Raw genomic sequence first — 57,671 nt, 5'->3', positions numbered from 1 at the left:
ATCTTACCTTTAAATTTGTTATGCTTTTATACATAAAAAATCACTTCCTTTCACATATTAAGTATAAATTTATTAATATGATTATCTCATAAAAAGTATTTTCCCTTAAAATTGACAACTATATTTTGAAGCAAATCAATAATAAACGTACTACTTATTGTATAACAGAAATTTATTTACAGCTTATTGTGATTTAATCATTAATATAAATTTATATATATATTAAATCAGTATAATTTAATTGTCAATTATACTAATTTAATTAGCTGATTATAAAAAATACTATATTAAAAAATTTTTATAAAATGTATTGAAATTTTATCCGTCATGTATTAATATATAATTGAAAGAAATAATTCAAATATTATTTTTTAATGCAACAAAAATTTTAATATATAATATAATATATTATATATTATATCATGGGGGTGCTTATAAAATGTTTGGTTTAACTTACGAATACTTGAAAACTTATGAATTAAATGAAAACGAATTATCCCAAGGAAATGAATTTTACAAAAATGAAAGAAACTATAATAAACTTGCTGGAAGCTCCCGAGATACTATACGTGATATTTTATTAAATCTTCCATTCTTTAGATTAATGTAATATATACTTTTTAAATTGTAGTTTCAAAATACATTATATATAGCTATATTAAACAGATATAAATAAAAAAGTAAGTTCCATGAACTTATTCATGGAACTTATTTTTTTATAAAATTAATTAAAATCTAATTTTCATAATACTTTTTATAATACTTTTAACAAAAATATCAAATAATATAATGTTATTATATTGCTTTAGTCGCCTGCTTTAAATATTCAAGTTCTTCAGTTTCAAGATATGGAGATAACTTTTCAAAAACCATATTGTGATAATTATTAAGCCATATTCTTTCTTCGTCATTTAATAAATCTAAAACTATAGCATCAGTATCTATTGGGCATAAAGTTAAAGTTTCAAATTTCATAAATTGACCACCATAATAGGTTTTTTCATCTTCCTGAACAACAACTAAATTTTCTATTCTTATTCCATGTTTATTTTCTTTATAAACTCCAGGCTCATTAGAAACAATCATTCCTTTTTCTAATTTTATAGCACTAGGTGCCATAGATATTCTATGCGGACCTTCATGTACATTTAAGAAAAATCCTATACCATGACCTGTTCCATGCTTAAAATCCATTCCTGCATTCCATAGAGGGATTCTAGCTACTATATCTAAATTGGATCCTGTAGCTCCATATAAGAATCTCTGCTTAGATAAATCAATCATTCCTTTTAATACAAGAGTGTAATCTATTTTTTCTTCTTCTGTAAGTTCTCCTACAACTATAGTTCTTGTTATATCCGTTGTCCCATCTAAATATTGGGCCCCTGAATCTACTAAATAAAATCCTTCAGGTTTTATTAAAGATTGATTTTCTTTTGTTGCATGATAATGAGGCATTGAAGCATTTGCTTTATAGGCTGATATAGTTTCAAAACTTAAATCATAAAAATTATCTCCTTGTTTTCGTATTTCTTCTAATTTATCTGCAGCATCTATCTCTGTAATTTTGCCTGAAGATACATTCTTTTTTAACCAATTTAAAAATTTAACCATAGCAACGCCATCTCTTATCATAGCTTTTCGTAGATTTTCAATTTCTATATCATTTTTTACAGCCTTAAGCATTGTAGTTATATCAGTTTTTTCTATTATTTTAAGTTTAATAGAACTATAAATTAAAGTATTAACCTTAGATGGATCTAATAAAATTGTACCTTCATCAAGATTTTCTAAAAAATTTACTATACTTTCATAAGGCTTTATAAAAACTTTTGCTCTTTCAAGTTCTTCTCTAACTTTAGAATTAATTTTACATTCATCTATGAATAAATAGCATTTTTTTTCTGAAATAAATGCATAAGATATAGTAAGAGGATTACATTTTATATCTCTTCCTCTAATATTTAAAAGCCAAGCTATATCATCTAATGATGATATAATATAATAATCAGCTCCCAAATCTTTCATTTTTTTTACTACTTCAGATATTTTTTCTTCTCTTGATTTTCCTGCATATTTTATATCATGTAAAATTACTTCTGTTTGAGGTTTTTTAGGTCTTTTATCCCAAATTTTATCAATTAAATCTTCATCAATTTGATAAGAAAAATTTTTTTCTTTTAATAAATTTTTTATATTTCTAAAATATTTTTCAGAAATTACTTGACCATCAAATCCTATTTTGGCACCATTAGGTAAATTTTCTCTCAAAAATTCTTCAATAGTCTTAACTCCATTTTCTCCCATTTTAAATAAAGTTATACCTGTACCTTTAAGCTCGTTTTCAGCTTGTATAAAATATCTTCCGTCAGTCCATAATCCAGCTTTATCTAATGTTATAACTGCTGTCCCTGCAGAACCAGTAAACCCTGTTATAAAAGCTCTTGCAGCATAATGTTCAGCTACATACTCACTTTGATGAGGGTCTGAACTTGGTACTATATAAGCATATATATCTCTTTCTTTCATAAGATTTCTTAATTTTTCAATTCTTTCTTTTATTTCTATGATAATCACCCCGTTTGTTATGTATTTTATTTTTCATAATTTATTATAACATAATATTTTTTAATATTTTAAAACTGTAAAATGTTTCTTCCATAAAAAACAAAGACGACAACTATAAAATTCGTCATCGTCTTTAAAATTTATTTTTATTCAATAGAATTAAATACTCTTTGCATTGGTTTTAATAAATATATAGTTGCTATAAAAGTTACTACTGCATTCCCTAAAGATACTTGAAACCCCATTAATAGTCTTATAATAAAAGCTTTATAACTTAATTTTGCACTTATCATAAATGGTAAATCAATAAGTGTACCACATAAAAATGCTAATATAAAGCCTACAGATGCTAATATATATTGATTTTTAGTTTTATTTTTTACTAAAGAATATATAAGTGCATATTGAGGAAATACAACTAAATACATTATACTCCAAGGTGCTACACCGCGTGTAAGCATTACAATAAGACAAAATACTACAGTTGAAAGCCATGCCTCTTTTCTTTTAAGATAAACACCATAAGTAAGTATTGTAAAATTAACAAGCTCAAAATAAAGTACAAATGAGCCTAAAAATTGTATTATATAAAGGAAGGATGCAAGTAAACTTATTTTAGTAATTTCCCTGGCACTCATATTCATTTTACATACCTGTGTTCTTTGTAAATACTAACTCTATTTCATCTTTATCATGCAAACCAAGCTGTTCTGCTCCTGGTGCTTCTCCAATTTTCATTTTAACGTTTTGGCTTGGAGAATTATATGAATACATCCACCATGGTCCCTTATTCATATCTGTAGTTTTTAATCCTTTTAATCCAACTATGAAACGTCCATATTGAGAATTTTGCATTTCTACTTGAAATTCATCTTTATATTGATCCAAAAATTGTGCTAAATTTTCTGCATCTGTTTTATACTTTTTCTTATCAACTAAAACTTTATTTGATGTATCATCTTTAATTGTTATAACTATTGTCTTGTTTCCACTTTGACCACTTAATACATTTTTAATTCCAAAGTATCCAAGGAAAAGAACTAAAACTGCTAATACTGTAACTCCCACTTTTATTAAATTTGATTTTTTCATATTTTATCATCTCCTGTTTTTTAATTAATATGACTTTGATTGAAATGAAATTTCCTCAATGTTATTTAATCTGTTTATTTCTAAAGAAAATACAAATAATATATTTGCCGTTAAATTAGCAAAATCAATACAAATTTCAGGTACATTTATACCTTGTTGTTTTAATAAATATAAATTTCTTGAAATAATTTTTGCTTCACATCTTGCTTTATGATATTCACAAGCTATTGTATGGCCTGTTGGATATATAAACCCATTTACTCTATGTTTATTTTTCTCTTTAAAAGAATTATAAATAGCTAGTCCTTCTTTTAGATCTTCTTCTGTAATTGCAAGCTTACCTCTTATTGATCCATTAAGATGCAAAATTTTATCCATAAGCCACCAAGTTTCCTCTTTTAAAGGAGTATCAAGAGATAATATATATCCTAATGTTGCAGAAAGTTTATCTGTCAAAATCTCATGATTTACTAAAGAAGATTTTTCACTTAAAAAAGGATAAGCTATTAAATCAAAATTCTTTATATTCATTTTATTCACCTCAATTCAATAAAAAAAAACTCCTCATTGCGGGGAGTTAAGGTATAAAAGCATGATGCAAAGCTTAAAAGCTGCTATCAAACGTTCCTCCTTTCCCTCCGAAAGTTGAATACTTTAACTTTTAGGTAGGTCTCCTGGCTTATGGCTCATAGCTTGGTACACCTTCCCATAGTTTCCTACAGTGGCAAACGACCAAGCAGCACCACATACAGTAGCGGGGGCTGCAGCGTTTCACGCATTTCCCTGTTATGTTTTTTCAAACACCTAAAAGCTTTATTAAGTTTTCATCATTAAATTATATACTATACTTTATTAAAATTCAATGTAAATAATATTATAATCAATATAATATAAGCTTACACATACATTATTTCTTCTTTTAATATACCATTATCCATAGATACAATTCTGTCAGCTACCATCTTAGCAAAAATCATATCATGAGTTATAATTAAAACTGTCATAGATTTTTCATCTCTTACTTTTTTTATAAGGTTAGCAACTTCTTCTGTCATACCTGGATCTAAAGCAGAAGTAGGTTCATCAAAACATATAAGTTTTGGTTCCATAGCAAGAGCTCTTCCTATAGCTACTCTTTGTTTTTGTCCTCCTGAAAGCTCAAATGGATAATTTAATTTTTTATCTTCAAGCCCTAAAAATTTTAAAATTTCTAAAGCTTTTTCTTCAGCTTTAAAAGCTTCCATATTAAGTACAACTTTAGGTGCCTCAGTAATATTTTGTAAAACATTCATATGAGGAAATAAATTAAAATTTTGAAATACAAGCCCTATATCTTTTCTTATTTCAATCTCTTCTTTTTTTTCTGCCATTACTCCATTTTTATATAAGTATCTTCCATTTATCAATATAGATCCATAATCAGGCTTTGTAAGGCCATTTATACATCTTAATAATGTTGTTTTTCCTCCACCTGAAGGCCCAACTATAACAGCAATCTCTCCCTCTTTAAGTTCAAGATTTACTCCTTTTAGTACTTTATTTTTACCAAAACTTTTTTCTAATCCCTCAATTTTAAGCATAGTTTAATCACATCCCTATTGATAATAGCTGTATCTTTTTTCTACTTTTTTAAAAATTCTTGTAAATATTGCAATTAACAGCAAATATATAATTCCTACTACAACTAAAGGTATTAATGAAGCTTCTCTATTAGCAGCCATCTTTCCAACCTTTAAAAGCTCATCCAAACCAACTACATATACAAGAGCAGTATCTTTCACAAGAGTAATAATCTCATTAGCTGCTGCTGGCAATATTACTTTTACAGCTTGTGGAAGTATTATTTTAAAAAATGTATATTTTGAAGAAAAACCAAGAACTTTAGCACCTTCATACTGTCCTTCATCTATAGATGCTATACCCGCTCTAAATATTTCTGCAAAATATGCTGCATAATTAAGTACAAAAGCTAATATAGCTGCAGGAAATCTATCAAAAGTTATTCCAACTATAGGTAATCCAAAGAATATAAATACTATTTGAAGTAAAAGCGGAGTTCCTCTCATGATTAAAACATAAAAGCCTGTTATCTTATTTAATATAGGATTTTTAGATAATCTTCCTAGGGCTACTATTATTCCAAGTGGTATAGAAAAAATCAATGTAAGTATAAAAACTTCTAAAGTTACTATAAGACCTTCACCTATTTGAGGCATCAGGCTGATTATATTATTCATGAAAATCCTCCTATAATTTTATTTAAATAAATTTTCTCCAAACCATTTTTCAGATATAGCTTTTGCAGTACCATCATTTTTCATATCTTCAAATGCTTTATTTATTTTTTCTAAAAGTTCTTTATCATCTTTTCTTAAACCAACACCATAAGTTTCGCTTCCAAAATTGTCATTTAATATTTTATATTTTTCTGCACCTTTTTTATTTATATAATACCTTACTAAAATTTCATCTGCAACTACTGCATCTATTCTCTTTGCTTCTAAATCCATTAAAGCATCATTATTAGTTTCAAAAGTATAAACTTTCCCTCCATCAAAGCTTTTTAAAAGCTCTGGCTCTTTATTTATTGCATCAACTGCACTTGACTCATTTTGTGCACCTACTTTTTTTCCTTTTAAATCAGCTTTACTATTAATATTTGAATCTTTTAAAGTTATTATAACTTGTCTATTATCCAAATATGGATTTGTAAAACTTACTTTTTCCTTTCTTTCATCAGTTATAGTATATCCATTCCATATTAAATCTATTTTTCCTGAATTAAGTTCTGATTCTTTCATAGACCAATCTATAGGCTGAAAAGTTATTTCTTTACCAATTCTTTTAGATACTTCTTTTGCTAAATCTATATCAAAACCTACTATTTCCCCTTTTTCATCTTTAAATCCCATAGGAACAAATGTATCATCAAAGCCAAGTACAAGACTTTCTTTTGCCATTGTATCTTTTGATTTATTGCTGCATCCAGCTGCACCTAATACTACTACTCCAATTATTCCAACCGCTAAAATTTTCTTTACTATTTTATTCATAGTCAGCACTCCTTATCTATTTATCAATTTACGATATTACTTTATCATGATAAAGTAATAAAGTCAATACTTTTTTTATATATTATAAAAAATAATAAAAACCTTTCATAAAAAAGTTAAATGCCCCTTTTATGTAAGCAGTTTTATTTTTTAACTGTCTACTATAAAAGAGGCCTATAAAAAAGTTTCTCTTAATTTATGATGTATTTTTAATTTATACAATCATTTTTACATTTTATTAGAAATTAACTATAAAATAGAATACAAAAACTATAATAATAAAACTTAAATACTTGTCTATAATTTTAGAATATACCTGCAATTCCTGCAATAATTACTATAACTGCAAATATCATTCTATAAATAGCAAAATTTTTCATTGGTTTTTTCTGAAGGTAAGAAATAAATTTTTTAATTACAATAAGTGCAACTATAAAAGAAACTACAAAACCTACAATAAGAGAATTTAATTCTTGAGAAGTAAGAATTGAAAGTCCTCCAAGTTTTAAAATTTTTAAAAAACTCATTCCAACCATAACTGGTATTGCCAAAAAGAAAGAAAACTCTGCAGCAGCAACAGTTGTTAAGCCTGCTACCCATCCTCCAATTATAGTTGATGCGGAACGAGACATTCCTGGAATTATAGCCAAACATTGAAATAAACCAATTATAACAGCCTGTCCTGGAGTTACATTTAAATCATCTTCATTGTAGTTATTATTTCTAAATACTTTTTCAGCATATATCATCCAAATAGCACCTAAAAATAATGTTATGGCTACTGGCACCGGTGCTAATAAATATTTATCTGCTAAATCATCAAAAAGTATACCAAAAATACCACCGGGTATACATGCTATAAATATCATAAACCAAAATTTAAATCCAGATCTTTCATATCCAACTTTCTTTGGAGAAAAATTTATTAAAGTGTCTTTTATCTTCTTCCAATAAAGAATAATAACAGCAAGTATAGCTCCAAGCTGTATAACATAAGTATACATTTCAATATAATTTTCAGTAATTCCTTTAAAATTCATTAAATTTTGAAATATAATTAAATGGCCAGTAGAAGATATAGGTAAAAATTCTGTTACTCCTTCTACAATTCCCAAAATCATAGATTTTATTAAAAAAAGTATATTATCCATAAAAAACATCCTCTCTTAAAATAATACCTAATTTAACATAACATAAATTTCACAAAAATGGTAGTATATTATTATACTAATAACAATATTTTTTATTGAAATTTATGTTAACAAAAAATATTTAAGGAAGGAAGATTTTTATATATTTAAAAATCTTCCTTCCTTTTTATGATTAATTTACAATTAACCTCTTGATTTCTTTTTTGAAATTACATCAAAAGCTACAGCCATTAAAAGTACAAAACCCTTAATTGTCATCTGCATATCGCTTCCTACTCCAAGTATAGACATACCATTATTAAGAACTCCCATTACAAGAGCACCTATAATAGCTCCAACTACTGTTCCAACTCCACCATAGGCAGAAGCTCCTCCTATAAAGCAAGCAGCTATTGCATCCAGCTCAAAATTTGTTCCTGTTTGTGGTGACGCTGCATTAATACGAGAACTAAAAGCAATACCTGATACAGCAGCTAAAACTGCCATATTAACATATGATAAGAAAAGTACTTTATTTGTATTTATACCTGAAAGTACAGCAGCTTTTTCGTTTCCTCCCATTGCATAAATATAACGTCCAGATATAGTTTTAGTTGTAAAGAAAGAATAACCTCCTATAAGAATTCCTATAAGTACTAAAATTATAGGAATACCTTTATATGATGCTAACCAATATGAAAAAAGATTTATTACAAATAATGTTAATATTATCTGAGCTGCAAAAATTCCAAAAGGTGTATCATTAAAATTATATTTCTGTCTTTCATTTCTTCTTTTTAATTGTAAGTATACATAAATAATAGAAATTATAAGTCCTATTAAAATTGTTGTAATATTTAAATTTGTTCCAAGTCCCTTAAATATATCTGGTATAAAACCCGCACTTACAAACTGATATTTTTCTGGGAATGGAGAAAGAGTTAACCCTTTAAGCATTGTTATGGTAAGTCCTCTAAACATAAGCATACCTGCTAAAGTTACTATAAAAGCTGGTATTCTTACATAAGCAATCCAAAATCCCTGCCACATTCCTATAACAAGTCCTATTAATAAACAAATTACTACTGTAAGTGCTATATTCATTTTCATATTTATCATAAGTATACCTGCTATTGCTCCGATAAATGCACATACAGAACCAACAGAAAGATCTATATTACCCCCTGTTAATATGCAAAGAGTCATACCAATTGCTAAAATAATTACATAACTATTTTGAAGTATTAAGTTTGTAACATTCATGGGAACTAAAAGTATACCGTCAGTTAGTATTTGAAATAATATTATTATTGCTACAAGCGCAATAAGCATTGCATATTGCCTTATATTACTTTTAAAAGTGCTTTTTATTGTTTCCATAATTTTTGATGATGATTTATTTTCAGAAATTTTCTTAACAGGTTCCATTATACTACCTCCTTATTGCTCTGCATTATACACTTCATTATGCTTTCTTGTGATGCATCTTTATTATCAAGCTCTCCAACTATTCTTCCTTCATTCATTACATAAATTCTATCGCACATTCCAAGTATTTCCGGAAGTTCAGAGGATATAATTATAATAGATTTTCCTTCCTCTGCAAGCTTATTTATAATTGTATAAATTTCATACTTTGCTCCAACATCAATTCCACGAGTTGGTTCATCCAATATTAAAACATCAGGATCTGTAAATATCCATTTACTTAACACAACCTTTTGTTGATTTCCACCTGATAAATTGCCAGTTTTTTGTAAAATGCTTGGTGATTTTATATTAAATTTTCGTCTATATTCCTCTGCAACCTCAATTTCTTTATTTTCATCTATAATTTGATTTTTGCTTATTTTTTTAAGCTTAGCCAATGTTATATTTTGTTTTATGCTTTGTATAAGAATAAGTCCTGCATTTTTTCTATCTTCTGTAACATAAGCCAGTCCATTTTCTATTGCCTGTCTAACATTTTTTAATACAATTTCTTTACCATCTTTTATTATTTTTCCTGTTATACGTTTTCCGTAAACTCTTCCAAAAATGCTCATAGCAAGTTCTGTTCTTCCTGAACCCATAAGACCTGATATTCCAACAACTTCACCTTTATGAACTTTTAAGTTTACATCCTTAATAATCTTTCTCCCTTCAATGATAGGATCATATACATTCCAATTTTGTACTTCAAAATATACATCGCCAATTTTAGATCTTCTCTTTGGAAATCTATTAACTAAATCTCGACCTACCATTCCTTTAATTATTCTATCTTCATTTACATTTTCATCATTTTTAAAAGTTTCAATTACAGTACCATCACGAATTACAGTTATAGAATCAGCCACTTTTAATATTTCATTAAGCTTATGAGAAATAAGAATTGAAGTAATACCTTCTTTTTTTAATTCTAATATTAAATTAAGAAGATTTTCTGAGTCCTCTTCATTTAAAGCTGCTGTAGGTTCATCTAGTATAAGAAGTTTTACATTTTTAGCAAGTGCTTTTGCAATTTCAACAAGCTGCTGTTTCCCAACTCCTATATCTTTTATAAGAGTTTGTGAATTTTCTTTTAATTTTACTCTGTTTAAAAATTTTGTAGCCTCTATATGAGTTTTATCCCAATCTATAATTCCATTTTTAGCTCTTTCATTGCCTAAAAATATATTTTCTCCTATAGAAAGATATGGTGTAAGTGCTAATTCTTGATGTATTATAACTATACCCATTTTTTCACTATCTTTTATATCCTTAAAAATACATTCTTTACCTTGAAAAATTATCTCACCACTATAAGTACCATGAGGGTATATTCCACTAAGTACACTCATAAGTGTAGACTTTCCTGCCCCGTTTTCTCCTATCAAAGCATGAATTTCTCCATCTTTTACTTTAAGATTTACATTATCAAGTGCCTTAACCCCTGGAAAAGTCTTTGTAATATTTCTCATCTCAAGTATATACTCAGACATTACTCCACCTCCTAATAATTTTATCTTGTAATCTTAGAGTTGTTTCAAAATATAAAACTTATATTTTGAAACAACTCTTTAAATACTATTTCAAATCTGATTCTTTATAATATCCACTATCTATAAGAATTTTCTTATAATTATCCTTGTCTGCATATACAGGTTCACAAAGGAAAGATGGAACAACTTTAGCACCATTACTATAAGTTTTTGTATCGTTTACTGGAGCTTCTTTCCCTTGAATAATAGCATCAACCATTTCAACAACCTTTGTTGCTAGAGTTCTTGTATCTTTAAAAATTGACATTGATTGCTGTCCATTAATCATTGCTATTACATTTGGTTTATCACAATCTTGTCCTGTTATAATTGGATATGGTTTATTAGCTGTACCATAACCAGCATTTTTAAGTGATGCTATAATACCTATTGCTAAACTATCATTAGGAGAAAGTATTGCATCAAGTTTCTTACCATTTGCATAATTAGCCGTTATAAGATTATCCATTCTAGCTTGTGCCTTAGCAGATTCCCATCCTTGAATAGCAATTTTAGTAAAATCAGTTTGTCCACTTGGAACAACAAGTTTTCCACTTTCTATATAAGGTTTCAAAACACTCATAGCACCATTATAGAAAAAATTTGCATTATTATCGTCTGGTGAACCTCCAAATAATTCTATATTGAAAGGACCTTTTCCCTCCTTAAGTCCTAATTTTTCTTCAATATATTTACCTTGAGTTTCACCAACCTTAAAGTTATCAAAAGTTGCATAGTAATCAACATTTGGAGATTGCATTATTAATCTATCATAAGCTATAACCTTTACTTTATTGTCTGCTGCTTTTTTTAATACATCTGTAAGAGCTGAGCCATCAATAGAAGCTATTACAAGAACTTTAGAACCCTTTGTAATCATATTTTCAATTTGTTGTATTTGTGTATTAACATCGTTGTTAGCATATTGAAGATCTACTTTATAGCCTTTTTTCTCAAGTTGAGCCTTCATGTTTTCACCATCTTGATTCCAACGCTGAAGTGATTGAGTTGGCATTGCTACTCCTATTAAGTTACTATTTGATCCTCCTGTGCCATTTGTTTTTGATGCACCGCAGCCAGTTAAACCAAATATTAACAATCCTGATAATAATGAAGCAATGACTTTTTTCATTTTAAATTCCCCCTTCTTCCCTTTTTAAGCACACAATAATAAATTTGTGCACTATGTATAAAATATTTTTATTACACTCATATAATATTACTTGTAATCGTTTATATCAATGTAATAACTTGTCTACATTTAATAAAATACTGCTTTATTTTAATGCAATATTTTACTATAAAAAGCACAAAAAAATACTATAGCTGCAAAAATCTTTTACAATTTCTGCAGCTTTTATGCTAATTAGTTTCTTTTAATTTAAATTCTTTAGGACTTATACCCTCGTATTTTTTAAAAACTTTACTAAAATAATTTGGATCATTATAACCAACTTTATATCCTACTTCTTTAATACTCATATTATCATTTTTAAGAAGCTCTTTTGCTTTTTTTATTCTTTCCATATTTATATAATCAGAAAAATTAATGCCTATGACTTCCTTAAAACTTCTGCTAAAATAATAAGAACTTAAATTAAATTTTGCAGCAGTTTTTTCAAGATCAAGTTCCTCTTTTAAGTTATCTTTAATATATTGCTCTACATTTTTAAAAAGAACAAATTTTTCCTTATCTATATATTGTGCTTTTTCTCCATAAAGTCCTTTTTCTATACTATTTTTTATATCCTCATAATGAACTATATTTATATCTCCTTTTATATAATCTAAACAATTACATGCTTCTTCATAAGATTTATGAATTAATTTTACTCCTTCATAACATCTTCCAATTCCTATCTTAATTGAAAAATTAAACATTCTTTTTACTTCTTTTCTTATCTCTGCTGCAATATTAACTGTATTAAATCTTGCTTCATATTCATCCATTTCATTTTTTATCTGAATAAAATAAATTAAATTATTTGTAAATCTATAACTTCCTATAGCTTTATACCTTCTATTAATATATTCTTTAATAAATTCTCCAATTGAAACTTTAGTTTGCTCACAAGATACATCTTCTTTAAATTTTACGACCATAGAACAAGCTTTTTTTAAATCTATATTTAAATATCTTAAATAAGTTTCATAATCAATAGTATCTAAAGAATTATTAATAATAGAATAACTCAATTCATTTTCCAAAACAGGCATGAGATTATATAGTTTTTCCTGATTTTCAATTTCATTTTTTCGTTTTTCTCTTTCTAATTTTACAAAATCAACAGCATATTTTATTTTTTCTATAATTTCTTCCTTACTAAAGGGTTTCAAAATATATTCTTTAACATTATTTTTAACAGCTTCTACTGCAAAATCAAAATAATCATAAGCAGTTAATATTATTATATAAGTATTAGGAATAAATTTTCTAATCTCTTGAATAGCTTTAATACCATTAATTCCTGGCATTTTTATATCCATTATTATTATATCTGGTCTAACTTTTTCTGAAATTTCTATAGCTTCCCTTCCATTTTTTGCTTCACTAATCTCTAATTGATTTTTAAATTCTGTATTTAATATATTTATTATAGCCTCTCTATCATATTTTTCATCATCAGCTATAAGTATTTTTAACATATGTTTTTCAGCTCCTTTATTGGAATTTTTAAATAAATCTTAGTTCCAATGCCCTTTTTACTTTCTATGTTGAATATATTTTTATCATCATACATAAGTTCGAGCCTTTCTACAACGCTCTTTATTCCCATACCAGTTGTATGACCTATATGTTCCTTTCTTTTTTCTTTTGAAATTATTTTTTTTAAAGTTTCTTCATCAATGCCGCAGCCGGTATCTTCTATTGTAATAATACATAAATTATCTTTATTTTTTATATCTATACTAATAATTCCTCCTTCTTCCTTAGGTTCTATGCCATGTATAAAAGCATTTTCTACAAAAGGCTGAAGTGTCATACCTGGAACTTTTATATTTGTTAAATCAGCATCAATATTTAATATAAATTTAACCCTGTCTTCATATCTAGATTCTTGAATAAACATATACTGCTTAACTATATTAATTTCTTCTTCTAAAGTTGCATTTCTATTCATCATACTTAAACTATATCTAAGTATTCCTGAAACACATCTTATAAGATTTTCAGTTTTTAAAGCTCCTTCTTTTACTGCAGTCTGAATTATACAGTTTAATGTATTAAAAAGGAAATGCGGATTTATCTGCGACTGTAAAACCTTTAGCTGAGACATCTTTAGTGCGTTTTCATATTTTAAAAGTTTCATTTCATCATCTCTTATTTTCTTTTCAAGTTCTGCAGTTTCTTTTAAAGAATTTATATGACTTTTTATACTTTTTATCATAGTACTAAAAGCTTCTGAAAGTATATCAAGCTCATATATAAAAGTCTTTTTACCTTCATAATATGTAAAATCACCTTTGGATACTTTTTCTGAAGCATCAACTAGTTCTTTAAGTTTATTTAAAATATTCTTTAAAAAGATGACAGTATATATTAAGCTTATTAACAGTGAAGTAATTATATAAGCTGCTAGTATTTTATATATAAATTTTTCTTTTTCTTTAAGCTTTATATAAATTCCATTATTATATTTTAAATAGCTGTCACTTAATTTCCCTATAAAAATATTACAATATGATGAAATTTCTTTTGTTGTCATAAAATCAGTGTAATAAGCATCAATAGCACTTTGCCTGTTATATATTTTAATAGTATTATCTGCAGAAGTTTTATAACTTTGAAGTGAGTTTTCTAGGTCTCTTAAAATGTAACTGCTCTCTAAATCTGAGTTTTCCTTTAAATAATTTAAAGTTTCTATAGCCTTTTGAAAACTCTTTTCATATATATTTCTGCTTTCAACTTTGTTTGTTTGTATATATTTATTGAAATTATTAAAAGAATCATTAAGATAATTTTTTATTTGACTTGTCGCACTCATTTTATTAAGCATAGAATTATAATTATTATTTATCTTTCTGCTTATAATCAATGATATAATACTACTAGTTGCTATAGGTGTAATTATAATAATTACAAAAATAATAAATTTGCTTTTTAAACTATTGGACTTCACTAATATGCTCTCCTTGTTCTTTTTTATATTGATTAACATTATCTTTTCCTATTACAAAAACATCAGTAAAAAATATACCCTTAGTTTCTTTACCTTCAATAATATCCATTATTATATTAACAGCCTTATAACCCATAAGTTCAGGTTTTTGAACAATAGTAGAGGTTATTACTCCCTTTTTTATGTATTCTAATGTTTCTTGCAAATCATCAAAACATATTATTTTAACTTTTCCTTTCATATTAAGTTTCTCTATTGCTTTAGCTGCACCTACTCCATCTAAAGCTGAAGTGCAAAATATAGCTTTAACATCACTATTATTTATTAGTATTTTTTTTGCAGCTAGTTCTGCCTCTAAAAGATAAGAATCAGAAGATTCTATAGTTTCTATAGTAAGCTTTGAATTTTTATTTATATAATCTTTAAAACCATTTACCCTTTCTATTTGATTTTTGGCATTTTTCCCGCCCATAATAATAGCTATTCTTCCTTCTTTACCTACTTGTTTAATAAGTTCTTTAGCTCCAGCCATACCTGATGCAACATTATCCGTTCCAACATAAGCTAATCGTTTACTATTTTCTGCATCTGAATCAATTGTAATTAATGGAATATTACCCTCCACAACCTTATTTATAACCGGAGTATACCTTTTTTCATCTTGTGCATAAACAATTATTCCGCTTACTTTTGCAGCATAAGCCATATTTATAAGTTTTATACCTTCATCAATACTTGCACTATCAGGTCCTTGAAATTCAACAATAGCATTTCTCTCCTTAGCTGCCCTTTCAGCCCCTTCTTTTACATATTGCCAGTATGGATTTGAGTATACATGAGATATAAGAACTATTTTAGGTTTCATCTTTACTTTAACAGGTTTATCTTCTCTTAAACTATTTATAATTATAAAATTAAAAATTAAAAAAATTATAATAACAGTAATGTAGCTTAAATATCGTAAATTTTTTTTCACAGTTACCTCCTAGTATTTAAGACATTTTATAAAACTTAAATTATATACTTACATTATAAGTTAATTTATAATTATTAATCAATATGAATAATTTAAACTTATTTATCATTTATTGATATTATATTTTTGTAAATGATATAATTAAAATGTATAAAAAAGAGAAAATAAAAATGTACAAAATTGGGCATAATTGCTATTCTTCTATTAGGAGGGATAGCAATTTAGATGCTTCAAATCTATTCTTCCAGCTGATAGCTAAGAGATATAAAAAGCACTGTACAATAATCACTACAAACTCTAATTTTTCAAAGTGGCCAGATATATTTGTATCTCCTACTATTGCTAATGCCATTTTAGATATACTTCTTCATCATAGCCATATTATATCTATAAAAGGTCCATCTTACAGGATTCAATCTAAAATACAGTATTTAGATAATAATTCTATGAAGGATTCTGAAGTCTCTTAGGATATTTTTTTGTACATAATTATTTTCCACTTTTCGTATATTCTTATCTTGACATTTACATATTTTACTAATTAGCATCGATAAAAAATATTTTGTTCTAGTAATCTAATAGTAATATTTTTATTAGTATTTATATTAACAAAATTTTTTAAGAAACGAAATTTTTTATATATTTATTTAATAAAACTCAATAAAAAACACTATTTCTTATTAAAAATGTTTTTAAATAATATCAGTCATTTTTTAAGAAATAGTGCTTTAAATTTATTTTGTTATTTTATTAATCTAATATTAAAATCATAAATTATCATTTGTATAAACTATTTATTGGAATATTTTGTATAAATTTCTATTGCTCTATAAAACTTATTCAACATCTTGCAATGCTTCATATCCTTCTTCACCTGTACGTACCTTAATTACATTTTCAACATTATATATAAATATTTTACCATCACCAATATTACCTGTGTATAAAACTTTTTTAGCTACATCTATAACTTTTTTTACTGGAACTTTAGTAACTACAACTTCTACTTTAATTTTTGGCAAAAGATGAGTATCAACTTCGACACCACGGTAATATTCCGTTCTTCCTCCTTGTATACCATAACCAAGTACATTAGTTACGGTCATACCTGTTATTCCTATTTTATCCATAGCACTTTTTAATTCTTCAAATTTGCTTTGTTTTGTTATTATTTCAATTTTAGTGAATTTTACATCAGAAATTGTATTATTATTTGATGTCATAACTTGAATAGGTAAAGCTTTATCGATAGAAACAACCTCTTTTTTATAATCTTCTTTATCCTGAATATCAGTTAAATAATTGTTTATATTACTATAATCAGAGCTTATAAAATCTGCATAAGCACTTTCCAATCCATGTTCTGAAATATCTAATCCATTAATTTCATCTTCATTAGAAGCACGTAAGCCAACAGTTTTATTTATTAAAAAGAAAATAATTATCATAGTAACAGAAACCCAAATAATAACTGATACAACTCCTAATAATTGAATTCCCAAAAGCTTAAATCCTCCACCATAAAGCAATCCTTTAGGCATTGTTCCTCCAGCATATGAATATTCGTTAGCTGAAAATAAACCAACCATAAGTGTACCAAAAGCACCGCAAAGTCCATGAACACCAATTGCTCCAACCGGATCATCAATTTTTAAAACTCTATCAATAAATTCAATACCATATACAACTAAAAAACCAGCCATTATTCCAATAAAAAAAGCACCAACAGGAGTTACTAAATCAGTACCTGCAGTTATAGCAACTAAACCAGCTAATGAACCATTCAATGTCATTGAAACGTCCGGTTTTTTATAACGAATCCAAGTTATTATCATTGCTGTTATAGTTGATACAGCTGCTGATAAATTAGTAGTAAAGAAAATATTCCCCATAGAAGATAATACATTATCTCCTTCTGCAGAAACAGTAGAGCCACCGTTAAATCCAAACCAGCAAAACCATAAAATAAATACACCTAATGCAGTAAGCGTTAAATTGTGTCCAAGAATAGCTTTAGGATTACCATTTTTATCATATTTTCCTATACGTGGACCAATAGTTTTAGCCCCAATTAGTGCTGCAATTCCTCCAACCATATGAACAGCAGTAGAACCTGCAAAATCATGAAATCCTAATTGTGAAAGCCATCCACCTCCCCAGATCCAGTGACCTGAAATAGGATATACAATTGCACTAATTAATGCACTATAAATACAATATGAAATAAATTTAGTTCTTTCTGCCATAGCACCAGATACAATAGTAGCAGAAGTAGCACAAAATACTGTTTGAAAAATAAAAAAAGCATACTTAGGAACACCTTCTGGAAGTATATTACTGTATGCCCCTCTACTTAAAAAATCAATACCTCCAATAAATGCACTATTTCCAGCAAACATAATTCCAAACCCAAAAAGCCAATAAATTAAAGTTCCAATTGCAAAGTCCAGCAAATTTTTCATAATAATGTTCCCTGCATTTTTGGCTCTTGTAAGTCCACTTTCTACCATTGCAAAACCTGCTTGCATAAAAAATACAAGAGCTGTTGCTAATAATACCCATATAGTATTTAGAGATGAATACATAAAAATCCCCCTTTGAATAAAAAATTATTTAAATTTCAAAAAAGAAAAGGTGCTGTGGATTTACAAATCCACAGCACCTTTGCTGATCTTGTTTAAATTATATATCTTGTAACTATATTTTGTCAATATAATTTTTTATTTTTTGCAAGTTTGTTTTATAAATATTTCACGAAACAAATATTGTATAATTTTCTATTTATGGTAAGGCTGATTATTTAAAATACGATATGCACGATAGAGCTGCTCAAAAATTACAGTTGTTATAAGGCCTAAATCCATTTCCATAGAGCTTATAGAAATAGCCTCATCATATGTGATTTTTGCAGCACCAATAATTAATGCAATATCTGAATTTCCAGATATACAAAAGGTGTTAATCTTATCTGCAAGTTCTTCTGATGATATATTTTGTCCAGTAACTCCTATAGATATTTTATAGTACTTATCAGAAATTTTCTTTAAAATCTGTTCTTCATTTTTAACTTGAATTAATTCAATTTTGCAGTAACGAGATAATCGTTTTTTATATTCTTTTATTGCTTCAATATAAAATTTGTCTATCTTATTTGATACAGTATATATTTTAAAATTCATATAAATACTCCCAATTTCTTTTAAACTATGATTTTGATAATTATTATAAATGCTCAATAATTATATATAAATACTCAATAGAAAAATAAATATAATTTAGTAAAAATTTAATTCAAGAAATAGCTAATTTTTATTCCTTGTAAAATGCTGATAAAGAACAAATTTGTTCTAAAAGTATAACTCTCATAAGCTGATGTGGAAAAGTCATTCTAGAAAAAGATAATTTATAATTAGATCTATTTAGTACTTTTTCAGAAAGGCCCAAAGATCCACCAATTATAAATGCAATATTATTTTTCCCTGTAAGTTTTAATTTTTTTATAAAATTTCTAAAATCTGGTGAAGAAAGCATATTCCCATCTATAGCAAGTGCTATAACATACATATCATCTTTTATATGTTTTAAAATTAAATCTCCTTCTTTTTGTTTTATCTGAATTTCTTCTTTTACTGAGGCATTATCTGGAATTTTTTCATCTGGTACTTCTATTATTTCAAATTCGCAGAATTTTGAAATTCGTTTTAAATATTCTTCTACTGCATCTTTTAAATATTTTTCTTTTAATTTACCTACAGTTATTAATTTTATATTCATTTATTTCTCCTTATATTTTTATATAGTTAGAAATTATTTCTTAGGAAATAATTGTTTATTTTCTGCAATAAGCAAGTCTACCATTCTTCCATAACTTTGTACTCCATCCTTTTGTCCATTAGATTTTAAGTATGTATTATTTATATTATTAGAAATTTTTTGTGCTTTCCCTTCATATTTTTCCCAAAACTTTTTATCATAAATAAGATCTTTTTTTACTAAATCTGAATATTTGACTTTAAGTACATTAAAACCTTCAATATCGTTTTTATATAATTCATTCATAGAATATACAAGTGCAAGCATTATACCTGAATATTGAAAATCTTTATCTGGATGCATAGTACAAGTTAAATAAGCAATATAATTTGCTTCATCTTCTCTTGCAAAGCCTCTCTGATGCGCCATTTCGTGAGCAACAGTAGAAGGAATAGTAAATTCTGTTATATTTACATTTACATTAGCTTCACAAGTATAAGGAATATAAATACCAGTTATTCCTGTATATGACATTAATTTTGAAAATAATATTTTTTTAGGGATACCATATTTATAAGAAAGTTCCGGATATATTTCCCCTGCTTTTTCATATCCCTTTTGTGCTCTTATAAATGCATCTTTATAGTTTATGTTTACTATGCCTTTTGAATCTCTGTTAACTTCTTTACTTAGAACATTTGCTCTATTAATTAAATTTTCACAAAGATCATAAAGATCCTTTGTAGATGATTTTTTTATATCTAATCCTGCTATTTTATCAAATGATAATCTATTATAGTTAAATCCCCATAAAAACATGAATAATATATATAATACTGAAATATAAGTACAAAGATTTATAAAATTTTGCAAAAATCTATTTGTTTTAAAACTAAATAATACTAACACAAATAAAATAATTAAAATTACTGCAAGTATAATTATTAAAAACTCTGCTATAGAAAAAGGAACCAATCCTGTAATTGAACTTATTACTTGGATTGTAATTTTATTTATAAATAAAGAATAATATTTTTCTATAATATAAGGAAATTTCTTTAGTATTATATTTATTAAAAATGTAATTGAAGCCAATATAATTATAATAAATTTAGTTTTATTCTTCATATTTTTTCACCTAAAATAAAAGAGCTGTTTTTAAAATATATAAGTATATTAAATAAATTCAAAAGCCATACATAAATTAGGTAAAACTCCTTTTTTATGAATGGCTTTTATACATAAATTTACATAAATAAAACTTTTAATATAGCTCTTTTGTTGTTTTTTTATAATTATTTATTTGTTTGCACCACAGCATTTTTTGTATTTCTTACCACTTCCACATGGGCATGGATCATTTCTTCCTATTTTGTATTCATTTACAATAGTCTTTGACTGTCTCCATTTAATTTGGATTTCTTTTCTCTTTTCTTTGGAAAATATTCCTTCCCATTGTGGAAGTTCATATAAATAATCTGCTTTAGCATCAAGCATATTAAAATATAATTTTTCAAAATCTATTTTTAATTCAATTTCAGAATTTTCCTCTAAGTTTTCTAAATTTAAACTCTCTATTAAGCTTTCATTTATTCCGTCTAAAAATCCCATAAAAAATACAGGTGTTACTCCATATTCTTTCGCTAAATCATTAATGCTTCCTTTAATTTCATTTTTATGATTAGCTAAAAGCTTGCTGTATATATTCTTTTCTATTTCTCCGTATTCTTTCCAAAAAGCACTTTCTCCTTTTGTTTTTACATATTCTATAACCATATCTGTCCACTGTTTATACAAACTCATTTTCTCTATCTCCTTTGTAAAAATTTATATTTCTGTATAAATTATGATTATAATAAATTACTTTTTATTTTTTAATATTATTTCTAAATCTTCCTTACCAATAGGCTTAGAAACATCATAATTTCCACCAAGAAAATCAGTATCTTTATTATTAAGCATTATTTTTACCTTCTTTACGGAAGGAAGCTCAGTTAATGAATTTACCAAACTTCTTAATGTTGCTTCTTCTTTTTGCGGACTCATTGTAACTCTTGCTTCATCATTTAAGTTAACATATGCTATATTATCTTTTATGGAAAAGCTTAAAAGTTTAGTCCCTTTAGGTAAAATAGGCTTTAAGTTACTTACATTTGAAGGTCCTTTTAAAAGTTCCTGTACTATAATTTCTCCTAAAAATTCTTCTTTATTTATAAGCCTTTCTTCTTTTGAAACGCTAACACTTTTATCATCCGAAGAATCAAAATATAAATTAATTTGTATAGCGTTATCTTTTTCATTTGGTAAAACAATATTTTCAACTTTTTCTTTATTATTTATGCTTGCATTATCTTTTTTTTCGCATCCAAAGAAACTCAAAAGAACAAGTGTCATAATTCCTATAAAAAAAAATGATAAAGCTTTTTTCATTATATCACTCCTTTATTTAAAGGTAGAGTTAATGCTTCATATAAATATTAAAATTTAATATAATTACTTGGCATGTCTCTTTTTGCAACAGTAAGACCTATATCTTTATTTAATTCTACATTCATTTGCTTTAAAAAACTTACTACGGTTTGATATGCAAGTTCGGGATAATTATTAGTTTTACTTAAATGTCCAAGTATAACTCTTTTTCTTTTTTGGCCAATTATATCAACTATAGCTTTTGCACAATCTTCATTTGATAAATGTCCTATATTACTTAATATTCTTCTTTTTAAAGTATATGGATACGGTCCAAATTTTAGCATTTCAACATCATGGTTACTTTCAATAAGAACTACGTCTGAATCTACTATATTTTTTTTAATTTCATCAGAAAAATGTCCTATATCTGTAGCAATAGCAGCCTTTTTATTTTTATTATATACTGCATATCCTTGAGGCGAAGCAGCATCATGAGGTATTTTAAAACTTACTATATCCATATCTTTTATGCTTAAACATCCACTATTCATAATCTTTATATTATGTTCTTTTATTTTTCCTATAGAACCCTCCATAGCCTTCCAAGTAAATTCATTTGCATAAATAGGTATATCATATTTTCTGGATAATACACCAACCCCTTTAACATGATCAGAATGCTCATGTGTTACAAAAATTCCATCTATTTCTGAAGGATTTTCATTAATATCTTTTAAAGCTTTTTCAATGTTTTTACCAGGAAGTCCTGCATCTATAAGTATTTTGGCATTTTCGGAGGATACAAATATACTATTACCACTGCTACCGCTATATAAAGAACAAAAAATCATAATTTAATCCTCCTGAATTTTTATTTAGCATTCTTCTATTTTAACCCTTTTTATATCTGCACCCAACATCTTAAATTTTTCTTCTATATGTGGATATCCTCTGTCAACGTGATCAATTGAAGTTACTTCAGTTGTACCTTCTGCCATTAAACCTGCAATAATCATAGCTGCACCAGCTCTTAAGTCTGTTGCTTTAAGCACTGCTCCAGTAAGCTTATCTACCCCTTCTATAATTGCAGTCCTTCCTTCAACCTTTATATTGGCTCCCATTTTTTTAAGCTCATCTACAAATTTAAATCTGCTCTCCCAAATACTTTCATTAACTATACTTCTACCCTTAGAAACTGATAAAAGTGTAGTCATAGGCTGCTGTATATCTGTAGGAAATCCTGGATAAGGGAGAGTTTTTACATTAACACCTCTTAATTTTTTATCAGACTTTACAATAATAGAATCCTCTTTTTCTATTATTTCAACTCCCATTTCTATAAGCTTTGCTGATATAGATTCCATATGTTTTGGAATAACATTATTTATTATTACCTCTCCTCCACAGCCTGCAGCTGCTATCATATATGTACCAGCTTCAATCTGGTCAGGAATTACACTATAGTTACAACCTTTTAACTCTTTAACACCAGTTATTCTTATAATGTCAGTTCCTGCTCCCTTTATATTAGCCCCCATTGAATTCATAAAATTTGCTACATCTACTACATGAGGCTCCTTTGCTACATTTTCAAGTATAGTAGTACCTTCTGCAAGACTAGCTGCAAGCATTACATTTATAGTAGCTCCTACACTCACTACATCAAAATATATGTTAGTTCCTATAAGCCTGTCAGCTTTTGCTGTAATAACACCATGTTCAATATTAACAGAAGCTCCTAAAGCCTCAAAACCTTTTATATGCTGATCTATTGGTCTTACACCTATAGAACATCCCCCTGGAAGAGCTACTTTAGCTTCTTTAAATCTTCCAAGAAGTGCCCCTATAAGATAATAAGAAGCTCTCATTTTTCTTACATCATCAGTGTTTGCACAAACACTATTTATAGCTGTACTATCTATAATAACTGAATCTTTATTCCTTGTTATTTTACCATTAAGACTTTCTATAATTCTTTCTATACACTGAACATCTTCAATATCTGGAATATTATCAATAACACTCTTTCCTTTACTCGCCATAACAGCTGCTGGTAATATTGCAACAGCAGCATTTTTAGCTCCGCTTATATCAATTTTCCCAAATAACTTTTTTCCACCATTAATAACTAGCTTTTCCATGCCAGCACCCATCCTTACCAATTTTATTTATATTAATTATTAACTCTTTAAATGTCTTGGCCTTGATTTTATTACGAATTTTATTATAGCATAACAAAATAAAATTAACAAAATTTTTCTTAATAACATTTATAGATATTTTTTGCATTTATGGTTAAAAAAATACATAACAATTATATAATATATTTTCCTTTCTTTCTATAGGAAATAATTTAAAAATTAAGAATTAATCTGTTGTAAAATAAATATTTATGTAATTTAATAAATAAAGCCATTCATAAAAAGGGATTTCACCCTTAATTTTATGAATGACTTTTAAATTTATCTAAAATTTATGCATTTAAATTTAATTTTAAACTTTATTAGCTAAGTTCAAAACTTCCGCAATCAGTACATTCTGGTGTTTTCGCACCTTGTTCATGTTTTACAACTTCTATCTTTTCTAAAGTACAATAATTATTATTTTTAGAGTGAAATCTGCACTCTGAAACAGTACACCCTACACTTGAATTATATTCATTAGCTTCTAATCTCTGTTTCATATTTTTTCCTCCTACATAATTTAAAATTTTATTTGTAAACATTTTTATTATTTCAATAAACAATTTATATTATACTTAGTATAAATATGTTATAATATTGTTATATTTCTAATTGTTGTTAATGTTATAATTCGGGGGATAAAAATGAAATATTATTTAGTTGCATTATTCGATCGTGAATCTTATTTATCTATGGAACAAATTCAAAGAAATATATGTAAAAAATATAAACTTTATAAAAATGCTCATACTCTTTGTATAGCTCTTGAAATAATAGAAAATCCTGATATTAATAAACTTAATAGTGTTATAACTAATATACTTAAACCTTATAAAAAGTTTAAAGTACAAACAAATGGATTTATTTATTTTGATGCTCCATATAAATCAGTTAATCTAAAAATTGAAAGCAAGGGTTATATAATAAGGCTTGCTAGAAATATAAATGATACATTAAAGCTTCATGGTTTTAATGTTAGAGAAAATATTGATAATTTAGATTTACATGTCTCTCTTGCAAATACCAATTACGCTTTAAAAGATTTATCTGGTAGTGAATATATAGCAGCTTGTAACTCATGTGAAAATAATGACTTTTATAAACTTGCTAAAATAGAAAGAATAGAGCTTTGGAAAACTATAAATAATAAAAAAGAAATATTTGTGAAAAGTTTTCCTTTAAGAGATTATTAATTAAAAAAGCCTAAGTTTTTATATTTCTTAGGCTTTTTGCTCTTTACCGCATTTAGGACAAAATTCTGCATTTTTATCTATTTCTAATCCACAATTTTTACAATTTTTTTTATCTTTAATCTTAAGAATTTTCTTTTTAAGAGAACTTATCTCCTTTTCTATTTCTTCTATTTCTTTGCATTTATCTATAATATTTTTGTTATTTATTTTTCCTTCTTTAAAATCTTTATATATTTTTTCTCCTATTTTAATATAAATTTCTTGTATTCTCTTTTCTTTAGAAGATATAGCAATATTTAATTTTGAAATTTCAACAAAATTGCTAGATTTTAATGCAGCATTTGATGCTCCATCTTCTATATATTTTCCTATTTTGGATAAATTATCTTTAATATTAATAATATCCATAATTTTTCTCCTAATATTTCTTATACTTTAATATATGAAAAAAATAAAGAAAGTGATTTACACTTTCTTTATTTTTATTAAATATCAATTAAATTTTTCTTATAATTTGAATAAAGTTTTCTAAGTATTTTCATTTTATCATCAAGTTCAAGTTGAAGTTTTGAAACTTCCTCATAATCTTCATTTGCTATAGCTTCTTTTATTCTTGTAAAAAGACATTTTTGAGTATAAGAGTCTTTCATTATATAATATCTTAAATTATTAATTTCCATCCAATTTGAAACATCTAAATCAAGTGCTTTATCTAAAGAATGAAGCATTTTATAACTTCTTATTTCTTCCATAAAATTAGGAATTATTCTTCCTAAAATTTCAGTAACCCATTTATTTCTTGTAGCTAATTTAAAACTATTAATAAGACTGTCATTTATAACATCGCCAGCTTTAAGCACTTTAAGCTTTTCTGGGAATTTTTCTAATGCTGATAAATTTTCGTAAACTGTAGCTGGTGCCTTTCCAAAATATCTTTCCCTATCTTCAGGAGTAAAATCTTCAAATACATCTTCTTCTGTTCTATATGCTCTTTCTTTTTCAAGATATGAAGCATCTTCTCCAGGTTTTTTGGAAAGTTCTTTTAAAAGATCATCTTCATTTTTATTATTTGTTATTGCGTACTTAATACCATCTATCATAGCCATATATAAACTTGCTAAGCATATAAAAGTATTAGTATGTGGATTTGGAGACCTAAGTTCAAATCTTGTTGCCAAAGGATTTTCTGGATCTCTAATTAATCCTACAAGTATAGTTCTGTTTCTTGATGGCATATCTACACTATGACCTAAAGAAGTAACTATGCAAACTGGAGCTTCAAATCCAGGTTTTAATCTTCTAAATGAATCATTAGTTGCAGACACAAAAGGATTTATTATTTCATAATTTTTTAAAATTCCCATAAGAGAAGCATAGCCAATTGTACTTAAAAAATGCTCTCTGGTTGCTGTAAATAAATTTATTCTTTTACCATTTTTAAGTTTAATTGCCATACCAACATGTGTATGTTCGCCGCTTCCTGCAACTTTATCTATAGGTTTTGCTAAGAATGTTACTTCTAATCCATGTCTTCTAAAAGTTTCTCTTACTAAGTTTCTAACAAGTATCTCATTATCTGCAGCTTGAAGTGAAGTTGAATACTTCCAATCTATTTCAAGCTGTTCCATAATGTGAGTTAATTTACCTGTTTCTGTCATCTTAGCTTTAACTCCGCCTACTTCTTTATGCCCCATTTCAGGTTCTATACCATATAATTCCATAAGTATCAATGTTTCTTCCATTGCAGTACGCACAGAACCTCTAGTTCTGGTCCAATACTGCTCGTGTAATCCTTGAGAAGTTGTTAATTCTTCTACAACAGCTTCTTCATTAGGAGTTTTTACCCAAAATTCTAATTCTGTTGCTGATGTAGGAACTAAATCAGCAATATCTTCATAATTAATTCCATAAACTTTTAAACTTTCTGGATATTTTTTAAATAAATCTAAAAGTGTACTTTTAAAATAGTTTATAGAATTTTTTAAAATATATCTTGAGTCTACAGCCTTACCTTCATGATATAAAAAACTTGGAATTCTTAACGTACCAATTGGCTTATTTGTTTCACTGTCAATAAATTCATAATTATAATCTACAAACCAATTAACATCTAAATCAGCAACTATGTCTACTTTTGCATTGTTTAAACTTGCAATTCCTGGAAGAACAACAGAGGAGCCATCAGTCTGAACTGCACCATTTAGAAATGTTTTAATGTCTTCTAAAAAAACTTTCATAGGTATTTTTTCATCAGTATCATGTCCTGCTAAATCTATAGCTACCAAAGATACAAACTTTATTTCAGGATGTTTTTCGTGCAGCCTTTTTAATGCTTCTTCTGAATGTTCTTCTTTTGGAACAACATAAACTAAATCCTTATACATAAGCTTCCGCCCTTTCTATTTCCAATCATACATAAAATTCTATTATTACATATGTTATATGTCAATATAAGAAATGAAACTTTATAAATTAATAATTTATGCCGCAATTTTATTACAATGAAATAATTCTTTCATATTTTTTTGACATATTAAAAATATAACCTTCTTATATTGAATACTATTATTTTAAATAGTTATTTCCTAAATGAAATTATTAAATACACAAAATAACTTTTTTAGGTTATAATAGTAATATATTTTTCTATGGATAATAACAAAATTTATTGTTATTGGTGGTGAATATTTTGGATAATATGTTAAAACCTATTGGTTTTTTTGATTCTGGTATAGGTGGAATAAGCGTACTTAAAGAAACAATCAAAATTCTTCCTCATGAAGATTATATATATTTTGGAGATTCAAAAAATGCCCCTTATGGAACAAAAACCACAAACGAAGTAAAAAAGCTTACATTTGAAGCTGTAAATTTCTTATTATCAAAAGATATTAAAGCTATTGTTATAGCTTGTAATACAGCTACAAGTGCAGCTATAGATGATTTAAGAAAATTTTATAAAAATATTCCTATAATAGGAATTGAACCTGCCCTAAAACCTGCTGTAGAACTTAAAAAAAGAGGTAAAATTATTATAATGGCAACCCCTATGACTCTTTCTGAAAAGAAGTTTAATAATTTAATGAATAGCTATAAAAATGATAATGATATAGAACCTCTTCCATGTGCAGGATTAGTAGAACTTATTGAACAAGGGTTATTAGAAGGAGAGGAACTAAATTTTTATCTAAAAAATAAGCTACAGCCATATTTAAACAGTAATATAAGTTCTGTAGTTTTAGGTTGTACTCATTATCCTTTTATTAAAAAAGAATTGTCAAAAATACTAAATAAAGATATTGAAATAATTGATGGAAGTCTAGGAACTGCAAAACAGTTGAAAAGGCAGTTGTTAAAAGAGAATATTTTAAATCCCAAATTATCTTTAGGCAAAGTAGAAATTCTAAATTCTCTTAATGATGATAATATAATTGAATTAAGCTATAAATTATTAAACTATCAATAAATTTTTAGTTTAAGCTTTATATATAAAATTTAAACTCACAGTATCTATAAATATAAAAATTACATATTGGACTTTAAAATAACTTTATTCCAAGTACCTATACAAAATAGAACATATTTTAACCACTTAGAATATACTAAAGTATAAATATACAGTAGAAATAAGGTGGTTAATTTATGAAAGTTTTTTATCTTGATAAACCTACTGATAAAGATTATAATTCATTTTTCAGAAGTTCAGACAACATAATAAATGTTTCTAAAATATGTATTGAAGAAAACTTTCCTTTTAAGTACCTAACGATTAATAATACAAAAGATAGTAATTATATATTATCATTATATAGCATTAAACTTAAAACAAAAGATGATAATACAGCCACTCTTTTTATGGGTGAAAATTTAGTTCTCGAAGAAAATTTAAAAGAGATAGACAATTTTAAAATTGGACATAAAGTTAACTTTCAAGATACTTCATCTTATATAGAGCTTTATTCTATTAAAACTTATTCTAAAAATCCAGTAGATCTTCTTGATAATCACTATATACTAATGATACCTGGTGGAAGTGTAATTATAAAATTTGATATAGAAATTTATAATGTAGAATTAACTTTAAACTCATTAATTCAAAAAATTTAAGGGACCATTGCAAAATAGTAACTTAATTTTAAGCTACTATTTTGCAACAGTCCCTTCTTCAATTTTTTTGAAGTTTATTGTATAATTATATTTGATATGGCAATAACTAGTAAAAGAATATTTTAAGATTTAAGGAGAGATTATTATGGCAAATCCTATAGTTACTTTTAAAATGAAGGATGGAGGCATTATGAAAGCTGAACTTTATCCTGAAATAGCACCTAATACAGTAAAAAATTTTATAAGCCTTGTAAATAAAGGTTTTTACAATGGTCTTACATTTCATAGAGTAATTCCAGGTTTTATGATACAAGGTGGAGATCCAAAAGGTAATGGTACAGGTGGTCCTGGATATTCTATAAAAGGTGAATTTACAGCTAATAACTTTAAAAATGATTTAAAACATACAGAAGGCGTTTTGTCTATGGCAAGAGCTATGAATCCAAATTCAGCAGGAAGCCAATTTTTTATTATGGTTGCAGATGCTCCTCATCTAGATGGACAATATGCTGCTTTTGGCAAACTTATAGAAGGATTGGATATAGCCAAAAAAATAGTAAATGTCAAAAGAGACTATAATGACAGGCCTTATGAAGATCAAATTATAGAAGAAATTACAGTAGATACTTTTGGAGTAAATTATAGCGAACCAGAAAAACTATAATTCTGTATTTTCTAAAGGAAGGAGTAAATGATATTGAGTAATAATAAACTAATGCTTATTTATGGTTTTGAAGAAAAGGAAAAAGATTTTTTAGACAAAATTATTTTAGAGCTAAATTTACCTTCTTATAAAATAATTGAAAAAACTATGGGCAATATGACTTTAAGAGACATTATAAATGGACTTAAAATAGAAACTTATAACCAGTATATACCAGATGAAAAGGTTATTCTTTTTAATAACTTTTCTGATGAAGAAGTTAATGCTGCTGTTAAAGCTATAAGATCAAACAAAGAATTAAAACCAATTTTAGCCGTTGTAACTCCAACTTCAATAAATTGGGAATTCCATACTCTTCTTGAACATCTTTTAGAAGAAAGAAAGCAGGCTCAAAAATATATAAAACAAAAAAATAAGTAAAATACAAGCTCGGCTTACAGTTAGAATTTATATGATTTTAAGTTTCATTAATTTCATAAAAAATTCTTTACTGAAGCTGAGCATATTAATATTTAGCAAATCATATTTTTAAACTTAATAAATTATATTACATTTCTTATTTTTACTTTTCATTAAACAAAATACTCCATTTATTTTAAATTTATATGTAAAATATCCTTTTATTAGTAATAATTTTTTAACAATTCACTCAAATTCAAAAAATTTTTAAAATGAAATAAATATTTTTTTGTAATAGTTTTCATGACTTTAAAATTTCGTTAACTTTATGTAAAATATATTATAAGATTAAAAATTTATAATATCTGCTAAAGAAAGGCGGCTTTTGTATATGAATTTGGAAAAATTATACGAGTCTCAAAATAAGCTGGATAAACAGATACATTCAATAGTAAATTTAAAGGAAAAGACATTGCTACCAGAAAAAATTTTGGCTTTGCAAGTTAAAATCGGCGAACTTGCAAATGATACTCAATGTTTTAAATTTTGGTTGTCAAAAAAAACTATGACAGAAAGAAAAGTTTTAGAAAAGTATATACAAGTTCTTTCTATGGCTTTAAGCATAGGGATTGAAAAAAATTTTACTGAAACTGAATTCCCTATCAAATCAATAGATTCTAATCTAACAAATCAATTTTTAAATTTATTCATTGATATTAATGATTTTATGGTCTGTTCTTCAAAGGATCACTATATTACATTAATAGAAGACATTTTAAGTTTAGGTTTAACTTTTGGATTTACCGAAGAAGATATATTAGAAACTTATAACAAAGTTTTTATAGCCTGATACTTTCTTATAGCAAATGTATTTATTTAAATCGATAAATCAATATAAAATCACCTTCATTATACAATATTTTAAAGCACATAAATAAAATATATAGTTACTGTATAAACTAAAAAAGTATATATTTTATTTTAAGCTTTAAATATATTTTAGAAGGTGATTATTTTATGATAGGAGTAATTTTTTCAATAATAGCTGGTATTGCAATGAGCCTTCAAGGAGTTTTCAATACAAGACTTGGTGAAAAAATAGGTACATTAGAGACAAATGTTATTGTTCAGGCTTCTGGATTATTGCTTAGCATAATTGTTTTATTGATTTGGGGAAATACTGGAAATTTCAAAAACATAAAATACGCAAACAAATTATACTTACTTGGAGGCGCACTTGGAGTTATTATAATAATTACAGTTATGATGGGAATAAAATCTTTAGGACCTACCTACGCAATTTCAATTATTCTGGTAGCACAACTTATTGGAGCTGCATTAATCGATGCTTTGGGATTATTTGACTCAACAAAAATTGTTTTTGCTACTAATAAAATAATTGGAGTAATAATAATGACTGTAGGAATAATAATTTTCAAATGGAAATCCTAAATAAAAAAACAAATTCAGGCATTATTTAATTTTACTGCCTGAATTTGTTTTTTATTTAATTCATAATTGCCTAATTGCCATTAAAACAGCTCCATAAGCAGCATCATGCTTCATATTAGATATTTCTACAAATGGCAGATTTTCATTCATTAATCTTTTAAATTCTCTATTAACGCATTCATTTTTTACTATTACACTCCCATTTATAGCTAGTTTTATATTTTTATCATTTAAATTTAAATTATATATAACTGCTTTTGCACATAAAAAAAGTTCAAAAGCTGCTTTTAAAAGTATTTTCTTCGCTGCAAAATCTCCTTTTTTATAAGCTTCATCTACAAGTATTGCAAGATAGGCTATTTCACTCTTTCCGGCACCGCTTCTATAAACATAGTCTATTAAGTCTTGAGGACTTTGAAGCTTTAAATAATCAAGTATTAAATCAGTCATTATAGTTTTTTCATTTATACCATCATAAGCCTTAGCTATGTAGTTAATAGCATTAATTCCTATATAATATCCACTGCCTTCGTCCCCTATTATATGTCCCCATCCACCAGCTCTTTTAATTTCTCCTTTTTTGTTTCTTCCATAACAAATTGAACCTGTCCCTGATATTACTATAACTCCTTCATCTTCACAAGTTCCGCCAAAAAGAGCTATTTCTCCATCATTGGTAACAATTATTTTCCCATTAAACCCTAAATTTTTAATTATTTTTTCAATTATTTTTTTATCAGAAGGCCTGTCCACACCTGCTGTACCAATACATAAAGCTTTAATATCTTCCATTTTAAGACAAGTTTTAGTTAATGTATCTTCTATAAGTTCTTTTAGCATATTTTTAACATATACTTCTTTCATGGAATTTATGTTACAAGGTCCACCTTCATTTTCTAAAAGTATATTCCCCTCTTCATCAGCAAGCTTTAATGCCGTCTTTGTTCCTCCACCATCAATACCTATAACATACCTCATTATTATTCACCTCTATATTTTGTTGTTATGATTATTCCACAAAAAGTATTTTTCTTAAAATTAACCACTATATGTTGAAGTAAATAAATAACGAACCTACTTACTCATTGTATAGTAAAAATTTATATACAGCTTATTGTGTTTTAATCATACTATTACTTTATAATTATAAGTAATAGTTTTCAATACTTTTATCTATAATCGCACAATCTCCAATTCTCTTTTTTATAGTTTCAGTACTATCCAAATAATTTATATAACTTCCATTGTTAAGTTTAACTTTATTATTTTCAAAATCAACTTCTTCTATAAATTTTATATTTATATATCCTATACATTTATCTCCTCTTGCAAAAGGTTTTATTGTTTTTATAGGTATAAGAATTACCCCTTCTTTTATATAAAGAGGAGTAATACATTTTTTGCCTGTAATAGATCGACATATTCTTTTTATGCTATGTATACTTCTCATATTTATACTGCAATAATCATTAATTATTTTATCCACAGAATATTTTATATATTCATATCCGCCTTCTTTAAAATATATTTTTGTAACTTTCCCTGTTCCTGTTAAATAACACGGAACAAAAGCACAACCTTTTTGAAGCTTATTTATATATTCATGGTTCATTGGTATTCCTCCTTCGTCTATATTTTTATTTTAATACGAACATATGTTCTTATCAATAGTTTTTATAATTTAATTTTTTATATATTTCGACAGATTTATAATTCAAAAAAATGATTTTAATTATAAATTTTATTTCATATATTTAATTTATTCACATTATTCTATACTTGTCCACAGTTTTGTGAATTTTATACACAGATTTTGTGGATAACTCTAAAACATTGAATTCGTTAAATTTTCATTAAAAGACAATTTTTTTATCCACATTATCAACAATTGCTATGTTAATAACTTGTATATTTTTTTGTGGAATACTTTATATTTTTTTGTTTTTCTACTTTCATTTTTTTTACTTTTCATAAATTAAAATTATATATATCAATAAAGCTTTAAATTTTAATTAAGATATATCATAAAACTTATATCAATACTTAGAAAAAATTTTCCCTCTGACTTGAAATTTTAATTTAAAGATATAATAAATTGCTTGAAATATAGTAAAATAAAAAACTTCCGTAATTTTTAATAATACGGAAGTTTAAAAAATAATTGATTTATTATATATTTATATTACTTTCTTCTTCTAAACTTTCAGGATCAAATTTAATTTGAAGCTCTTTTAGCAAATCATTTTGAAAAAACATAATACCATAGCATAAAACTGCCAATATAAATAATATAAGTACTGATGATGACTTAGTATTAAGTAAAAAATATGTTATAATAAATAAACCTACACAAGATAAAGTTACTTTCCACTTTTTAACTAAATAATAAAATGATATTTTTATTATATCTAAATTTTTTAAATAAAATCTTGATAGTATAGGATATATATAAATTCCTACTAAAACATCTAAAATCATTAAAGCATAAAAAATAGGAATAAAAAATCTTCCATAGCTTTTTATAGCAAAAAACCTTATGTCAATTAACAAAATAGAAAATATTACTAATTGTGCTGTCCAGAAAAATAAAGATTGAAAAAAATTAGTTTTATAAGCTTTAAAATAATCTCTTGTAAGATTAATATCGTTTTCTCTGACTAGTTTACCCATTACACTTAAAAGTGCTGTATATGCAGGCCCTATAGGTATAGAGAATAAAATAAATAATATCCAATATTCTGTTGTAAAATTTCCATTAAAGCTTAATAATATAAATAAAAATGGTATGTTACATAACATAAAGTAAATGTTTCCACCAAAAAACCACATTATGTAATTAGTTATAGTATAAATAGGTCCATCTCCAAATTCTCTTTTTTTACTCATGCCTTTATCTGCTAAAGTGCAGATTCCCCCCTTAACTGTATATTTTTTATTTTTTAGTTATTTTATTTTTTAGTTATTTTATTATAACATACTATTAAATTAAATAAAATCAAAAAATCTGTGTAAAAATTTGTATATTTTTATTAAATATATTGACTTTTGAATAATATGGTAGTATATTTACATTATATAAACTTTAGGAATAAATTTGTAAATTTATTAAAAATTTAAAAAAACATATTGACTTTTTATGTAATATTTGTTATAGTTTATTAAGTAAATTGTCGAATATTGTATTATTAGGAGGAATTTTATATGAAATCAACAGGTGTAGTAAGAAGAGTAGATGAATTAGGAAGAATAGTTATTCCAATAGAACTTAGAAGAACTTTAGATATTGCAGAAAAAGATGCATTAGAAATTTATGTTGATGGTGAACAAATAATTCTAAAAAAATATGAGCCAGCTTGTATTTTCTGCGGAGACGCAAGAGATGTCATCAACTATAAAGGCAAAAACATCTGCAAAAATTGTCTAAACGAACTAAAAGCAGAATAATAAAATTTCTATGTCATTTTTAATCTTTAAATACTATAATCTTTAAATATAAAATAAAGCTGTAGAATAAATTTTCTACAGCTTTATTTTATATTATTTTATTTAACTCTTTTTGCAGTATAATAATCACTTCTACTGGAAAGATCTGATACTTTTATTACATCACCAGTTTGAGGTGCATGTATATAACATCCATTTCCTACATATATACCTACATGGTGTACTGGTCGTCCACTTTTTTTGAAAAATACTAAATCTCCAGGCTGTAACTCATTACGAGATACAGAAACTCCCACAGTTGCTTGATCTGCAGCTACTCTTGGAAGATTTACTCCAAAACGTCTATATACATATTGAACGAATCCTGAACAATCAAACCCAGCTGGTGTTGTTCCACCCCATACATATGGAGTACCTTCAAATTTATAAGCAAATCCAACTACATCATTTCCTGAAGCTGAAACACTAAGACCTGATCCTCCTCTTGATGCTGAAACAACTGGTGCAGGTTTTTTTCTTAACTCTTCAAGCTGTTTAGAAATACTGTTAATCTTATTTTGAGATTCAGATATTTCTGCAGTATATTTACTTTCTTCTTCTTTAAGCTGAGCTATTAACTTAGCTTGTTCATCTTTATTTTGCTTAAGCTTAGCTAATTTTTGTTCATTTTCAGCTTTTAATGCTTGTAAACTTGCATTCTTTTCATCTAACGTCTTTTTCTTTTTAGCTATTTCTTCTTTTTTAGCATTTAATTCATCGATAATTTTCTTATCCGCTTCAGCTATTCTTTTAATGTCTTCTACTCTTGATAAAAAATCACTAAATCCTTTGGATTCTAATATAATATTTAGATATCCATCTACACCATTTATGTACATGGCTCTCATTCTTTTATTAAATAAATCTTTTTCTATTTGCATTTCTTCTTCAGTCTTTTTTATTTCTTCTTCTGCAGCTTTAATATCCTTTTTAACTTGCTCTATCTTACTATTTGTAGTACTTATACTTATCATAAGATTTTCTATGTCAAAGTCTAACATCTCAATAGCTTCTTCAATTTCCTGTCTTTTATTTTTAAGATTTTGCAAAGCACTTTTATTTTTTGAAATTTCACTTTGATGTTGCTGTAATTGTTTATTCAGCTCACTTTCTGTAGGCTGTGCAAAAGCTGGTACACTATAGGAAATAATTATTCCTAAAGTCATCAAAGCTGCAATCGCCTTTTTATTCAAAAGTAACACCCTCCCCTTTTGTTTAAACTACATAATCACATATATATAATTTATAAAATTAGATAAATAAATTCAAGCATAATTTTAAAATATCAGAAATTTTTACCTAATATTTTAAAATACAATAAAAATATGAACTTATTTATCTTTAACATAAAATATTATAACACTAATTTGTAAAAGATAACAATGGAAATATGTGTTTTTTTGCATAAAACATTATAATATTTGTTTTAAAATACAGAAACTGTGAAAATTATATATCAAAAGACTCTTTATAAATTTCTGATTTAGATACATTTCTATCCTTTGCTACCTTTTTAATTGCCTCTTTTTTACTTAATCCCTCTTCTATGTACTTATTAATATGTTCTTTAACACTAATATTTTCCCATTTTGCTTTTTCTTCTAATTGTATTTCTTCTTGACTTTTTCCTTCAACTACAAGAACATATTCTCCTCTAGGTAAATTATATTTATAATATTCAACACTTTCTTGTAAAGTAAGTCTTAAAATTTCTTCATGTAATTTTGTAAGTTCTCTGCATATTGATATTTTTCTATTACCTAAATTATTTTTTAAGAATTCTAATGTATCTAAAAGCCTATGAGGAGCTTCATAAAATATAAGAGTTTCTGTCCTGTCTTTAATATCTTCTATTACTATTTTTCTTTCTTTATTTTCTCTTGGTAAAAAACCTCTAAATAAAAATTTTGTAGTATCTAATCCTGAATTGACTAAAGCTGTAGTTATTGCAGTTGCCCCAGGTAAAACTTCAAAATCAATACCTGCATCTATACATTTAGATACAATAACACTTCCAGGATCTGAAATCCCAGGGGTACCTGCATCAGTAACAAGTGCTATATTTTCTCCATTTTGAAGCCTTTTTATTATATCCTCACTTTTTTCTTTCTCATTATGCTGATGATAACTTATAAGCTGTTTTTTTATTTCATAATGGTTTAAAAGCTTTAAAGTTTGCCTTGTATCCTCTGCTGCAATTAAATCTACTGATTTTAAAACATCCAAAGCTCTAAGTGTTATATCTTTTAAATTTCCTATAGGTGTAGGAACTAAATAAAGCTTTCCTATCATAAAATCAACTCCTATATTATTCTTCCGTAAATTCTTTCTATTTCTTCAGTATATACACCATTATCATTATAAATATAAAGAGGTGGTTCCCATTTTAAAAATGCTCCACCATCTCTTTGTCCTTCAATGAGAACTATATTAGGAGCTTTTTTTGTATTTGGATGAACCATTCTTATAGTTTTAGGCTCTATTTTATGTTTTCTCATAAGACATAATATATCTGCTATTCTTTCCGGTCTATGAACCATATATACTCTTCCATTATCTTTTAAAACTATCCTGCAAGCTATTATAACATCTTCAAGTGTACAACAAATTTCATGCCTTGCTATGGCATTTTTATCATTAGAATTTATAATTCCAGAATTTTTCAATTTATATGGAGGATTTACCGTTACTACCTCTGCTTTTTGCATATTTTTTAAAAGATTTAAATCTTTTAAATCCCCACTTATAAACTCAACTCTATCTTCAAGTTTGTTGTATTTAACAGAACGATTTGCCATTTCTACCATTTCTTCTTGGATTTCTATCCCGCTTATATATGAAGCTTCTGTTTTCCCTGCTAATATAAATGGTATTACCCCTGTTCCACTACAAAGATCAATTACTCTCATTCCTTTTTTTATTTTTGCAAAATTAGCAAGAAGTACAGCATCAACTCCAAATCGAAATGCATTTTTCTTTTGTATTACACAAATTCCTCCAAGTTGTAAATCATCTAATGTTTCATCTTCTCTTAAATTCATAAAAATCACTCTCTTTATTTTTGTTTAATCATATTATATATTTTGATTTAAATATATACAAGTTAAATAATACATTAAACTTAATATACCAAAATCTTATAATTTTTTATTATATTATTAACCTACAATAAACCGTAAATTAATTTCCAGTATACAATTTTATAGTATTTATAAATTTTTATTACATCTATTTTGCGAAATTTTCTGCATCTTCAACTAAACTAGAAGCTTTACTATTGTATAAAAAGATCTAAATAGTTTTCTGCAGACTACTTTTGCTATTTTAGACAAGTTATTATTACATTATATGGTAATAAATATTTAATCAAAAGACTTTTTGTTATATAATCATAAAGTTTTGCTAATTATATTAAAATATGTAATAAGATAATAAGACAAACTTATGTTTTCTGATTTTGATAAAGAATTTTTAGAAATGTATAATAAAAATGTATAATAAAAATAAAGCTGATGGAAATTTTTAAATTTCCATCAGCTTTATTTATTAATTTTATTATTATTTTCTAAAATTTTTCTCCAGTCGATACAGCTACACCCTTGCTTTGTTTTTATACCATAAAAACTATCTTCACAGTTGCAATTTCCTTCATAATTTAAAGTTTGTATAAATTCCACATTAGTTTGTCTTTCCCCTCTCCAAAACATACAAGTAGCACATACTTTTTCATTTATTCCATAAATCGACATACAACTCCCCCCTGCAGTAAATTATATGCAGGTATCTGTAAATTAATTACAAGTATTTGTTGCTTGTAATTTCATTATTAAAATATCCATTTAGTATATTTTTAATATTTATTTAGTATATTAATAGTGTATTATATTATTAAACATGAAAAATAAATATAATATAATTAAACAAGTACTTTTATATAGGGATTTTTTGTAAAATTATCTTAAGTATAAGTATATAATATATTTTAGAATATTATAAAATTATAAAATAAAAGTATTATTGGTATAGATATATAAGTATTTTCCCTTTATATGGTTCTATATCATTTTTTTGAATAGTTGAAAAATTCATTATTTAGTGTAATTATATTATTATAAAATATTTTTATAAAGTTTAGAAAACGATATCTTAAAATATAAATATCAATTTTTATAGGAGGAATGGCTTATGCTATATCCAATGCATGGTTACATTGATACTTTAAATCATGAAATAAATCATGGAAATTCACAAAAATTAAAATTAGTGACAAAATCTAAAGAAATATTACTTAAAGAACGTAATCATTTTAATTATAATTCTAATGAATTTACAAATAAAATACTAGAAAAAGTAATGAATGATTTAAATAACGAAAAAATTTTATACAAAAATATTTCTATTGAAAAAAGTATATTAAAGCTTTCTGCTAAAAATCAAATACGTCATGGTAAAACTTATCATGAGCATAGTTTAAATTTTAAATTATACCCTTTTGAAAATGGTGCTATTATAACTTTATATGAATTTAATATAATTGCATATTTTAAAAACATTATAACATATACAAAAAAAGAAGGTGTTTTAAACAAAAAATATTCTTTTGAAGAAAATCAATCTTATCTTTTAACTATTCCTGAACATTCTATTCAAGTTCATCTTAATAATTTTAATGATTATAATTCTTTTAAAAAATTTATTTTTGATATATTATATAAAGATATATCTTCTGTTATTATTAATGAATTAAAAAAAGTTAATCTTCCAAAATGGAATATCAATTTAAATAATACTAAATTAGATATAAAAAATATAGTAAATGATAATATACAAGTTTTAACAGCATAAAATTCATTTCAATTTTAAGACTTTCTTAAAATACTAAAACTAATTATTAAATAAAAAAGAGTACAAAAATTAATTTAACAAATCTTTGTACTCTTCTTTTTTCTTTTTTTATTTAATTTTAAAACTTAAAATTTCATCACATCCTGCTTTAACTTCAACCCCTATATTAGCACTTATATCTTTTACATCATCTACATTTGTTATAAGTACAGGAGTTATAAGAGAGTATCCACTGTCTAATATTTCTTTCCTATTAATTTTTATAATAGGATCTCCTGCTTTTACTTCTTGACCTTCTTTTGCTATTCTCTCAAAACCTTTTCCATCTAAAGCTACTGTATCTATACCTATATGTACTAATAATTCTATTCCATTTTTAAGGGTTATCCCAAAAGCATGGTTTGTTTTAAATATCATAGATAATTTACCATCAGCTGGTGAAACTATAGTATCTCCTGTAGTTTCAATAGCAACACCATCTCCAGCCATTTTTTCTGCAAAAACAGGATCTGGAACTTTTGAAAGTTCAACTACTTTTCCATCAATTGGGGCTACAAGTTTATAAGTTTTTTTAAGAAAATCAAACATATTCAATCATCTCCTCCATAAATATTGTATGTTATTTGTAATAAATATTCAATTTAAAAAACACGAATTTTTTATTTTTATGATATTTTTTATTTTTATCGATTATTGTAAATTAATTAACAAAATGGTATTATAAAAATAGATATATAAAAATTTTGTCATTATATTTTTTATTTTATATATCAATTTACTAACAAAAATACACGAGGATATTTATGATTGAAACTATATTATTAGCAATGCTTGTTGCAAAGATCAAAGGGTACAAGCTAAAACCATTTTTTAAATCCTTGTCTGCTTATCCTGTAATAATATTTTCATTTATTTATATTTTTATAGGAATTAGTATATTTTATGGTAACTATAGTTTTATTAAATATGAAGTTTGGCTTGAAAAAATTTATATTTTAATGTTTATTCCTTTAATATTTAAATATAAATTATACATAAGCTCTATAATAGGTTCATTATTTATATTTATTGGAACATATTTAAATAATATAGCAATAAATGTAAATAATGGTAAAATGCCTGTGTTCCCTACTTTATCTTATATTACTGGTTATGTTAAACCTGATTCTTTTTCAAAAATAAAAGATATACATATTTTGGGAGATAATAGTACAAAGTTGAAATTGTTGACAGATTATATAGATTTAGGTTACAGTATTTTAAGTATAGGTGATATTTTTATTAGATTTTTTACATTTATTGTTATTTTTGATTTTATAAAGTATATTAATATAAATTTAAAAGAAAAAACCTCATAACCAACTTAGGAGGAAATTTAATATGCTGAAATTATCTTGGTTTGAATTTATTGTAAGATCTATACCTGAAGAATTTTTGTTTGTTTTAGCAGTTCATGCGTTTTCAAAAACGCGTATTAATCTAAAAAAATATTTATTATCAGGAATATTATTTTCATTTATAGTCTATTTAATTAGAATGCTTCCTATTCAATTAGGTATACATACTATATTAAATTTGGTTATAATTGTTGCAATAACAAGTTTTATAAATAAAATTGATGTTATTAATTCTATACGTGCTGGATTTATTATATTTATTCTTGGTTTTATATTTGAAGGAATAAATCTTTTATTTATACAATTTTTATTAAAAAAAGATTTAAACTATATAATGAGTAATCCTATTTTAAAAACTTTATATGGACTACCCTCTTTATTTTTATTTGCGATTTTTGTAATAGCATATTATATTATATTATTAAAAAGAAATGAGCTGAATTAATATGGAAAATTTAACAAATAGTATAGCTGAAAAAATAAGTTCAGAATTAGGATTGGATAATGATAGTAAAGAGGTCATTGCTTATGGTACTTTTGCTTTAATACAAACATTGCTTTCTATATTTTTAGTTGTTATATTTGGAGCTGTATTTAAAGTTTTAATTGAATCTTTAATAGTATCATTTACTATTAGTATTCTTAGAAAATATTCAGGAGGTGCACACGCTAGCTCACCTGGTATTTGCACTGCAATTGGTACTATTATAGCTGTTGGATTCGCATTTATTATATATTTTATTATAGCTCCATTATTTAATATAAATTTAACTATATTTTTCGGTTTACTTACTTTCTCTTGGTCTTATTATATTATATTAAAATTAGCACCAGTAGATAGTATTTCTAAACCAATTAAGACACAAAAGAAGAAAGAGAGAATGAAAAAAGAATCTATATTAGTTTTAGGTATATATCTTATAATTGTTCTTATTAACATTATTATATATATCTTAATTCACAACAAAAGTTTTTTAATTTTTTCTATATGTATTTATAGTGGTATTACGTGGCAGACATTTACGCTTACTTATAAAGGTCATATTGCTTTCCTAAAAATAGATTCTTTTTTTAATAAATTATTAAATTTAGCAAAGGGGGAAAGGTAATATGAAAAAGAAAATACTAACATTAATAGCTTCTTTAGCAACTGTTTTAGCTGCTACAGTTGCTTCTTCTGCTTGTGTATGGTCAGCATATCAACCAGAAGAGCCTAAATGTTTAAGAGAAGAATAAGCTTTTAGGTAAAAATAAATCTTAAGGTCGGTTTTACCGGCCTTAAGTACTTTTAAATTAAAATATATTATTTTATTAATTAATAAAATTATAAAATATAAATATTTTACTAAAATATTTATATCTGGAGGATTAAAATGAATATTTTAGAAAATGATAATGAAAAAAACATTAATAGCATATTGGCAATTATTAAATCTGTATCGCTTGTTTTTGGTATAATTATAAATTCATATGAAAATTTAATAAATAAAAATTTTAATTTTGATATGAATATTACACAAGCACTTATAATCGTTTATGGAATTTTTATACCATTTATGCTTATTGTATATTCATTGTGGTCTTATTTATATTTAAACAAAAAAAATATTAAATATTCCAGGAATACATTAATAGTAGAAAATTTTGTTTTTGTATTCTTTTTTTCAATATTAATTATGTTATCAGATTCTTATTCGAGTGAATATAAATTTTTATTTTTATTTGTTGTTATTTCTTCTGTAATTCAACTAGGTGCTAAATTTGGAATTATTATAGCTTCAGTTTCATCATTTATAATATTATCAATAGATTTATTCTTTGCCCCCCCATCAAATGTTAATATTTATTTCCAAGGCGATTTAATTCTTACTGCTGCTCTTATACTTGTTGCATGGTCTTTAGGTAAATATGTTACATTTCAAAATGAAAACATAGAAAAAAAAGATGCTCAGCTTCAAATATTGAACAAAAAATTAACTGAACAAGAATTAAAAAGAAGATATATAGAACATATTATTGTAAACAATGAAACTTGTTATAATCTTCTGATTAATAATAGTAATGATGCTATATTTGTTCATCGTAATAATAAATTAATTTTTGCAAATGAAAAAGCTGCATCTTTAATAGGTATAGAATTAGAATCATTAATTAATAAATCTATTTTAGAATTTGTTCCTAATGATGAAATAGATTATGTAGAGAATAAATATAATGATATTTATAAAAATGAAGCACATACAGCATCTTTTGAACAAAAATTAATAGGCGTTAACGGAATAATAACCGTAGTTCAAAATACTTCTACTTATTTTATTTATGATGGAGAACCAACAATACTTACAATACTTAGAGATATTACTTCTGAAAAACAGGTTGAAATATTACAAAAGGATGTTCAAAAAAATATAGAATTATTAAATGAAACACGTGAATTCAATAAACTTATAACAGAGTTTTTTTCTAATATATCTCATGAGCTTAAAACACCTTTAAATATTATTTTTTCTTCATTACAATTGTTAGATTTATATAATGAAAATGATGAAAATAAATTTATGCAAAATAAAAACAAATACATTAATATAATGAAACAAAATTGTTATAGACTTATGAGGTTAATTAACAATTTACTTGATATAACAAGAGCAGATTCAGGATTTTTAGTTCCTCATATGAAAAATTGCAATATAATAAGTATTGTAGAAGATATTACAATGTCTGTTACTTCATTTGCAGAAAGTAAAGGTATTAACCTTATTTTTGATACTGACTGTGAAGAAAAAATAATGGCAATTGATCCTGATAAAATTGAAAGAATTGTTCTAAACTTACTTTCAAACGCTGTAAAATTTACAAATTGTAATGGACAAATTCTTGTAAATATATTTACAAAAGAAGATTATGTAATAATTTCAATAAAAGATAATGGAATTGGCATACCTAAAGATAAAACTCAATTAATTTTTGAAAGATTTAGGCAAGTAGATAGAAGCTTTACTAGAACTCATGAAGGAAGTGGTATAGGGCTTTCACTTGTAAAATCTTTTGTTGAAATGCATGAAGGAACAATTGAAGTAAATAGCCAATTAGGTAAAGGTAGTGAATTTATAATTAAACTTCCTGTTAAGCTATGTGATGAAGATTATATAGAAGAATCTTTAATAGATGATAATATTATAGAAAGGATTAGTATTGAATTTTCAGATATATATTCTTAAATATAATACAATATGCTTTTAAAAATCCTCTGATATAAATAAATTTTTAATAAATCGCTGTCTAAGTAAATAAAAGTTACTATATATTTAACAACTTTTATTTACTTAGACAGCGATTATTTTTTTCTAAATTTAACTTACTTTCTCTTCTAATAAATTAACATCTTCTTTTTCTTCTTTAGGTAGAACAATATTTAAAATAAATGCAATAATTCCAGCATTAGCTACCCCTGAGGATCCAAATACCATTTTAAACCATTGAGGGAATACATCTAGTGCTCCAGGTACCATTCCTACTCCAAATCCTAAACCAAGTGCTACTGCTACTATCATACTGTTTCTATTATTAAGAGGTTCTATTGTAATCATATTTATTCCTGCAATTACAATCATTGCAAACATAATAATAGCAGCTCCTCCAAGTACACTTGAAGGCATAATAGCAATCAAAGATCCCACTTTAGGAAAAAGACCTCCTAAAATAAGTATTCCTGCACCAGTAGCTATACTAAATCTATTAACAACTTTTGTCATTGATATTATACTTACATTTTGCCCAAACGCCGAGTTAGGAAGTACTCCAAATATAGCTGCAAAAGAACTTCCAACAGCATCAGCTACAACCGCTCCACTTAATTCTTTATCTGTTATTTCCCTATTTAGTCCATTTAAAGCTATAGCTGAAGAATTTCCTATGGTTTCCATAGCGCTTATAGCAAAAACAATGAGCATTGATATTATCGCATCTATATGAAAAGTTATTCCAAAATCAAAAGGTATAGGTATAGATATCCAGCTTGCTGAAACAATTTGACTAATATCAAGTTTTCCCATAAAAAAGGCTACTATATATCCTGCTAATATTCCTATTAATATTGCTGCAGAGCTTGTAGCATCTTTTCTAAACATACTAAAATACAAAACTACAACAAGAACAATAAACCCTAAAAATAAATTAGAAAAGGATCCAAAGTCAGAAGCTCCTTGTCCACCTGCAAAATAATTCATACCTACAGGAAGAAGTGAAAGACCTATAGATAATACTACTGTTCCTATAACTATTGGGGAAAAATACTTTCTAAAAGATTTTAAAAATATTCCTAAAAAGGCTATAATTATTCCGGAAACAAAACATGCTCCCATAATTGCTGAAAATCCATATTTTGTTCCAATTGCTATGGCAGTAGGAACAAAAGTAAAACTAGTTCCCATTACAATAGGAAGCTTTGATCCAATAGGTCCTATAGGATATAACTGAAATAAAGTAGCTACTCCCGCAACAAACATTGCACATTGTATTAGTTTAATTTGTACTTCTATAGGTAATTTTAATGCATTGCAAACTATTATAACCGGTGCAATATTTCCTACAAACATAGCAACTACATGCTGCAATCCAAAAATTAAAGAATCTTTTAAAGCTGGTCTTCCATCTAATTCATATACTTTTTTATCCATTTTATCCTCCTGCATTTTTTATAATTATTATAAGGTTATCTTAAAATTACTTTATTGTTTTCAAATTTATCAATTATAGCAAGTGATTCAACTCTTATACCTTCTTTTTCAATAACACTTCTGCCTTCTTGAAATCCCTTTTCTATAACTATTCCAACCCCAACAATTTCAGCACCTGCTTGTCTTATAATATCTATAAGCCCTAAAGCAGCTCTTCCATTTGCAAGAAAATCATCTATGATAAGCACTTTATCTTCAGATGTAATATAATCTTTACTTACTTTTACCATATATTTTTGTTTTTTTGTATAAGAATAAACCTCTGATTCATAAACATCTCCAAAAAAATTACTACCTAAGGTTTTTTTTGCAAAAACTACTGGAACAAAATCAAAATATTGTGAAGTAATACATGCAATTCCAATCCCTGAAGATTCTATAGTAAGTATCTTAGTAACTTTATTTCCTTCGAATCTTCTTTTGAATTCCTTGCCTATTTCGTTAAATAATTTTATATCCATTTGATGATTTATAAATGAATCTACTTTAAGAATATTTCCTGGCAATACCTTCCCTTGTTTTAATATTTCATCAACCAAAGCTTTCATATATCATTCTCCTTTAAATAAAAAAAATTCCTAAGCAGCTAAACTACCTAGGAATATATAATTTCAATGCTTTAATTATAAGCTAAAATATCAATTAAACTATAAAGTTTAAATTATAGTTTATAAAATACATAAAAGCATTGGTTAAATTATATATTCGTAGTCAGGTAGTTTACGGCCTCCTGGTAGAAACACTCAAACCATATTTTTGAGCATATACGAATAAATACTATAATATTCGACAAAATATTTTATATATTAATTATATATAATATTTTATTAAAATCAACCATTATTTTTTATTCAATAAATAAAAAGACCACATTTGTGGCCTTTTATTTAAATTAGTCTTGTTCAGGTGCTCCTACTGGACAAACATTAGCACAGTTTCCGCAATCTATGCATGAATCTGCATCAATTACATAAATACTGTCTCCTTCACTTATACAACTAACTGGGCATTCTGCAGCACATGCTCCGCAGCTTATGCAAGCATCTGTTATTTTGTATGCCATAATATACTCCTCCTAAAATTTATACTTATTTTAGATAATTGCTGCAATATATTTATTGCATAGTTTCAACATCTATTTTACCACTTTTTTATTTATTTTCAATGGTTTTATATTATAGTTTTTTTGAATAATTTTATATTATAGTATAACCTAAATCTTCAAGGCATTGTATTATGTCATCTTGTGTTAAAAAATAATCATCATAAACAACATTAACTTCCTGTTTTTCTTTGCATATTTGACAAGCTACAACACCTTCATTTTTAGATATAGCCTCTCTTATGATATTTACATCTGTTAATGTCCTCATATTAGCAATTTTTATTACTGATTTCATAATATCCCTCTTAGTCTATCAGACTTAATTTTCTTCAAATAATTCTTTTATTTCTTTTATATCAACATCTTCATCTATAATTTCTATTTTAATTTCTTCTTCATTTATAGTACCTTCATAGCCTCCAGAAACTAAAGTAACATTCTTTAATTTATAGTCTTTTATTATCTCATCTTCATTAACTTTTATTTTTACTTTAACTATCTCTTTAATAACACTATTAGATACTACTTCTCCCTCACCATCAGGAGTTTTTACTATAGATCCTACTTTAGGAAGTCTTTTTCTTATATCTTCATAGGCTTCTTGCTCATAATTTAGACAACACATAAGCCTTCCACATATACCTGATATTTTGCTTGGATTTAATGAAAGATTTTGTTCTTTAGCCATTTTTATTGAAACTGGAGCAAAATCTCCTAAAAAACTGGAACAGCATAAAGGCCTTCCACAAGGGCCAAGCCCCCCAACCATTTTAGATTCATCGCGCACTCCAATCTGTCTAAGTTCTATTCTAGTTCTGAAAATTGCGGCTAAATCCTTTACAAGTTCTCTAAAGTCAACTCTTCCATCTGCAGTAAAATAAAATATAACTTTGTTACTATCAAAAGTATATTCTACATCAATAAGCTTCATAATTAAATTATGCTGTTTAATTTTTTCAAGGCATATATTAAAAGCTTCTTTTTCTTTAAGCTGAAGCTCTTTATGTTTTTCTTCATCTTCAATAGTTGATTTTCGAATAACTGGTTTAAGAGGGGCAATTACTTCTTCATCCTTTATTTCTTTAATATCTGTAACACATTCTCCAAATTCTATGCCCCTTGCGGTTTCTACTATAACATTATCCCCTTTTTGAATAACTGTTAAGCCTGGATCAAAATAATATATTTTCCCCGCTTTTTTAAAGCGTACTCCTATAACTTTTACCATAAAGCCTCCTATATTTTTATGAATCTAAAAATTTTATAAGCATAGTACTGAAAGTTAAAGATGTATTTACATTACTTTCAAGCCTCTGCCTACTTTCATTTACTATATCTATAATAGCACTTAATCTATTAAAAGAAAATATAGAAGACATATCTTTTATAATATTAATTTTATCCAAATTAATTATAATATCCTCTTTACCAGTTTCCTTATACACCATTATATCTCTTATATATGATAAAATCCATGTAAGAACTTCCTGCCATTGATCTTTATATTTAATTAAGAATTTTTCATATTTTAAAAACTCCTCTATATTTTTACTATTTATATCTAATAAAATATTCAATGTATTATCTCTTATATCTTTAAAATTTTTATCTTCTATAAATTTTAAAGCTCGTCCAGGTATACCATCACTAAAAGCTATAATTGTTTTAATATCATTTGTTGTAAGAGTTTTATATCTATAACTTAAAAATTCATACATTTCCTCAAAGCTAAGTCTTTGAAGTTTATGAATCTGACATCTTGATTTTATAGTTTCTAATATTTCATCAAGTTTTTCACATAATAAAATAATAAAAACACCTTTAGGAGGTTCTTCTATAGTTTTTAAAAAAGCATTTTGAGCTTCTACTGTCATCTTATTTGCTTCATATATTATAATTACTTTTTTATCTCCTTCATAAGGCTTTTTATTTATTTCATCTATTACTTTATCAACCACATCTTTAATACCTATAGACTTTTTATTATTAGGTATTCTATATTCCACTAAATCTGTATACTCTCTGTCTAAATCCTTACCTAAAATTTTTAACCCTATTCCTCTTGCTATAAGACTTTTACCTATACCATCTTCGCCCACAATAAGATGGGCATGAGAAAACATGCCCTTATCTATTGAATTATTAATTTGATTTATTATACTTTTGTGTCCTATTATTTTATCAAGCTTCAATTTAATCCCTACTTTGATAGTATAATTTTAATACAGTTTTATTATATTTTTATAAATTTATCAACATCTACAACGAAAATTGTAGCTCCGCCTACCTCAACTTCAACAGGATAAGGTACATAAATCCCTGCAGAACTTGCTATTGGAGATGGTGATGTTACAACTTGGTCACGGGTCTTACATACATCTTCAATTAATCCTAATACTTTATCAACTTTTTCAGCCTCTACGCCTATCATCAAAGTTGTATTTCCTGATTTTAAAAATCCACCTGTAGTTGCAAGCTTAGTTACTCTAAAACCTTCATCAGTCAATACATCTATCAATTCACCAGCATCATTATCTTGAACTATAGCAATTATAAGTTTCATAAATACTCCCTCCTTAATTTTTGGTGTCATAAAATAAAATTTTACTCTTAATATACCTCATTACATTATATTACTTATATTATAATGTATTTACAGTAAAATAGCAAAAGATTTACATATTTTATTTATTTAAGCATAAATTATTAATTAATACTTTAATTTTATAAACTTTTATAAAATCAATCTTTATAAGCTATAAATAAATTATAAAATTTCTTCTATAAAATTAATTATTTCATTATGTATTTCTTTAATACTTCTATTAGCATCTATCACTTTTATATAATTTGAATTTTTTGAAAGTTCCATGTACCCTTCATAAACTCTTTTATGAAAATCATTCCCACTATTTTCTAATCTATCAAAAGATTTTTGCTTTTCTTTTCTTTTAAGACCTTCTTCATAGGAAATAGTAAGCATAAAAGTTATATCAGCTTTAAGTCCATCTGTTGCTACTTCGTTTATCATTCTTATTCTTTCTACTCCAAGATTTCTTCCTATTCCCTGATATACTATGGAAGATTCAACAAATCTATCACAAATAACAATATTGCCCTTATCTATAGCAGGCTTTATTATTTGCTCTACAAGTTGAGAACGGGCTGCAGCATATAATAATGCTTCACACATTGGAGACATATCATTGTTATTATTATCAAGTATAATATCTCTAATTTTTTCACTTATTCTTGTTCCTCCTGGTTCTCTTGTACAAACTACATTAAGTCCTTTATTATTTAAATATTCTTTTAAAAGAGATATCTGAGTAGTCTTTCCTGAACCATCAGGTCCTTCAAATGTTATTAATAATCCTTTACTCATCTTATTCCTCCACAACAGTTATTTTATTATTTTCTAATCCTAATACTGTTATTTTTTGTTCCATGTAATATTTTATCATATTTAAAATTTTATTATCTATAAATTCTCCTGCATTCAACAATGGAATACCAGGTGGATAAGGTACTACTTCTTCTGCACATATTTTCCCTAAAGATTCATCTATATTAATCTTTTTCTTTTTTTTATCTAAAACTTCATAAGGTAAAAGCTTAGCCTTAGGTATATATACATCTTCTATATTTATAATTAAATCATCTTTTAATTTATTTACATCACATTCATTAAGTGCTTCATATAATCTTATAAAATCTTCTTCTTTATTAAAAGGTGAAAATAATAAAACTACATTTCTAAAATCACTCATCTCACATTGTATTTTTTTACTTCTTAAATATTTTAAAAGTTTATGTCCACTATAGCCCTCTTTAACATTTATTACAAATCGGCTTAAATCCAAAATAGGATATTTTGGATTTTTAAAATCCATTTCTTTTACTATATCATCTTCACTTAATACATGAAGCCATTCTAATTTATTTATCTTTTCTTTATAAATTTCTTCCAAATTTATAAGTTTCCTATATCCTTCTTCCCCAAATTCCTTAAGATAATATCTAGCATAATCCATAGAACACATAAGCATATAAGAAGGGCTTGTACTTAAAAAACTACTTACGTAAAAATCTACTTTATTTATGTCTATATTTGAACTTTTATTAACATGGAGATACGCAGTTTGAGTAAGACTTGGAGTAGTTTTATGAGAACTCATAACTATCATATCCGCTCCAAGCTTTAAAGCACTTTGTGGAAGTTTTTTATTAACACCAAAATGAGCTCCATGAGCTGAATCTACTAAAACTTTCATATTATATTTTTTAGCCTCAGATATAATAAGTTCTAAATTAGTACAAATACCATAATAATTAGGGTAAGTAACTATAATTCCTTTAGCATCTTTATGTCTATTTATTAAACTTAAAAAATGCTCCATATCAATAGACATAGGAGCATTATATTTTTTGCTTATTTTGTTTCTAACATATATAGGCTTAAGTTTTCTCATTATTATTCCATTAAATATTGATCTGTGGCAATTTCTTTCTATTATTACTTTATCGCCTTCTTTAAAGCTTGAAAATATCATAGCTAAGTTACCGCTTGTACTTCCATTTACTAAAAAATATGATTTTTTACTCCCGTAAAATTCACTTAATAAATCCAAACTTTCTTTTATTATACCTTCAGGATGATGCAAATTATCTAATCCCTCAACTTCTGTAATATCAGCTTTTAAAAAATTTTTATAAAGTTCTTCTCCTATTTTAGTATTTTGAAATCCTATCCCACCTTTATGCCCGGGCATACAAAAATATATATTATTTTCTTTAACGTATTTTAATACTCCTTCTACAAGTGGTAATTTTGACAATTAATTTCCTCTCCTTTAAGTGCATTTTGAACAATATTCTTTTTTATACAATTTTTATAATACTCATAAAAATCTGTATCCATTTGAGTGTTAATTATTTTTTCTTCACAGCATTTACATATTCTTTTGCCGCTTATTATTATACCACTATTTAGAGGCTTTCTACATATTATACATACTTGTCTTTTCATAATTTCCCCCTTGAAAATAATTTCTTTTTTAAATTGTTGCCTCTTATACTATATTTTATTCAAATACTTTCTTTTTTTTATTTTGTCCACCTAAATATTTATAAATATATTTTTAATTTTAAGGAAACACTATTTTATATTATTTAACGTAATTTTATGGAGGGTGATAGATATGAAACAAGAAATGATAAGCTACCTTCAAACAATAAAAGAAGATATTTTTAATCTTTCTAAATATCTTTATGAAAATCCTGAAGAAAGTTTTTATGAATATAAAGCTTATAATTATTTAATCAAAATGCTTAAAGAGCATAACTTTAAAGTTACAGAAAATTATCTTGAAATTCCTACTGCTTTTTATGCTGAATATGGTAGCGGTCATCCTAAAATATGCTATATATGTGAATATGATGCTGCTACAAAAGAAGGACATATAACTGGCCATAATTTAATTTCTGCTATGTCTATGGGAGCTGCTCTTTCTTTATCTAAAGTTATTGATAAATTTAAAAGTGGTACTATAATTGTACTAGGTTGTCCTGGAGAATTTATAAGTAGTTCCAAAGTAACTATGACAAAGCAAGGCACTTTTGAAGATATAGATGTTGTGCTTATGGCTCATCCTGATATAGAAAACCATGAAAGTGGTACTTCTATGGCACTGCTTCCTATAAAAATAAAATACACAAGCAAAAACACTTTAACATATTCTCAAGATGGTGTATATTCTTCACTTGATGCTTGTTATTTTATATTTAATGCAATAAGTTTTCTTAAAAATGGATTTAAAAAAAATTGCTATATAGATAACATTATAATAAAAAATAATAGTTCTCCTGATGTTATTCCTAAAGAATCAACTATAGAATTTTACATAAGAGCTCCTAAAATGACTCAAGCTTGTGAAATAGAGAAAAAAATTGAACAATTAGCTAATACTGTTTCTAATTTAATGGAAATTATTTGCGAAACATCAAGGCCATCTCTTCCATATGATGAAATTATTCCAAACAATACTCTTTCTAGAATATTTTCTCATAATCTTAAAGAAGTTGGAATAATAGATATAGGAGATGCTAAAAATTCTTTAGCTGGTATAAGTATTGGAACTGTAAGTCATGTAGTTCCATGTATACATCCATATATATCTATAACAGATGATAAATCCATAAAATATTCAAGTCTTGAATTTGCTAAAGCTACTGTTTCTAATTATGCTAAAGATACTATATTAAAAGCTGCATCAGCCTTAGCTATGACTGGTCTTGATTTATTAGAAAAAGAATCATTACTTCAAGAGGTAAAATCTGAATTTTATAAAAATGTACAAAACTTAAAAATTAATTGCTAAAAATAAAAGTTTTCTATGTTACTTTTATAGACAATATTTTTTTATATATTATAATATAATTAAGAATGAAGTAAACTCCCTTCATTCTTAATTATTTTGGGGAGGTTTTAATATGGTTTCAATTTACAAACACATAGATGAATCCGGGAATACTTTAAAAAAACTTGACAATATTGAACCTGGATGTTGGATTAATATAGTTGCTCCCTCTGAACAAGAACTTTTATTAGTATCAAAAAGAACTGGAGTGTCTATAGAATTTTTACGTTCTGCCTTAGATGAAGAGGAAACTTCTCGTATTGATATGGAAAACAATAATTTACTTTTTATAGTTGATATACCCTTTACAGAAATGGAAGAAAACTCTCTTACATATGACACTTACCCTTTATCAATAATACATACTGAATCTGTTATTATCACTATATGTTTAAAAAACAGTAAAATATTAACTGATTTTATTGAGGGAAAGGTCAAATCTTTTTTTACTTTTAAACGCTCAAGATTTATTCTTCAAATTTTATATAAAATATCCACTTACTATTTATTGTATTTAAGACAAATAGATAAAAAAAGTTTAATGATTGAAAAAAAATTACATAAATCAATGAAAAATAAAGAACTTATTCAACTTTTATCTTTAGAAAAATCTTTAGTATATTTTTCTACATCTTTAAAATCTAATGAATTAACTCTTGAAAAAATGCTTAAACTAGATATTATGCAAAAATATCCAGAGGATAAAGACGTTTTAGAAGATGTTATAATAGAAAACAAACAAGCTATTGAAATGGCAAATATATATAGTAATATTTTAAGTGGAACTATGGATGCTTTTGCTTCTGTAATTTCTAATAATTTAAGCATAGTTATGAAATTTATGACTTCTATAACTATAGTAATGTCAATTCCAACTGTAATAAGTGGATTATTTGGTATGAACGTTGCAGTACCTTGGAATGATTCTTTAACTCCTTATGGATTTTGGTATGTATTAATTTTAATTACCATAGCTATTATAATTGCCATAATTTTATTAGATAAAAAGGACATGTTTTAAACCTATGATATCAGAAAACTAATAATTATAATTTTATAAATAAAAACCATATAAAAATAATTATAAAAGCCATACATAAAAAGTTTTTATTAATTTATGCATGGCTTTTATAATTTAATGCATTAACTTCAGTTTAAAATTAAATATTCTTTAAAGCTTCATCCAAATCATTTATTAAATCTTGTGCATTTTCAATTCCTATAGAAACTCTAATAAGCTCTGGAGTAACACCAGCTTCCTTTTGTTCTTTTTCATTAAGCTGCTGATGAGTTGTTGATGCTGGATGAATAATTAATGATTTTGCATCTCCAACATTAGCAAGATGAGAAAATATTTTTAGATTTCTAATAAGATTCTTTCCAGATTCATATCCACCTTTAACTCCAAAAGTAAAAATTGCTCCTGCCCCTTTACTTAAATACTTTTTAGCTAAATCTTTATACTTATTTCCTTCTATTTCTGGATAACTCACCCATTCAACCTTAGGATGATTTTTCAAAAATTCAACAACTTTTCTTGTATTATAAACATGCCTTTCCATCCTTAAAGAAAGAGTTTCAAGACCTAATATTAATAAGAAAGAATTAAATGGAGATATGCATGCTCCTGTATCTCTTAATAAAGAAACTCTAAGTTTAGTTATATAAGCTACATCACCTATATCATTATAATAAGAAAGCCCATGATAACTTAAATCCGGCTCAACTAAATTAGGAAATCTTCCATTATTCCAATTAAATTTTCCTGAATCAACAACTACTCCTCCAATTGCAGTTCCATGCCCTCCAATATATTTTGTAGCAGAATATATTACTATATCTGCACCAAAATCAAATGGCCTGCACAAATAAGCAGTTGCAAAAGTATTATCAATAATAACTGGTACTCCATTTTCATGAGCTATTTCTGCTACTTTTTCTATATCTATAACATTTATTCCTGGATTACCTATAGTTTCTATAAATACTGCCTTAGTCTTTTCATTTATAGCACTTCTAAAATTTTCTGCATCATCTGGATTAACAAATTTAACTGTTATTCCTAAATTTTTAAATGTATGTGAAAAAAGCGTATATGTTCCTCCATATAAAGTACTTGCAGCAACTATCTCATCTCCAGCACCTGCAATATTTAATATAGAGTACATAATAGCTGCCATACCAGAAGCTACTGCCACTGCTCCAACTCCACCTTCAAGTTCTGCAATTCTTTTTTCTAATACATCTGTAGTTGGATTCATAATTCTTGTATATATGTTACCTGATTTCTCAAGTGAAAATAAAGCTGCTGCATCTTCTGGTGAATCAAAAACATAAGAAGTAGTTTGATATATTGGAACTGCTCTAGACTTTGTTGCAGGATCTGGTTCCTGTCCTGCATGCACTTGTAATGTTTCAAATGCTAATTTTTTATTCATTTTAAAGCCCCCATTTATTTAAAAATTTTTAATAAAGTAAATAAAAAAATCTTCTTGCAGATAAAAACTACAAGAAGATTTAACTCCTTATTGTTCTTATCTTTCAGGATAACACCTGCTGGAATTGGCACCGATAAACTAACGTTCCGGTTGCCAAGGTTTCACTGGGCCAGTCCCTCCACCTTTCTTGATAAGCTACTTTATTAAATTAATATGATAATAACACCAACTATTTTAAGTGTCAATATATTTTTTGTAATTTTTATAAAATTTATGATTAATTTATGATAATATCCTAATATAGCATATAGCACAATTTTGTTGATAACTAAAGAAAAATAATTAAAAAAATCACCAATAAAGTTAATTATAATATTATAAAAATTTTAAGACATTTTTATAATAATTGATAAAGAAATTTACTCTTGCATCATTAAAACTTACTCTACTTTCTATACTTTGCTAAAGCTGGACATTTTTAAAATAGAAATTTTTTATGTTTATTATAATAATTGATAGGTATAGAAATTTTTTGTATTTATTATAATAATTGAAGGTAATTTTTAAATTATAGATATTTAATTATATAGATATTTTCAATTCACAATAGAAAAACTAACAAAAAACCACTAAGCTTTTAAACTTAGTGGTTTTTTAACCTGGCAACGTCCTACTCTTCCACTCGGTCTCCCGAGCAGTACCATCGGCGCTGAGAAGCTTAACTTGCGTGTTCGGAATGGGAACGGGTGTTACCTTCTCGCCATCATCACCAGATAATTCATTTCTGACAGATTGTATTTTATCATCTTTATATACAGCTGTCAATATAATTTAAAAAAATTTTATTGTTTAGAATTTATTGTTTTATTTATTATACTCCGTTACTAAACTACCACGGAATAATAATATTAAAGAAAACAATATTTTTATTGTTCTCTCAAAATTGCACAGATTAATATAATTGACTTAATATAATTGGTCAAGCCCTCGACCTATTAGTATCAGTCAGCTAAACATGTTACCATGCTTACACCTCTGACCTATCAACCTGATGTTCTTTCAGGGGTCTTACTAACTTAACGTTATGGGAAGTCTAATCTTGAGGTGGGCTTCACGCTTAGATGCTTTCAGCGTTTATCC

General features: G+C 26.1%; 63 protein-coding genes, 2 rRNA genes and 3 riboswitches (1 of these 68 running past the window's edge). Of the genes, 18 read left to right on the top strand and 47 right to left on the bottom strand.

Annotation, left to right across the window (positions count from 1 at the left end; all coding sequences use genetic code 11):
• On the bottom strand, positions 1 to 34 hold the 5' end (the start) of the coding sequence (locus B5D11_RS10460; RefSeq protein ID WP_078682979.1) for an acyl-CoA thioesterase. 383 nt of this gene lie to the left of the window's left edge; 34 of the gene's 417 nt are visible here — the first part of the coding sequence; it begins with the start codon at positions 32 to 34; its stop codon lies off the left edge, out of view.
• A gap of 405 nt (positions 35 to 439) precedes the next feature.
• Here B5D11_RS10460 and B5D11_RS12710 point away from each other — a divergent pair, with 405 nt between their 5' ends.
• On the top strand, positions 440 to 610 hold the full coding sequence (locus B5D11_RS12710) for a hypothetical protein (RefSeq protein ID WP_164850198.1): 171 nt from the start codon (positions 440 to 442) through the stop codon (positions 608 to 610).
• A gap of 185 nt (positions 611 to 795) precedes the next feature.
• Here the strand turns inward: B5D11_RS12710 and B5D11_RS10455 are convergent, their stop codons facing one another.
• The 14 genes from B5D11_RS10455 to B5D11_RS10390 form a co-directional block, all read right to left on the bottom strand.
• Complete coding sequence (locus B5D11_RS10455; protein WP_078682991.1) at positions 796 to 2,568, bottom strand: aminopeptidase P family protein; 1,773 nt, start codon at positions 2,566 to 2,568, stop codon at positions 796 to 798.
• Between the two features lie 146 nt (positions 2,569 to 2,714).
• Entirely contained in the window at positions 2,715 to 3,212 is a 498-nt protein-coding gene (locus tag B5D11_RS10450) for a hypothetical protein (protein WP_078682978.1), read from the bottom strand.
• 1 nt (position 3,213) lies between these two features.
• On the bottom strand, positions 3,214 to 3,660 hold the full coding sequence (locus tag B5D11_RS10445; protein WP_078682977.1) for a DUF4430 domain-containing protein: 447 nt from the start codon (positions 3,658 to 3,660) through the stop codon (positions 3,214 to 3,216).
• 24 nt (positions 3,661 to 3,684) lie between these two features.
• Positions 3,685 to 4,191: a hypothetical protein gene (locus B5D11_RS10440; protein ID WP_078682976.1), complete on the bottom strand. Its 507-nt coding sequence runs from the start codon at positions 4,189 to 4,191 to the stop codon at positions 3,685 to 3,687.
• Positions 4,192 to 4,306: 115 nt separating this feature from the next.
• Positions 4,307 to 4,483, bottom strand: a riboswitch (cobalamin riboswitch).
• A gap of 73 nt (positions 4,484 to 4,556) precedes the next feature.
• Entirely contained in the window at positions 4,557 to 5,240 is a 684-nt protein-coding gene (locus tag B5D11_RS10435; protein WP_078682975.1) for an amino acid ABC transporter ATP-binding protein, read from the bottom strand.
• A gap of 15 nt (positions 5,241 to 5,255) precedes the next feature.
• The gene (locus B5D11_RS10430) at positions 5,256 to 5,897 is read right to left on the bottom strand and encodes an amino acid ABC transporter permease (protein WP_078682974.1); all 642 of its coding nucleotides are present in this window, start codon (positions 5,895 to 5,897) and stop codon (positions 5,256 to 5,258) included.
• 18 nt (positions 5,898 to 5,915) lie between these two features.
• A complete protein-coding gene (locus B5D11_RS10425) occupies positions 5,916 to 6,719 on the bottom strand; it encodes an amino acid ABC transporter substrate-binding protein (RefSeq protein ID WP_078682990.1) in 804 nt (267 codons plus the stop codon).
• 299 nt (positions 6,720 to 7,018) lie between these two features.
• Positions 7,019 to 7,864, bottom strand: coding sequence for an undecaprenyl-diphosphate phosphatase (locus B5D11_RS10420; RefSeq protein WP_078682973.1), 846 nt, complete (start codon positions 7,862 to 7,864; stop codon positions 7,019 to 7,021).
• A 183-nt stretch (positions 7,865 to 8,047) separates the two neighbouring features.
• Positions 8,048 to 9,223, bottom strand: coding sequence for a multiple monosaccharide ABC transporter permease (gene mmsB / locus B5D11_RS10415; protein ID WP_078682989.1), 1,176 nt, complete (start codon positions 9,221 to 9,223; stop codon positions 8,048 to 8,050).
• A 47-nt stretch (positions 9,224 to 9,270) separates the two neighbouring features.
• Positions 9,271 to 10,806 carry a multiple monosaccharide ABC transporter ATP-binding protein gene (gene mmsA / locus B5D11_RS10410; RefSeq protein WP_078682972.1) on the bottom strand — a complete coding sequence of 512 codons (1,536 nt, stop codon included), beginning with the start codon at positions 10,804 to 10,806 and terminating at the stop codon, positions 9,271 to 9,273.
• 85 nt (positions 10,807 to 10,891) lie between these two features.
• Positions 10,892 to 11,977: a multiple monosaccharide ABC transporter substrate-binding protein gene (gene chvE, locus B5D11_RS10405; RefSeq protein ID WP_078682971.1), complete on the bottom strand. Its 1,086-nt coding sequence runs from the start codon at positions 11,975 to 11,977 to the stop codon at positions 10,892 to 10,894.
• A gap of 230 nt (positions 11,978 to 12,207) precedes the next feature.
• Entirely contained in the window at positions 12,208 to 13,491 is a 1,284-nt protein-coding gene (locus B5D11_RS10400; protein ID WP_078682970.1) for a response regulator, read from the bottom strand.
• The gene (locus B5D11_RS10395) at positions 13,485 to 14,966 is read right to left on the bottom strand and encodes a sensor histidine kinase (protein WP_242942281.1); all 1,482 of its coding nucleotides are present in this window, start codon (positions 14,964 to 14,966) and stop codon (positions 13,485 to 13,487) included. Before B5D11_RS10395 ends, B5D11_RS10400 begins: the two co-directional genes overlap by 7 nt.
• The gene (locus B5D11_RS10390; RefSeq protein WP_078682969.1) at positions 14,953 to 15,942 is read right to left on the bottom strand and encodes a sugar-binding protein; all 990 of its coding nucleotides are present in this window, start codon (positions 15,940 to 15,942) and stop codon (positions 14,953 to 14,955) included. Before B5D11_RS10390 ends, B5D11_RS10395 begins: the two co-directional genes overlap by 14 nt.
• A 170-nt stretch (positions 15,943 to 16,112) precedes the next feature.
• Here B5D11_RS10390 and B5D11_RS10385 point away from each other — a divergent pair, with 170 nt between their 5' ends.
• Positions 16,113 to 16,412 (top strand): ATP-binding protein, encoded by a 300-nt coding sequence (locus B5D11_RS10385; RefSeq protein ID WP_207651100.1) that lies wholly within the window; start codon positions 16,113 to 16,115, stop codon positions 16,410 to 16,412.
• Between the two features lie 366 nt (positions 16,413 to 16,778).
• Here the strand turns inward: B5D11_RS10385 and B5D11_RS12985 are convergent, their stop codons facing one another.
• The 9 genes from B5D11_RS12985 to B5D11_RS10340 form a co-directional block, all read right to left on the bottom strand.
• On the bottom strand, positions 16,779 to 18,527 hold the full coding sequence (locus B5D11_RS12985; RefSeq protein WP_078682968.1) for an ammonium transporter: 1,749 nt from the start codon (positions 18,525 to 18,527) through the stop codon (positions 16,779 to 16,781).
• 192 nt (positions 18,528 to 18,719) lie between these two features.
• Positions 18,720 to 19,121 (bottom strand): 23S rRNA (pseudouridine(1915)-N(3))-methyltransferase RlmH, encoded by a 402-nt coding sequence (locus B5D11_RS10375; RefSeq protein ID WP_078682967.1) that lies wholly within the window; start codon positions 19,119 to 19,121, stop codon positions 18,720 to 18,722.
• A gap of 130 nt (positions 19,122 to 19,251) precedes the next feature.
• On the bottom strand, positions 19,252 to 19,716 hold the full coding sequence (gene rlmH, locus B5D11_RS10370) for a 23S rRNA (pseudouridine(1915)-N(3))-methyltransferase RlmH (RefSeq protein WP_078682966.1): 465 nt from the start codon (positions 19,714 to 19,716) through the stop codon (positions 19,252 to 19,254).
• Positions 19,717 to 19,749: 33 nt separating this feature from the next.
• The gene (locus tag B5D11_RS10365) at positions 19,750 to 20,823 is read right to left on the bottom strand and encodes a DUF3810 domain-containing protein (protein ID WP_078682965.1); all 1,074 of its coding nucleotides are present in this window, start codon (positions 20,821 to 20,823) and stop codon (positions 19,750 to 19,752) included.
• Between the two features lie 171 nt (positions 20,824 to 20,994).
• Positions 20,995 to 21,498, bottom strand: a complete 504-nt coding sequence (locus B5D11_RS10360; protein ID WP_078682964.1) for an SEC-C metal-binding domain-containing protein — start codon at positions 21,496 to 21,498, stop codon at positions 20,995 to 20,997.
• A gap of 57 nt (positions 21,499 to 21,555) precedes the next feature.
• Positions 21,556 to 22,125 (bottom strand): GerMN domain-containing protein, encoded by a 570-nt coding sequence (locus B5D11_RS10355; RefSeq protein ID WP_078682963.1) that lies wholly within the window; start codon positions 22,123 to 22,125, stop codon positions 21,556 to 21,558.
• A gap of 47 nt (positions 22,126 to 22,172) precedes the next feature.
• Positions 22,173 to 22,958 (bottom strand): MBL fold metallo-hydrolase, encoded by a 786-nt coding sequence (locus B5D11_RS10350; RefSeq protein WP_078682962.1) that lies wholly within the window; start codon positions 22,956 to 22,958, stop codon positions 22,173 to 22,175.
• A 24-nt stretch (positions 22,959 to 22,982) separates the two neighbouring features.
• Positions 22,983 to 24,248: a UDP-N-acetylglucosamine 1-carboxyvinyltransferase gene (locus B5D11_RS10345; protein ID WP_078682961.1), complete on the bottom strand. Its 1,266-nt coding sequence runs from the start codon at positions 24,246 to 24,248 to the stop codon at positions 22,983 to 22,985.
• Positions 24,249 to 24,610: 362 nt separating this feature from the next.
• Complete coding sequence (locus B5D11_RS10340) at positions 24,611 to 24,790, bottom strand: DUF1540 domain-containing protein (protein ID WP_078682960.1); 180 nt, start codon at positions 24,788 to 24,790, stop codon at positions 24,611 to 24,613.
• Positions 24,791 to 24,934: 144 nt separating this feature from the next.
• Between B5D11_RS10340 and B5D11_RS10335 the strand changes: the two genes are divergently transcribed.
• On the top strand, positions 24,935 to 25,483 hold the full coding sequence (locus B5D11_RS10335) for a hypothetical protein (RefSeq protein ID WP_078682959.1): 549 nt from the start codon (positions 24,935 to 24,937) through the stop codon (positions 25,481 to 25,483).
• Positions 25,484 to 25,510: 27 nt separating this feature from the next.
• Here the strand turns inward: B5D11_RS10335 and B5D11_RS10330 are convergent, their stop codons facing one another.
• Both B5D11_RS10330 and B5D11_RS10325 read right to left on the bottom strand, forming a co-directional pair.
• Positions 25,511 to 25,891, bottom strand: a complete 381-nt coding sequence (locus B5D11_RS10330; RefSeq protein ID WP_078682958.1) for a zinc ribbon domain-containing protein — start codon at positions 25,889 to 25,891, stop codon at positions 25,511 to 25,513.
• A gap of 77 nt (positions 25,892 to 25,968) precedes the next feature.
• Entirely contained in the window at positions 25,969 to 27,867 is a 1,899-nt protein-coding gene (locus tag B5D11_RS10325; protein WP_078682957.1) for a glutamine synthetase, read from the bottom strand.
• A 314-nt stretch (positions 27,868 to 28,181) separates the two neighbouring features.
• Here B5D11_RS10325 and murI point away from each other — a divergent pair, with 314 nt between their 5' ends.
• The 6 genes from murI (at position 28,182) to B5D11_RS10295 (ending at position 32,105) form a co-directional block, all read left to right on the top strand.
• On the top strand, positions 28,182 to 28,949 hold the full coding sequence (gene murI / locus B5D11_RS10320) for a glutamate racemase (RefSeq protein ID WP_180377003.1): 768 nt from the start codon (positions 28,182 to 28,184) through the stop codon (positions 28,947 to 28,949).
• Positions 28,950 to 29,125: 176 nt separating this feature from the next.
• Positions 29,126 to 29,590, top strand: coding sequence for a hypothetical protein (locus B5D11_RS10315; RefSeq protein ID WP_078682955.1), 465 nt, complete (start codon positions 29,126 to 29,128; stop codon positions 29,588 to 29,590).
• A 145-nt stretch (positions 29,591 to 29,735) separates the two neighbouring features.
• On the top strand, positions 29,736 to 30,254 hold the full coding sequence (locus B5D11_RS10310) for a peptidylprolyl isomerase (RefSeq protein ID WP_078682954.1): 519 nt from the start codon (positions 29,736 to 29,738) through the stop codon (positions 30,252 to 30,254).
• 33 nt (positions 30,255 to 30,287) lie between these two features.
• Positions 30,288 to 30,674, top strand: coding sequence for a DUF3783 domain-containing protein (locus tag B5D11_RS10305; protein WP_078682987.1), 387 nt, complete (start codon positions 30,288 to 30,290; stop codon positions 30,672 to 30,674).
• Positions 30,675 to 31,044: 370 nt separating this feature from the next.
• Positions 31,045 to 31,503, top strand: coding sequence for a dUTP diphosphatase (locus B5D11_RS10300; RefSeq protein WP_078682953.1), 459 nt, complete (start codon positions 31,045 to 31,047; stop codon positions 31,501 to 31,503).
• A 167-nt stretch (positions 31,504 to 31,670) separates the two neighbouring features.
• Positions 31,671 to 32,105, top strand: a complete 435-nt coding sequence (locus B5D11_RS10295; RefSeq protein ID WP_078682952.1) for a DMT family transporter — start codon at positions 31,671 to 31,673, stop codon at positions 32,103 to 32,105.
• Between the two features lie 60 nt (positions 32,106 to 32,165).
• Here the strand turns inward: B5D11_RS10295 and B5D11_RS10290 are convergent, their stop codons facing one another.
• From B5D11_RS10290 to B5D11_RS10280, 3 genes are all read right to left on the bottom strand, one after another.
• On the bottom strand, positions 32,166 to 33,083 hold the full coding sequence (locus B5D11_RS10290; protein WP_078682951.1) for a BadF/BadG/BcrA/BcrD ATPase family protein: 918 nt from the start codon (positions 33,081 to 33,083) through the stop codon (positions 32,166 to 32,168).
• A 166-nt stretch (positions 33,084 to 33,249) separates the two neighbouring features.
• Positions 33,250 to 33,717 carry a competence protein ComK gene (locus B5D11_RS10285; RefSeq protein ID WP_078682950.1) on the bottom strand — a complete coding sequence of 156 codons (468 nt, stop codon included), beginning with the start codon at positions 33,715 to 33,717 and terminating at the stop codon, positions 33,250 to 33,252.
• A gap of 557 nt (positions 33,718 to 34,274) precedes the next feature.
• Positions 34,275 to 34,991, bottom strand: coding sequence for a YesL family protein (locus B5D11_RS10280; protein ID WP_078682949.1), 717 nt, complete (start codon positions 34,989 to 34,991; stop codon positions 34,275 to 34,277).
• A 315-nt stretch (positions 34,992 to 35,306) separates the two neighbouring features.
• Between B5D11_RS10280 and B5D11_RS10275 the strand changes: the two genes are divergently transcribed.
• Complete coding sequence (locus B5D11_RS10275; protein ID WP_078682948.1) at positions 35,307 to 35,549, top strand: AbrB/MazE/SpoVT family DNA-binding domain-containing protein; 243 nt, start codon at positions 35,307 to 35,309, stop codon at positions 35,547 to 35,549.
• 98 nt (positions 35,550 to 35,647) lie between these two features.
• On the opposite strand, the gene B5D11_RS10270 is transcribed toward B5D11_RS10275, so the two are convergent.
• The 4 genes from B5D11_RS10270 to B5D11_RS10255 all read right to left on the bottom strand — a co-directional run bounded on the left by B5D11_RS10270 (position 35,648) and on the right by B5D11_RS10255 (position 39,337).
• Positions 35,648 to 36,781 (bottom strand): C40 family peptidase, encoded by a 1,134-nt coding sequence (locus B5D11_RS10270; RefSeq protein WP_078682947.1) that lies wholly within the window; start codon positions 36,779 to 36,781, stop codon positions 35,648 to 35,650.
• 256 nt (positions 36,782 to 37,037) lie between these two features.
• Positions 37,038 to 37,880 (bottom strand): 16S rRNA (cytidine(1402)-2'-O)-methyltransferase, encoded by an 843-nt coding sequence (gene rsmI / locus B5D11_RS10265; protein WP_078682946.1) that lies wholly within the window; start codon positions 37,878 to 37,880, stop codon positions 37,038 to 37,040.
• Positions 37,881 to 37,891: 11 nt separating this feature from the next.
• Positions 37,892 to 38,629 (bottom strand): tRNA1(Val) (adenine(37)-N6)-methyltransferase, encoded by a 738-nt coding sequence (locus B5D11_RS10260; RefSeq protein ID WP_180377001.1) that lies wholly within the window; start codon positions 38,627 to 38,629, stop codon positions 37,892 to 37,894.
• A 498-nt stretch (positions 38,630 to 39,127) separates the two neighbouring features.
• Positions 39,128 to 39,337, bottom strand: coding sequence for a hypothetical protein (locus B5D11_RS10255; protein ID WP_078682944.1), 210 nt, complete (start codon positions 39,335 to 39,337; stop codon positions 39,128 to 39,130).
• Positions 39,338 to 39,773: 436 nt separating this feature from the next.
• On the opposite strand from B5D11_RS10255, the gene B5D11_RS10250 reads away from it, so the two are divergent.
• Positions 39,774 to 40,433, top strand: a complete 660-nt coding sequence (locus B5D11_RS10250) for a hypothetical protein (protein ID WP_078682943.1) — start codon at positions 39,774 to 39,776, stop codon at positions 40,431 to 40,433.
• Positions 40,434 to 40,541: 108 nt separating this feature from the next.
• Here B5D11_RS10250 and B5D11_RS10245 read toward each other — a convergent pair whose 3' ends face one another.
• Positions 40,542 to 41,021 carry a PTS sugar transporter subunit IIA gene (locus tag B5D11_RS10245; protein ID WP_078682942.1) on the bottom strand — a complete coding sequence of 160 codons (480 nt, stop codon included), beginning with the start codon at positions 41,019 to 41,021 and terminating at the stop codon, positions 40,542 to 40,544.
• A gap of 215 nt (positions 41,022 to 41,236) precedes the next feature.
• Here B5D11_RS10245 and B5D11_RS10240 point away from each other — a divergent pair, with 215 nt between their 5' ends.
• From B5D11_RS10240 to B5D11_RS10220, 5 genes are all read left to right on the top strand, one after another.
• A complete protein-coding gene (locus tag B5D11_RS10240; protein WP_078682941.1) occupies positions 41,237 to 41,791 on the top strand; it encodes a DUF5317 family protein in 555 nt (184 codons plus the stop codon).
• Between the two features lie 22 nt (positions 41,792 to 41,813).
• On the top strand, positions 41,814 to 42,275 hold the full coding sequence (locus B5D11_RS10235) for a hypothetical protein (RefSeq protein ID WP_078682940.1): 462 nt from the start codon (positions 41,814 to 41,816) through the stop codon (positions 42,273 to 42,275).
• Between the two features lies 1 nt (position 42,276).
• Positions 42,277 to 42,939 carry an accessory gene regulator ArgB-like protein gene (locus B5D11_RS10230; RefSeq protein ID WP_078682939.1) on the top strand — a complete coding sequence of 221 codons (663 nt, stop codon included), beginning with the start codon at positions 42,277 to 42,279 and terminating at the stop codon, positions 42,937 to 42,939.
• A gap of 1 nt (position 42,940) precedes the next feature.
• A complete protein-coding gene (locus B5D11_RS10225; protein WP_078682938.1) occupies positions 42,941 to 43,066 on the top strand; it encodes a cyclic lactone autoinducer peptide in 126 nt (41 codons plus the stop codon).
• A 137-nt stretch (positions 43,067 to 43,203) separates the two neighbouring features.
• Entirely contained in the window at positions 43,204 to 45,051 is a 1,848-nt protein-coding gene (locus tag B5D11_RS10220; protein ID WP_078682937.1) for a sensor histidine kinase, read from the top strand.
• A gap of 132 nt (positions 45,052 to 45,183) precedes the next feature.
• Here the strand turns inward: B5D11_RS10220 and B5D11_RS10215 are convergent, their stop codons facing one another.
• From B5D11_RS10215 to B5D11_RS10170, 10 genes are all read right to left on the bottom strand, one after another.
• Entirely contained in the window at positions 45,184 to 46,509 is a 1,326-nt protein-coding gene (locus B5D11_RS10215) for a uracil-xanthine permease family protein (RefSeq protein ID WP_242942280.1), read from the bottom strand.
• Positions 46,510 to 46,544: 35 nt separating this feature from the next.
• Entirely contained in the window at positions 46,545 to 47,117 is a 573-nt protein-coding gene (locus B5D11_RS10210) for a xanthine phosphoribosyltransferase (protein ID WP_078682935.1), read from the bottom strand.
• A gap of 140 nt (positions 47,118 to 47,257) precedes the next feature.
• A riboswitch (purine riboswitch) is annotated at positions 47,258 to 47,359 on the bottom strand.
• A gap of 102 nt (positions 47,360 to 47,461) precedes the next feature.
• A complete protein-coding gene (locus tag B5D11_RS10205) occupies positions 47,462 to 47,632 on the bottom strand; it encodes a DUF362 domain-containing protein (RefSeq protein WP_078682934.1) in 171 nt (56 codons plus the stop codon).
• Positions 47,633 to 47,765: 133 nt separating this feature from the next.
• Positions 47,766 to 47,969, bottom strand: a complete 204-nt coding sequence (locus B5D11_RS10200) for a heavy-metal-associated domain-containing protein (protein WP_078682933.1) — start codon at positions 47,967 to 47,969, stop codon at positions 47,766 to 47,768.
• Between the two features lie 24 nt (positions 47,970 to 47,993).
• Positions 47,994 to 48,902: a PSP1 domain-containing protein gene (locus tag B5D11_RS10195; protein WP_078682932.1), complete on the bottom strand. Its 909-nt coding sequence runs from the start codon at positions 48,900 to 48,902 to the stop codon at positions 47,994 to 47,996.
• 16 nt (positions 48,903 to 48,918) lie between these two features.
• Positions 48,919 to 49,866, bottom strand: a complete 948-nt coding sequence (locus B5D11_RS10190; RefSeq protein ID WP_078682931.1) for a DNA polymerase III subunit delta' — start codon at positions 49,864 to 49,866, stop codon at positions 48,919 to 48,921.
• 41 nt (positions 49,867 to 49,907) lie between these two features.
• Positions 49,908 to 50,237, bottom strand: a complete 330-nt coding sequence (locus B5D11_RS10185) for a cyclic-di-AMP receptor (protein ID WP_078682930.1) — start codon at positions 50,235 to 50,237, stop codon at positions 49,908 to 49,910.
• Positions 50,238 to 50,441: 204 nt separating this feature from the next.
• Entirely contained in the window at positions 50,442 to 51,059 is a 618-nt protein-coding gene (tmk, locus tag B5D11_RS10180) for a dTMP kinase (RefSeq protein ID WP_078682929.1), read from the bottom strand.
• A 1-nt stretch (position 51,060) separates the two neighbouring features.
• Positions 51,061 to 52,512, bottom strand: a complete 1,452-nt coding sequence (locus B5D11_RS10175; RefSeq protein WP_078682928.1) for an aminotransferase class I/II-fold pyridoxal phosphate-dependent enzyme — start codon at positions 52,510 to 52,512, stop codon at positions 51,061 to 51,063.
• Positions 52,491 to 52,703, bottom strand: a complete 213-nt coding sequence (locus B5D11_RS10170; RefSeq protein ID WP_078682927.1) for a sigma factor G inhibitor Gin — start codon at positions 52,701 to 52,703, stop codon at positions 52,491 to 52,493. The genes B5D11_RS10175 and B5D11_RS10170 overlap by 22 nt, the downstream gene beginning before the upstream one ends.
• Positions 52,704 to 52,875: 172 nt before the next feature.
• Between B5D11_RS10170 and B5D11_RS10165 the strand changes: the two genes are divergently transcribed.
• The gene (locus B5D11_RS10165; protein ID WP_078682926.1) at positions 52,876 to 54,054 is read left to right on the top strand and encodes a M20 family peptidase; all 1,179 of its coding nucleotides are present in this window, start codon (positions 52,876 to 52,878) and stop codon (positions 54,052 to 54,054) included.
• Between the two features lie 112 nt (positions 54,055 to 54,166).
• Positions 54,167 to 55,114, top strand: coding sequence for a magnesium transporter CorA family protein (locus B5D11_RS10160; protein WP_078682925.1), 948 nt, complete (start codon positions 54,167 to 54,169; stop codon positions 55,112 to 55,114).
• A gap of 139 nt (positions 55,115 to 55,253) precedes the next feature.
• Here B5D11_RS10160 and B5D11_RS10155 read toward each other — a convergent pair whose 3' ends face one another.
• From B5D11_RS10155 to B5D11_RS10145, 3 genes are all read right to left on the bottom strand, one after another.
• Positions 55,254 to 56,531: an O-acetylhomoserine aminocarboxypropyltransferase/cysteine synthase family protein gene (locus B5D11_RS10155; protein WP_078682924.1), complete on the bottom strand. Its 1,278-nt coding sequence runs from the start codon at positions 56,529 to 56,531 to the stop codon at positions 55,254 to 55,256.
• Between the two features lie 93 nt (positions 56,532 to 56,624).
• A riboswitch (SAM riboswitch) is annotated at positions 56,625 to 56,728 on the bottom strand.
• Positions 56,729 to 57,188: 460 nt separating this feature from the next.
• Positions 57,189 to 57,305, bottom strand: a 5S ribosomal RNA gene (gene rrf / locus B5D11_RS10150).
• 201 nt (positions 57,306 to 57,506) lie between these two features.
• Positions 57,507 to 57,671, bottom strand: a 23S ribosomal RNA gene (locus B5D11_RS10145); the annotation flags it as partial.

It is taken from the genome of Clostridium sp. USBA 49 (assembly GCF_900167505.1).
GTDB lineage: Bacteria > Bacillota > Clostridia > Clostridiales > Clostridiaceae > Clostridium_AT > Clostridium_AT prolinivorans.
The sequence above is the reverse complement of the archived record's forward strand: the minus strand, read 5'-3'. Positions and strand labels throughout refer to the sequence as shown.

Bases quoted from the DNA above. Each gene is read 5' to 3' on its own strand.
- B5D11_RS12710 (WP_164850198.1), top strand. From the start codon at position 440: ATGTTTGGTTTAACTTACGAATACTTGAAAACTTATGAATTAAATGAA.
- B5D11_RS10450 (WP_078682978.1), bottom strand. From the start codon at position 3,212: ATGAATATGAGTGCCAGGGAAATTACTAAAATAAGTTTACTTGCATCC.
- B5D11_RS10445 (WP_078682977.1), bottom strand. From the start codon at position 3,660: ATGAAAAAATCAAATTTAATAAAAGTGGGAGTTACAGTATTAGCAGTT.
- B5D11_RS10440 (WP_078682976.1), bottom strand. From the start codon at position 4,191: ATGAATATAAAGAATTTTGATTTAATAGCTTATCCTTTTTTAAGTGAA.
- B5D11_RS10435 (WP_078682975.1), bottom strand. From the start codon at position 5,240: ATGCTTAAAATTGAGGGATTAGAAAAAAGTTTTGGTAAAAATAAAGTA.
- B5D11_RS10430 (WP_078682974.1), bottom strand. From the start codon at position 5,897: ATGAATAATATAATCAGCCTGATGCCTCAAATAGGTGAAGGTCTTATA.
- B5D11_RS10420 (WP_078682973.1), bottom strand. From the start codon at position 7,864: ATGGATAATATACTTTTTTTAATAAAATCTATGATTTTGGGAATTGTA.
- mmsB (WP_078682989.1), bottom strand. From the start codon at position 9,223: ATGGAAACAATAAAAAGCACTTTTAAAAGTAATATAAGGCAATATGCA.
- mmsA (WP_078682972.1), bottom strand. From the start codon at position 10,806: ATGTCTGAGTATATACTTGAGATGAGAAATATTACAAAGACTTTTCCA.
- chvE (WP_078682971.1), bottom strand. From the start codon at position 11,977: ATGAAAAAAGTCATTGCTTCATTATTATCAGGATTGTTAATATTTGGT.
- B5D11_RS10400 (WP_078682970.1), bottom strand. From the start codon at position 13,491: ATGTTAAAAATACTTATAGCTGATGATGAAAAATATGATAGAGAGGCT.
- B5D11_RS10385 (WP_207651100.1), top strand. From the start codon at position 16,113: ATGTACAAAATTGGGCATAATTGCTATTCTTCTATTAGGAGGGATAGC.
- B5D11_RS12985 (WP_078682968.1), bottom strand. From the start codon at position 18,527: ATGTATTCATCTCTAAATACTATATGGGTATTATTAGCAACAGCTCTT.
- B5D11_RS10375 (WP_078682967.1), bottom strand. From the start codon at position 19,121: ATGAATTTTAAAATATATACTGTATCAAATAAGATAGACAAATTTTAT.
- rlmH (WP_078682966.1), bottom strand. From the start codon at position 19,716: ATGAATATAAAATTAATAACTGTAGGTAAATTAAAAGAAAAATATTTA.
- B5D11_RS10365 (WP_078682965.1), bottom strand. From the start codon at position 20,823: ATGAAGAATAAAACTAAATTTATTATAATTATATTGGCTTCAATTACA.
- B5D11_RS10360 (WP_078682964.1), bottom strand. From the start codon at position 21,498: ATGAGTTTGTATAAACAGTGGACAGATATGGTTATAGAATATGTAAAA.
- B5D11_RS10355 (WP_078682963.1), bottom strand. From the start codon at position 22,125: ATGAAAAAAGCTTTATCATTTTTTTTTATAGGAATTATGACACTTGTT.
- B5D11_RS10350 (WP_078682962.1), bottom strand. From the start codon at position 22,958: ATGATTTTTTGTTCTTTATATAGCGGTAGCAGTGGTAATAGTATATTT.
- B5D11_RS10345 (WP_078682961.1), bottom strand. From the start codon at position 24,248: ATGGAAAAGCTAGTTATTAATGGTGGAAAAAAGTTATTTGGGAAAATT.
- B5D11_RS10340 (WP_078682960.1), bottom strand. From the start codon at position 24,790: ATGAAACAGAGATTAGAAGCTAATGAATATAATTCAAGTGTAGGGTGT.
- B5D11_RS10335 (WP_078682959.1), top strand. From the start codon at position 24,935: ATGAAATATTATTTAGTTGCATTATTCGATCGTGAATCTTATTTATCT.
- B5D11_RS10330 (WP_078682958.1), bottom strand. From the start codon at position 25,891: ATGGATATTATTAATATTAAAGATAATTTATCCAAAATAGGAAAATAT.
- B5D11_RS10325 (WP_078682957.1), bottom strand. From the start codon at position 27,867: ATGTATAAGGATTTAGTTTATGTTGTTCCAAAAGAAGAACATTCAGAA.
- murI (WP_180377003.1), top strand. From the start codon at position 28,182: ATGTTAAAACCTATTGGTTTTTTTGATTCTGGTATAGGTGGAATAAGC.
- B5D11_RS10315 (WP_078682955.1), top strand. From the start codon at position 29,126: ATGAAAGTTTTTTATCTTGATAAACCTACTGATAAAGATTATAATTCA.
- B5D11_RS10310 (WP_078682954.1), top strand. From the start codon at position 29,736: ATGGCAAATCCTATAGTTACTTTTAAAATGAAGGATGGAGGCATTATG.
- B5D11_RS10300 (WP_078682953.1), top strand. From the start codon at position 31,045: ATGAATTTGGAAAAATTATACGAGTCTCAAAATAAGCTGGATAAACAG.
- B5D11_RS10295 (WP_078682952.1), top strand. From the start codon at position 31,671: ATGATAGGAGTAATTTTTTCAATAATAGCTGGTATTGCAATGAGCCTT.
- B5D11_RS10290 (WP_078682951.1), bottom strand. From the start codon at position 33,083: ATGAGGTATGTTATAGGTATTGATGGTGGAGGAACAAAGACGGCATTA.
- B5D11_RS10285 (WP_078682950.1), bottom strand. From the start codon at position 33,717: ATGAACCATGAATATATAAATAAGCTTCAAAAAGGTTGTGCTTTTGTT.
- B5D11_RS10280 (WP_078682949.1), bottom strand. From the start codon at position 34,991: ATGAGTAAAAAAAGAGAATTTGGAGATGGACCTATTTATACTATAACT.
- B5D11_RS10275 (WP_078682948.1), top strand. From the start codon at position 35,307: ATGAAATCAACAGGTGTAGTAAGAAGAGTAGATGAATTAGGAAGAATA.
- rsmI (WP_078682946.1), bottom strand. From the start codon at position 37,880: ATGATAGGAAAGCTTTATTTAGTTCCTACACCTATAGGAAATTTAAAA.
- B5D11_RS10260 (WP_180377001.1), bottom strand. From the start codon at position 38,629: ATGAATTTAAGAGAAGATGAAACATTAGATGATTTACAACTTGGAGGA.
- B5D11_RS10255 (WP_078682944.1), bottom strand. From the start codon at position 39,337: ATGTCGATTTATGGAATAAATGAAAAAGTATGTGCTACTTGTATGTTT.
- B5D11_RS10250 (WP_078682943.1), top strand. From the start codon at position 39,774: ATGCTATATCCAATGCATGGTTACATTGATACTTTAAATCATGAAATA.
- B5D11_RS10245 (WP_078682942.1), bottom strand. From the start codon at position 41,021: ATGTTTGATTTTCTTAAAAAAACTTATAAACTTGTAGCCCCAATTGAT.
- B5D11_RS10240 (WP_078682941.1), top strand. From the start codon at position 41,237: ATGATTGAAACTATATTATTAGCAATGCTTGTTGCAAAGATCAAAGGG.
- B5D11_RS10235 (WP_078682940.1), top strand. From the start codon at position 41,814: ATGCTGAAATTATCTTGGTTTGAATTTATTGTAAGATCTATACCTGAA.
- B5D11_RS10230 (WP_078682939.1), top strand. From the start codon at position 42,277: ATGGAAAATTTAACAAATAGTATAGCTGAAAAAATAAGTTCAGAATTA.
- B5D11_RS10225 (WP_078682938.1), top strand. From the start codon at position 42,941: ATGAAAAAGAAAATACTAACATTAATAGCTTCTTTAGCAACTGTTTTA.
- B5D11_RS10220 (WP_078682937.1), top strand. From the start codon at position 43,204: ATGAATATTTTAGAAAATGATAATGAAAAAAACATTAATAGCATATTG.
- B5D11_RS10215 (WP_242942280.1), bottom strand. From the start codon at position 46,509: ATGGATAAAAAAGTATATGAATTAGATGGAAGACCAGCTTTAAAAGAT.
- B5D11_RS10210 (WP_078682935.1), bottom strand. From the start codon at position 47,117: ATGAAAGCTTTGGTTGATGAAATATTAAAACAAGGGAAGGTATTGCCA.
- B5D11_RS10205 (WP_078682934.1), bottom strand. From the start codon at position 47,632: ATGGCATACAAAATAACAGATGCTTGCATAAGCTGCGGAGCATGTGCT.
- B5D11_RS10200 (WP_078682933.1), bottom strand. From the start codon at position 47,969: ATGAAATCAGTAATAAAAATTGCTAATATGAGGACATTAACAGATGTA.
- B5D11_RS10195 (WP_078682932.1), bottom strand. From the start codon at position 48,902: ATGGTAAAAGTTATAGGAGTACGCTTTAAAAAAGCGGGGAAAATATAT.
- B5D11_RS10185 (WP_078682930.1), bottom strand. From the start codon at position 50,237: ATGAAACTTATAATTGCTATAGTTCAAGATAATGATGCTGGTGAATTG.
- tmk (WP_078682929.1), bottom strand. From the start codon at position 51,059: ATGAGTAAAGGATTATTAATAACATTTGAAGGACCTGATGGTTCAGGA.
- B5D11_RS10170 (WP_078682927.1), bottom strand. From the start codon at position 52,703: ATGAAAAGACAAGTATGTATAATATGTAGAAAGCCTCTAAATAGTGGT.
- B5D11_RS10165 (WP_078682926.1), top strand. From the start codon at position 52,876: ATGAAACAAGAAATGATAAGCTACCTTCAAACAATAAAAGAAGATATT.
- B5D11_RS10160 (WP_078682925.1), top strand. From the start codon at position 54,167: ATGGTTTCAATTTACAAACACATAGATGAATCCGGGAATACTTTAAAA.
- B5D11_RS10155 (WP_078682924.1), bottom strand. From the start codon at position 56,531: ATGAATAAAAAATTAGCATTTGAAACATTACAAGTGCATGCAGGACAG.